The organism is Actinobacillus minor NM305 (genome assembly GCF_000175195.1).
Lineage (GTDB): Bacteria > Pseudomonadota > Gammaproteobacteria > Enterobacterales > Pasteurellaceae > Haemophilus_A > Haemophilus_A minor.
Genome location: NZ_ACQL01000101.1, coordinates 57,672 through 112,667 on the forward strand (window position 1 = coordinate 57,672; position 54,996 = coordinate 112,667).

General features: G+C 38.0%; 55 protein-coding genes (1 of these 55 cut by a window edge). 23 read left to right on the forward strand and 32 right to left on the reverse strand.

Translation table 11 applies throughout. From position 1 onward, the window contains the following. A protein-coding gene (locus tag AM305_RS07485; RefSeq protein WP_005824590.1) for an ATP-grasp domain-containing protein crosses the window boundary here: on the forward strand, positions 1 to 10 show its final stretch. It extends 1,169 nt beyond the left edge of the window; the window shows 10 of its 1,179 coding nt (coding positions 1,170-1,179); its start codon lies off the left edge, out of view; the stop codon is at positions 8 to 10. 337 nt (positions 11 to 347) lie between these two features. Next, positions 348 to 1,100 (forward strand): esterase family protein, encoded by a 753-nt coding sequence (locus AM305_RS07490; protein WP_005824591.1) that lies wholly within the window; start codon positions 348 to 350, stop codon positions 1,098 to 1,100. A gap of 54 nt (positions 1,101 to 1,154) precedes the next feature. Here AM305_RS07490 and AM305_RS07495 read toward each other — a convergent pair whose 3' ends face one another. The 16 genes from AM305_RS07495 to thrS all read right to left on the reverse strand — a co-directional run bounded on the left by AM305_RS07495 (position 1,155) and on the right by thrS (position 20,956). Beyond that, positions 1,155 to 1,979 carry an alpha/beta hydrolase gene (locus AM305_RS07495; protein ID WP_005824592.1) on the reverse strand — a complete coding sequence of 275 codons (825 nt, stop codon included), beginning with the start codon at positions 1,977 to 1,979 and terminating at the stop codon, positions 1,155 to 1,157. Between the two features lie 35 nt (positions 1,980 to 2,014). Then, positions 2,015 to 5,488 (reverse strand): DNA polymerase III subunit alpha, encoded by a 3,474-nt coding sequence (gene dnaE / locus AM305_RS07500; protein WP_035294222.1) that lies wholly within the window; start codon positions 5,486 to 5,488, stop codon positions 2,015 to 2,017. A gap of 21 nt (positions 5,489 to 5,509) precedes the next feature. Continuing rightward, positions 5,510 to 6,487: an AEC family transporter gene (locus tag AM305_RS07505; protein ID WP_005824594.1), complete on the reverse strand. Its 978-nt coding sequence runs from the start codon at positions 6,485 to 6,487 to the stop codon at positions 5,510 to 5,512. A gap of 88 nt (positions 6,488 to 6,575) precedes the next feature. After that, a protein-coding gene (gene prfB, locus AM305_RS07510) for a peptide chain release factor 2 (RefSeq protein WP_108923820.1) occupies positions 6,576 to 7,674 on the reverse strand; the annotation gives its coding sequence in 2 pieces (ribosomal slippage) (positions 6,576 to 7,598 and positions 7,600 to 7,674; 1,098 coding nt in all). Positions 7,675 to 7,757: 83 nt separating this feature from the next. Beyond that, positions 7,758 to 8,954 (reverse strand): tetratricopeptide repeat-containing glycosyltransferase, encoded by a 1,197-nt coding sequence (locus AM305_RS07515; RefSeq protein ID WP_005824596.1) that lies wholly within the window; start codon positions 8,952 to 8,954, stop codon positions 7,758 to 7,760. A gap of 6 nt (positions 8,955 to 8,960) precedes the next feature. Further along, positions 8,961 to 9,485, reverse strand: coding sequence for a tetratricopeptide repeat protein (locus tag AM305_RS12670; RefSeq protein ID WP_005824597.1), 525 nt, complete (start codon positions 9,483 to 9,485; stop codon positions 8,961 to 8,963). Between the two features lie 50 nt (positions 9,486 to 9,535). Next, positions 9,536 to 10,165, reverse strand: coding sequence for a glycosyltransferase (locus tag AM305_RS12675; protein ID WP_005824598.1), 630 nt, complete (start codon positions 10,163 to 10,165; stop codon positions 9,536 to 9,538). Positions 10,166 to 10,255: 90 nt separating this feature from the next. Beyond that, complete coding sequence (gene lpxA, locus AM305_RS07525; RefSeq protein WP_005824599.1) at positions 10,256 to 11,050, reverse strand: acyl-ACP--UDP-N-acetylglucosamine O-acyltransferase; 795 nt, start codon at positions 11,048 to 11,050, stop codon at positions 10,256 to 10,258. 31 nt (positions 11,051 to 11,081) lie between these two features. Then, positions 11,082 to 11,546 carry a 3-hydroxyacyl-ACP dehydratase FabZ gene (fabZ, locus tag AM305_RS07530; RefSeq protein ID WP_005824600.1) on the reverse strand — a complete coding sequence of 155 codons (465 nt, stop codon included), beginning with the start codon at positions 11,544 to 11,546 and terminating at the stop codon, positions 11,082 to 11,084. Positions 11,547 to 11,581: 35 nt separating this feature from the next. Continuing rightward, positions 11,582 to 12,604: a UDP-3-O-(3-hydroxymyristoyl)glucosamine N-acyltransferase gene (lpxD, locus tag AM305_RS07535; RefSeq protein WP_005824602.1), complete on the reverse strand. Its 1,023-nt coding sequence runs from the start codon at positions 12,602 to 12,604 to the stop codon at positions 11,582 to 11,584. Next, the gene (locus AM305_RS07540) at positions 12,604 to 13,395 is read right to left on the reverse strand and encodes an OmpH/Skp family outer membrane protein (protein ID WP_005824603.1); all 792 of its coding nucleotides are present in this window, start codon (positions 13,393 to 13,395) and stop codon (positions 12,604 to 12,606) included. Before AM305_RS07540 ends, lpxD begins: the two co-directional genes overlap by 1 nt. Positions 13,396 to 13,472: 77 nt before the next feature. Further along, positions 13,473 to 15,860: an outer membrane protein assembly factor BamA gene (gene bamA / locus AM305_RS07545; protein WP_005824605.1), complete on the reverse strand. Its 2,388-nt coding sequence runs from the start codon at positions 15,858 to 15,860 to the stop codon at positions 13,473 to 13,475. Positions 15,861 to 15,918: 58 nt separating this feature from the next. Further along, positions 15,919 to 17,235, reverse strand: coding sequence for an RIP metalloprotease RseP (gene rseP, locus AM305_RS07550; protein ID WP_005824606.1), 1,317 nt, complete (start codon positions 17,233 to 17,235; stop codon positions 15,919 to 15,921). Positions 17,236 to 17,246: 11 nt separating this feature from the next. After that, on the reverse strand, positions 17,247 to 18,122 hold the full coding sequence (locus AM305_RS07555; protein ID WP_005824608.1) for a phosphatidate cytidylyltransferase: 876 nt from the start codon (positions 18,120 to 18,122) through the stop codon (positions 17,247 to 17,249). Positions 18,123 to 18,134: 12 nt separating this feature from the next. Then, on the reverse strand, positions 18,135 to 18,848 hold the full coding sequence (gene uppS / locus AM305_RS07560; protein WP_005824610.1) for a polyprenyl diphosphate synthase: 714 nt from the start codon (positions 18,846 to 18,848) through the stop codon (positions 18,135 to 18,137). Positions 18,849 to 19,024: 176 nt separating this feature from the next. Further along, a complete protein-coding gene (gene thrS, locus AM305_RS07565; protein WP_005824612.1) occupies positions 19,025 to 20,956 on the reverse strand; it encodes a threonine--tRNA ligase in 1,932 nt (643 codons plus the stop codon). Between the two features lie 315 nt (positions 20,957 to 21,271). Here thrS and AM305_RS07570 point away from each other — a divergent pair, with 315 nt between their 5' ends. Beyond that, the gene (locus tag AM305_RS07570) at positions 21,272 to 22,309 is read left to right on the forward strand and encodes a YeeE/YedE family protein (protein WP_005824614.1); all 1,038 of its coding nucleotides are present in this window, start codon (positions 21,272 to 21,274) and stop codon (positions 22,307 to 22,309) included. Between the two features lie 10 nt (positions 22,310 to 22,319). Next, the gene (locus tag AM305_RS07575; RefSeq protein WP_005824616.1) at positions 22,320 to 22,544 is read left to right on the forward strand and encodes a sulfurtransferase TusA family protein; all 225 of its coding nucleotides are present in this window, start codon (positions 22,320 to 22,322) and stop codon (positions 22,542 to 22,544) included. Between the two features lie 11 nt (positions 22,545 to 22,555). On the opposite strand, the gene AM305_RS07580 is transcribed toward AM305_RS07575, so the two are convergent. The 4 genes from AM305_RS07580 to AM305_RS07595 form a co-directional block, all read right to left on the reverse strand. Next, positions 22,556 to 23,404 carry a Dam family site-specific DNA-(adenine-N6)-methyltransferase gene (locus AM305_RS07580; RefSeq protein WP_005824618.1) on the reverse strand — a complete coding sequence of 283 codons (849 nt, stop codon included), beginning with the start codon at positions 23,402 to 23,404 and terminating at the stop codon, positions 22,556 to 22,558. A 3-nt stretch (positions 23,405 to 23,407) separates the two neighbouring features. Continuing rightward, positions 23,408 to 24,496, reverse strand: coding sequence for a 3-dehydroquinate synthase (gene aroB / locus AM305_RS07585; protein ID WP_005824620.1), 1,089 nt, complete (start codon positions 24,494 to 24,496; stop codon positions 23,408 to 23,410). A 35-nt stretch (positions 24,497 to 24,531) separates the two neighbouring features. After that, positions 24,532 to 25,053 carry a shikimate kinase AroK gene (aroK, locus tag AM305_RS07590; protein WP_005824622.1) on the reverse strand — a complete coding sequence of 174 codons (522 nt, stop codon included), beginning with the start codon at positions 25,051 to 25,053 and terminating at the stop codon, positions 24,532 to 24,534. 255 nt (positions 25,054 to 25,308) lie between these two features. Next, positions 25,309 to 27,909, reverse strand: coding sequence for a penicillin-binding protein 1A (locus AM305_RS07595; RefSeq protein WP_005824624.1), 2,601 nt, complete (start codon positions 27,907 to 27,909; stop codon positions 25,309 to 25,311). A gap of 124 nt (positions 27,910 to 28,033) precedes the next feature. Here AM305_RS07595 and AM305_RS07600 point away from each other — a divergent pair, with 124 nt between their 5' ends. The 9 genes from AM305_RS07600 (at position 28,034) to AM305_RS07640 (ending at position 34,101) form a co-directional block, all read left to right on the forward strand. Next, positions 28,034 to 28,714 carry a hypothetical protein gene (locus AM305_RS07600; RefSeq protein ID WP_005824626.1) on the forward strand — a complete coding sequence of 227 codons (681 nt, stop codon included), beginning with the start codon at positions 28,034 to 28,036 and terminating at the stop codon, positions 28,712 to 28,714. Next, complete coding sequence (locus tag AM305_RS07605; RefSeq protein WP_005824628.1) at positions 28,702 to 29,235, forward strand: hypothetical protein; 534 nt, start codon at positions 28,702 to 28,704, stop codon at positions 29,233 to 29,235. The genes AM305_RS07600 and AM305_RS07605 overlap by 13 nt, the downstream gene beginning before the upstream one ends. Positions 29,236 to 29,329: 94 nt before the next feature. After that, positions 29,330 to 29,746, forward strand: a complete 417-nt coding sequence (locus AM305_RS07610) for a hypothetical protein (protein ID WP_005824630.1) — start codon at positions 29,330 to 29,332, stop codon at positions 29,744 to 29,746. 17 nt (positions 29,747 to 29,763) lie between these two features. Then, positions 29,764 to 30,153, forward strand: a complete 390-nt coding sequence (locus tag AM305_RS07615) for a hypothetical protein (RefSeq protein WP_005824633.1) — start codon at positions 29,764 to 29,766, stop codon at positions 30,151 to 30,153. A 9-nt stretch (positions 30,154 to 30,162) separates the two neighbouring features. Then, positions 30,163 to 31,494, forward strand: a complete 1,332-nt coding sequence (locus AM305_RS07620) for a type IV pilus secretin PilQ (RefSeq protein WP_005824635.1) — start codon at positions 30,163 to 30,165, stop codon at positions 31,492 to 31,494. Positions 31,495 to 31,536: 42 nt separating this feature from the next. After that, positions 31,537 to 31,971: a transcription antitermination factor NusB gene (gene nusB, locus AM305_RS07625; RefSeq protein ID WP_005820144.1), complete on the forward strand. Its 435-nt coding sequence runs from the start codon at positions 31,537 to 31,539 to the stop codon at positions 31,969 to 31,971. 60 nt (positions 31,972 to 32,031) lie between these two features. Then, positions 32,032 to 32,991 carry a thiamine-phosphate kinase gene (gene thiL, locus AM305_RS07630; protein WP_005824638.1) on the forward strand — a complete coding sequence of 320 codons (960 nt, stop codon included), beginning with the start codon at positions 32,032 to 32,034 and terminating at the stop codon, positions 32,989 to 32,991. A gap of 8 nt (positions 32,992 to 32,999) precedes the next feature. Beyond that, entirely contained in the window at positions 33,000 to 33,473 is a 474-nt protein-coding gene (locus AM305_RS07635) for a phosphatidylglycerophosphatase A family protein (RefSeq protein WP_005824640.1), read from the forward strand. 4 nt (positions 33,474 to 33,477) lie between these two features. Continuing rightward, positions 33,478 to 34,101, forward strand: coding sequence for a LysE family transporter (locus AM305_RS07640; protein ID WP_005824642.1), 624 nt, complete (start codon positions 33,478 to 33,480; stop codon positions 34,099 to 34,101). Positions 34,102 to 34,250: 149 nt separating this feature from the next. Here the strand turns inward: AM305_RS07640 and AM305_RS07645 are convergent, their stop codons facing one another. From AM305_RS07645 to AM305_RS07655, 3 genes are all read right to left on the reverse strand, one after another. Beyond that, complete coding sequence (locus AM305_RS07645; protein WP_005824644.1) at positions 34,251 to 35,687, reverse strand: surface lipoprotein assembly modifier; 1,437 nt, start codon at positions 35,685 to 35,687, stop codon at positions 34,251 to 34,253. A gap of 169 nt (positions 35,688 to 35,856) precedes the next feature. Beyond that, positions 35,857 to 37,200, reverse strand: coding sequence for a hypothetical protein (locus tag AM305_RS12270; RefSeq protein ID WP_005824646.1), 1,344 nt, complete (start codon positions 37,198 to 37,200; stop codon positions 35,857 to 35,859). 204 nt (positions 37,201 to 37,404) lie between these two features. Next, complete coding sequence (locus AM305_RS07655; RefSeq protein WP_005824648.1) at positions 37,405 to 38,037, reverse strand: histidine phosphatase family protein; 633 nt, start codon at positions 38,035 to 38,037, stop codon at positions 37,405 to 37,407. A gap of 47 nt (positions 38,038 to 38,084) precedes the next feature. Between AM305_RS07655 and AM305_RS07660 the strand changes: the two genes are divergently transcribed. The 4 genes from AM305_RS07660 (at position 38,085) to ruvB (ending at position 41,921) form a co-directional block, all read left to right on the forward strand. Beyond that, positions 38,085 to 38,723, forward strand: a complete 639-nt coding sequence (locus AM305_RS07660) for a TIGR01621 family pseudouridine synthase (RefSeq protein WP_005824650.1) — start codon at positions 38,085 to 38,087, stop codon at positions 38,721 to 38,723. Between the two features lie 38 nt (positions 38,724 to 38,761). Next, on the forward strand, positions 38,762 to 40,060 hold the full coding sequence (gene paeA, locus AM305_RS07665) for a polyamine export protein PaeA (protein ID WP_005824652.1): 1,299 nt from the start codon (positions 38,762 to 38,764) through the stop codon (positions 40,058 to 40,060). Positions 40,061 to 40,316: 256 nt separating this feature from the next. Beyond that, a complete protein-coding gene (gene ruvA, locus AM305_RS07670; protein ID WP_005824654.1) occupies positions 40,317 to 40,919 on the forward strand; it encodes a Holliday junction branch migration protein RuvA in 603 nt (200 codons plus the stop codon). A 3-nt stretch (positions 40,920 to 40,922) separates the two neighbouring features. Then, positions 40,923 to 41,921 carry a Holliday junction branch migration DNA helicase RuvB gene (gene ruvB, locus AM305_RS07675; RefSeq protein ID WP_005824656.1) on the forward strand — a complete coding sequence of 333 codons (999 nt, stop codon included), beginning with the start codon at positions 40,923 to 40,925 and terminating at the stop codon, positions 41,919 to 41,921. Positions 41,922 to 41,970: 49 nt separating this feature from the next. Here the strand turns inward: ruvB and AM305_RS07680 are convergent, their stop codons facing one another. Then, positions 41,971 to 42,558 carry an NlpC/P60 family protein gene (locus AM305_RS07680; RefSeq protein WP_005824657.1) on the reverse strand — a complete coding sequence of 196 codons (588 nt, stop codon included), beginning with the start codon at positions 42,556 to 42,558 and terminating at the stop codon, positions 41,971 to 41,973. Between the two features lie 112 nt (positions 42,559 to 42,670). Next, positions 42,671 to 43,510, reverse strand: coding sequence for a deoxyribonuclease IV (nfo, locus tag AM305_RS07685; protein WP_005824659.1), 840 nt, complete (start codon positions 43,508 to 43,510; stop codon positions 42,671 to 42,673). Between the two features lie 334 nt (positions 43,511 to 43,844). On the opposite strand from nfo, the gene AM305_RS07690 reads away from it, so the two are divergent. After that, positions 43,845 to 44,396, forward strand: coding sequence for a TorD/DmsD family molecular chaperone (locus AM305_RS07690; protein WP_035294230.1), 552 nt, complete (start codon positions 43,845 to 43,847; stop codon positions 44,394 to 44,396). Between the two features lie 30 nt (positions 44,397 to 44,426). After that, positions 44,427 to 44,804: a hypothetical protein gene (locus AM305_RS07695; protein ID WP_005824665.1), complete on the forward strand. Its 378-nt coding sequence runs from the start codon at positions 44,427 to 44,429 to the stop codon at positions 44,802 to 44,804. Positions 44,805 to 44,872: 68 nt separating this feature from the next. Here AM305_RS07695 and apbC read toward each other — a convergent pair whose 3' ends face one another. From apbC to AM305_RS07710, 3 genes are all read right to left on the reverse strand, one after another. Then, positions 44,873 to 45,970, reverse strand: a complete 1,098-nt coding sequence (gene apbC, locus AM305_RS07700; RefSeq protein WP_005824668.1) for an iron-sulfur cluster carrier protein ApbC — start codon at positions 45,968 to 45,970, stop codon at positions 44,873 to 44,875. An 8-nt stretch (positions 45,971 to 45,978) separates the two neighbouring features. Beyond that, positions 45,979 to 47,553 carry a peptide ABC transporter substrate-binding protein gene (locus AM305_RS07705; protein ID WP_005824670.1) on the reverse strand — a complete coding sequence of 525 codons (1,575 nt, stop codon included), beginning with the start codon at positions 47,551 to 47,553 and terminating at the stop codon, positions 45,979 to 45,981. 93 nt (positions 47,554 to 47,646) lie between these two features. After that, complete coding sequence (locus AM305_RS07710; protein WP_005824671.1) at positions 47,647 to 49,521, reverse strand: SurA N-terminal domain-containing protein; 1,875 nt, start codon at positions 49,519 to 49,521, stop codon at positions 47,647 to 47,649. Between the two features lie 180 nt (positions 49,522 to 49,701). Here AM305_RS07710 and AM305_RS07715 point away from each other — a divergent pair, with 180 nt between their 5' ends. After that, positions 49,702 to 51,006 (forward strand): cation:proton antiporter, encoded by a 1,305-nt coding sequence (locus AM305_RS07715; RefSeq protein WP_005824672.1) that lies wholly within the window; start codon positions 49,702 to 49,704, stop codon positions 51,004 to 51,006. A gap of 97 nt (positions 51,007 to 51,103) precedes the next feature. On the opposite strand, the gene AM305_RS07720 is transcribed toward AM305_RS07715, so the two are convergent. From AM305_RS07720 to AM305_RS07735, 4 genes are read right to left on the reverse strand one after another with little or no spacing between them, the layout of a single operon-like run. After that, positions 51,104 to 51,385, reverse strand: coding sequence for a YciI family protein (locus tag AM305_RS07720; protein ID WP_005824673.1), 282 nt, complete (start codon positions 51,383 to 51,385; stop codon positions 51,104 to 51,106). Positions 51,386 to 51,414: 29 nt separating this feature from the next. Continuing rightward, positions 51,415 to 51,888, reverse strand: coding sequence for an acyl-CoA thioester hydrolase YciA (gene yciA / locus AM305_RS07725; protein WP_005824674.1), 474 nt, complete (start codon positions 51,886 to 51,888; stop codon positions 51,415 to 51,417). Beyond that, on the reverse strand, positions 51,878 to 52,438 hold the full coding sequence (locus tag AM305_RS07730) for a septation protein A (protein WP_005824675.1): 561 nt from the start codon (positions 52,436 to 52,438) through the stop codon (positions 51,878 to 51,880). The genes yciA and AM305_RS07730 overlap by 11 nt, the downstream gene beginning before the upstream one ends. A gap of 14 nt (positions 52,439 to 52,452) precedes the next feature. After that, positions 52,453 to 53,157, reverse strand: coding sequence for a hypothetical protein (locus AM305_RS07735; RefSeq protein ID WP_005824676.1), 705 nt, complete (start codon positions 53,155 to 53,157; stop codon positions 52,453 to 52,455). 123 nt (positions 53,158 to 53,280) lie between these two features. Here AM305_RS07735 and yfbV point away from each other — a divergent pair, with 123 nt between their 5' ends. The 3 genes from yfbV to AM305_RS07750 all read left to right on the forward strand — a co-directional run. Further along, on the forward strand, positions 53,281 to 53,715 hold the full coding sequence (yfbV, locus tag AM305_RS07740; RefSeq protein WP_005824677.1) for a terminus macrodomain insulation protein YfbV: 435 nt from the start codon (positions 53,281 to 53,283) through the stop codon (positions 53,713 to 53,715). Positions 53,716 to 53,799: 84 nt separating this feature from the next. Then, a complete protein-coding gene (gene ttcA / locus AM305_RS07745; protein ID WP_005824679.1) occupies positions 53,800 to 54,732 on the forward strand; it encodes a tRNA 2-thiocytidine(32) synthetase TtcA in 933 nt (310 codons plus the stop codon). 58 nt (positions 54,733 to 54,790) lie between these two features. Continuing rightward, positions 54,791 to 54,996, forward strand: a 206-nt coding sequence (locus AM305_RS07750; protein WP_005824681.1) for a transporter permease, incomplete at its 3' end; no start/stop codon positions are given.

Here is a 54,996-nt window from a genome sequence, read left to right on the forward strand (position 1 = left end):
GAAGCAGTAATTTAAATAGCTTCCCCTTTTAAAAATTATTGTAGGGACGCCACGCTTGGCGTCCATTTTAAATGGTTTGAATTAGCAAAATTTTAGTATTATGGAATACTCGCACAAAAGCTAATTTTAATAAAATTTCTGTAGGGGCGGGGTTTATCCCCGCCCGTAAACAATTATTAATATTCGGGCGGGGATAAACCCCGCCCCTACCTAAATTAAGTCTTTTGGGAAATACGACATAACATCAAAGATTTCCTGAATCCTGACAGCTTTTACGGACGCCAGGCGTGGCGTTCCTACGGAACAATAATCAAAAAGAAGGGATTTTTAATTGTAAGAGGATAAAAATGCACTTTGAAAGACGTAGCCACTGGAGTGGCGAATTAGGACGTGAAATGCATTTCAACGTCTATGGACACGCAGGCAAACCTGTTATTGTGTTCCCTTCATCAGGCGGAAACCAAAACGAATACGGCAATTTTGGTATGATCGAAGCCTGCCGTTCTTTTATCGATCGTGGCTTAATTAAATTCTATACCCCAGACTCTTTCGACAGCGAATCTTGGCTGGCTGAATGGAAATCGGGACATGATATGGCACAAGCGCATAACGCTTACGACCGCTATATTGTGAATGAATTAGTGCCATTAATCCGCCATGAATCTCATTGGGGCGGCGCAATGATCGCAACGGGTTGCAGTATGGGCGCATATCATACGATTAACTTTGCACTACGCCATCCTGATCTGTTTGATACGGCAATTGCGTTAAGTGGCGTTTATGATGCTCGTTTCTTTACTAATGAATACTACGGTGATGAAGCGGTTTATTTTAACTCACCAATTGACTACCTTTGGAATCAACACGATAGCTGGTTCTTAGATCACTATTACAGTAATCACTATATTGTTGCCGTTGGTCAAGGCGCTTGGGAAGAGCAACACGTTGTGAGTACCAAACGTTTAGAAGAAGCGTTTAGAGAAAAAGGCATTCCGGCTTGGTTTGATTATTGGGGACATGATGTCGATCACGATTGGCCTTGGTGGCGAGTTCAAATGCCTTATTTCTTAGGTAAATTAGAAGAACAAGGGATTATTTAAGCAAAAAACACACCGTAAGGTGTGTTTTTTATTCAGAAATATCGTATCGAAATACTATTGATTCATCAGTGAAAACTGCAAAAATTCAACAAAATGATCTGCCCAATGCATTTCATGATGAATTTCATTTGCCATCAATCGTAAACGAATATTATCTAATGGATGCCCGGTTCGGAGTAAAGCTTGGTAATAGTTGAGAGTACAATCAATATAAGCCTGATTCATATTTGAGATAAATAATGAATCAACATCATCGCCCTCTTTCGTGCCCACTTGGATAAAAACTTTACTTGCTTGATTTAACGGATGCGAATGAATAAACGCCATAAAAGCGGATTCGCTGAACCATGAAGCTAAAGAAAAGACACCTAAATGACCAAAGACCTCGGGATATTCTGCGCCCATATAAGCGGTAATAATCCCACCCATCGAACTCCCTGCAAGTAAAGTATGTTCACGATCGCATTTTGTTCGATAATGTTGGTCAATAAAAGGCTTTACGGTTTCAACAACCCAGCGACCATAGTCCATACCATAACCACCTGCATTTTGTGTTTCAGGAGTTGAACCTGTATCCGTTCGCCAAGGTCCATATTCATCCAAACGATGTTCGCCGGCATTATCAATCCCAACAATAATGATTTTAGGGAATTCTTTATGATGTTTAATCGTTGGAATCACTTTCCAAGAATAGCCCGAGTAAGATTCTTTGCTGTAAAAAACATTCTGCCCATCGTGCATATATAACACGGGATAATGCCCAGCCTCTTCTCTATACCCTTTAGGTAACAGCACACGAACTCGGCGAGGCTGATTAAGGTAAGGAACATCTAAATAGTGTTCTCGCATTTCAAGAAAATAATACTGTAATGGATCCATTTTTACTTCCCAATATCAATTCAATGTTGTTTGCATTATTCAAATTCGAGTTCTACTGAACTTTCACCTAGTAAATTTTTAAGCTCTGTAAGCATTTCTTCTTTCGGCGTCACACGCCACTCTACACCACTTTTCAGTAGTACACGTCCCTGTTCGCTTTGATAATAAAAATGCAATGGCAGAACACCGGCTTTATAAGGCTCGATACAAGCGGTTAATTCTTTGATAAATTTTGCATTTAATTGCTCTTGATGAATTGCTAATGCAAGGCTTTTAGCATTTCTTACACGAGCTTCATCGAGTGTTGCAATTTCACGAGCTGACATTTTCAAGCCACCGCTGAAATCGTCAAATTGAACGGAGCCTGTCGCAATAATAATACTATCTTTGATGAATAAATCGCCATACATTTCAAGCGCTTCTGAAAATAGAGTAATATCCAACTTGCCTGAGCGATCTTCAATCGTTGCAATACCAATCCGACTTCCTCGTTTGGTTACTGCAACACGATAGCTCATTACAATGCCGGCAACCGTAACCATTTGTCCTCGATATGTCGGTTGCAATTCATTTAAACGAACCGGCGCATAATGAGCTAACTCCTTCAGAAAACGTCCGATTGGATGCCCGCTTAAATATAAACCTAAAGTTGCCCGTTCGCCATCTAAAACCACTTGCTCAGACCATTTTGGCGTATTGGCATAGGCATTTTGCACCTCTTCCGGTGTTTCCGTTAAAACACCAAACATATCACTCTGCCCCAAAGCTTCCATTTTTGTATGTTGATCTGAGGCTTTTAGAGCATCTTCTAAATTTTTCATTAACGCTGCACGATGTGGCCCTAATTTGTCTAAACTACCGGACATAATAAGTGCATCAAAAGTTCTGCGGTTAATTTTTTTCAGATCGACACGGGCCGTTAAATCGAAAAGATCTTTGAAAATCCCCTCTTTTTGACGAGCTTCTAAAATTGCATCAATAGGACCTTCGCCAACCCCTTTAATTGCCCCCAATCCATAAACAATTTCGCCTTTTTCATTCACGGAAAAATGGTGTTTACCGCTGTTAATATCAGGTGGAACGACGGTAAGCCCCATATTGATACATTCATCATATAAACCAACGATCTTATCCGTGTTATCCATCTCCGAAGACATTACCGCCGCCATAAATTCCGCCGGATAATGCGCTTTTAGCCATAAAGTTTGGTAAGAAACGAGCGCATAGGCAGCTGAGTGCGATTTATTAAATCCATAGCCAGCAAATTTCTCTACCAAGTCAAAAATTTTCATCGCAAGATCGCCATCAATATTTTTATCGATCGCACCTTTTTCAAAGATTTCTCGTTGTGCAGCCATTTCTTCCGGCTTCTTCTTACCCATCGCACGGCGAAGTAAATCCGCACCACCTAAGGTATAGCCCGCCAACTCCTGAGCAATCTGCATAACCTGTTCTTGATAAACAATTACGCCATAGGTTGGTTCTAAAATCGGTTTTAAGCACTCGTGTTGATATTGCGCATCCGGATAAGAAACTTCTTCTTTGCCGTGTTTACGGTCAATAAAGTTCTGCACCATGCCAGACTCCAATGGCCCCGGGCGAAAGAGCGCCACCAAAGCAATAATATCTTCAAAGCAGTCTGGTTTAAGGCGAGAAATCAGATCTTTCATGCCTCGAGACTCTAGCTGGAATACCGCTGTCGTTTTGGCTGCTAATAATAAATCAAAGGATTTTTTATCATTTAATGGAATGCTCTCAATGCGAACTGGCTCTTTCCCTTCCGCAGTTAAGCGAGCATTAATCATTTCCAACGCCCATTTAATGATGGTTAAAGTCCGCAAACCTAGGAAGTCAAACTTCACGAGTCCAGCATATTCCACATCATTTTTATCAAAATGGGTAACCGGATGTAGCCCCTCTGAGTCGCAATATAGTGGCGAGAAGTCGGTAATTTTAGTCGGCGCAATTACCACGCCACCCGCATGTTTACCGGCATTTCGGGTAACACCTTCTAACTTACGAGCCATATCAATAAGCGCTTTTACTTCTTCATCGCTATCATAAAGCTCAGTCAATTTGGGCTCGGCAGCAAAGGCTTTTTCTAACGTCATTCCCGGATCTGGCGGAATTAATTTGGAGATGCGATCAACAAAGCTGTAAGGGTGTCCTAATACACGCCCAACATCTCGAATAACCGCTTTTGCTGCCATCGTACCAAACGTAATAATTTGCGATACTGCATCACGCCCATAGGTTTCAGCCACGTGATCAATTACCCGATCTCGACCATCCATACAGAAATCGACATCGAAGTCTGGCATTGAAACACGTTCTGGGTTAAGAAAACGTTCGAAAAGTAGATCAAATTCAAGCGGGTCTAAATCGGTAATTTTTAACGCATAAGCAACTAATGAACCCGCACCGGATCCTCGCCCTGGTCCAACAGGAATGCCATTATCTTTTGACCATTGAATGAATTCCATCACGATCAAGAAATAACCGGGGAAGCCCATTTGGTTAATCACATCGAGTTCAACCTTCAATCGTTTATCGTAAACTTCACGCTTACTTGCTCTCTCTTCAGGATCGGGAAAGAGAAAGGCTAAACGTTCTTCCAACCCTTCTTCTGATTTTTTGATCAAAAACGCTTCTGTTGTTAAATCACCTGTTGGGAAATTCGGTAAGAAATACTCACCCAAACGTACCGTAACCGAACAACGTTTTGCAATTTCTATGGTGTTTTCCAATGCACTCGGTAAATCAGCGAATAAACGACACATTTCCTCTTCTGAGCGGAAATATTGCTGTGGAGAATATTTTTTGAGGCGTTTAGGATCGTCCAATGTATAGCTGTCGTGAATAGCAACACGGATCTCGTGAGCCTCAAAGTCATCTTCTTTTAAGAACACTACATCATTGACCGCTACAATAGGAATGCCTTTTTGATTGGCAAAAGGCACCACCGCAGAAATATAGCGTTCTTCATCGGCTCGACCAGTTCGACAAATCGAAAAATAGAAGTGATTAGGGAAATATTGTTGATAGAAAGCGGTCAGATTTTCGGCTTCTTTTACGTTTTCTTTTAATAAAGCCTTGCCCACATCGCCGGAACGCCCCCCGGAAAGGACAATAATGCCTTCGTTATATTCTGCCAGCCATGCTTTTTCAACAAGTGGTAAATCAACATAACCTTGTTGATAAGCCATTGAAAGTAATAGCGTAATATTATGATAGCCTTGATTATTCTTCGCTAATAACGTGAGTTCATAAACCTCTTCACTCTCAGGCTCTGGACGTACGAGAATATCCGCGCCAATAATGGGTTTTAGACCAGAAGAAAGCGACTCGCCATAAAATTTAACTAATCCACAAAAGTTAGTGAAATCCGTTAAAGCCATCGCGACCATATTATCAGCAACAGCAGTTTTGACTAATGATTTAACCTTCGCTAAACCATTAATCATAGAGAAATCACTGTGAACTTTAAGATGAACAAAACGAGGAGACATAAAAACCTTAAAAGATAATAATTAGATCCAGCCAAGCTGTCTAAGTAATAACAAACCAATCGTTGAGCTAAACATTGAACCAACAGTCGTAATGCCGATCAAATTTGCTGTTGATGTTGCATCACCACCATAATGGCGTACCATTGCATAAGTTGCAGCTGCCACAGGCGATGAAGCAGTCAAAAAGATAATGCCCAATTCCATTGCGTTAAGTTGGAATACCCACTTACCTAGTGAAAAAAGGATGATCGGCGCAATAATCAGCCTAACCATAGAAGAAAGCAGTACTAAATAGTTACGGTTATCTTCATTCTGCTGACGTTTAAATTGCTTCAATGCCTTAAAATCAATACTTGCTCCTGTACAAATCAGCGCCAGAGGCAAAGTCATAGCTGCTATTGTTTGTCCCGTTTTCAGCAAAGGCGCTGGCAATGTAATTTGGTAATAATTAACGACAAGCCCGGCGATAACAGCTAAAATCAACTGATTTTTCAGAATACTAAACAGCAATGTACGGAGAGACAATTTACCTTGTGTAAAAGATTTCGTTAAAGTAATCACCGCTAAGATATTAAATAAAATAATTAGGCATGCTACATATACAGATGTTCCTGCAACCGCTTTATTACCATAAGCATTAACCACCAAGGCAAGCCCTAAAATCCCTACGTTGCTGCGAAACGTCCCTTGTACAAAAACGGCTCGAAAGGTTCGCTCTTTAATATGTTTGCTCGCCCAATATTCTGCTAGAAAGTAGGTAATGAGCGTCCCCATAATTCCCGTTAGGACTAAGGAAAGATGCGCCTGATAATCTAACTCGCCCTTTTGCATATTAAGAAACAACATAATCGGAAGTGTGAAATTAAATACTAACTTCGAAGCTGTTTGGCAGAAGGTCTCATCAATCCATTTCTTACGGCGTAAGAAAACACCGGCAACCATTAACAGAATAATAGGTAACGTTGTGCTGATACTAAATTGTAGGGAATCAAGAAACATAGTAACCTCACAGAATGAAAAAAGTGGGCTTCCCCACTTTTTTACTACACCAAATACAAGCGGTCAAATTTACTTGAAAGTTTACCAATTATAGACCTGCTTTTAAACTGGCTTCAATAAACTTATCCAAATCGCCGTCTAAAACCGCTTGTGTATTACGATTTTCAACACCGGTACGCAAATCTTTAATACGTGAATCGTCAAGCACATAAGAACGGATTTGGCTTCCCCAACCAATATCTGATTTACTTTCTTCCATTGCTTGTTTTTCTGCGTTTTGCTTCATCATTTCCATCTCATAAAGTTTTGCTTTAAGCTGTTTCATCGCTTGATCTTTATTTTGATGTTGTGAGCGACCATTTTGGCATTGCACGACAATACCCGATGGAATATGAGTGATACGCACCGCTGATTCTGTTTTATTCACGTGCTGACCACCTGCGCCGGATGCTCGATATACATCGATACGTAAATCTGCCGGATTGACTTCAATATTGATATCTTCATCAACCTCCGGATAAACAAAGGCTGCTGCAAATGAGGTATGACGGCGGTTATTCGAGTCAAACGGGCTTTTACGCACTAAACGATGAATGCCTGTTTCTGTACGCAACCAGCCAAAAGCATACTCACCGGACACACGAATAGTTGCTGATTTTAGACCTGCAACATCGCCATCTGAAACCTCAATTAACTCCGTTTTAAAGCCTTTGCTCTCTGCCCAGCGTAAATACATACGTAGAAGCATTTCTGTCCAATCTTGCGCTTCAGTACCACCGGAACCTGCTTGTAAATCAACATAGCAATCCGCCGCATCGTGCTGACCACTAAACATTCTTTGAAACTCAAGCTTAGCAAGTTTTTCTTCTAATTGATCTGCTTCCGCTTGTGCTTCATTGAAAGTGTCAATATCTTCTGCTTCAACGGCAAGTTCAATCAACCCTTCAACATCCTCAATGCCCTGATCTAACGCTTTGATCGTATTAACAACCATCTCAAGCGATGCTCTCTCTTTACCTAAAGCCTGTGCTTTTTCTGGCGTATTCCAGATTTCTGGTTGCTCTAATTCTGCATTAACTTCTTCTAAACGCTCTACTTTAAGATCAAAGTCAAAGATACCCCCTAAGGGTATTTGTACGTTCAGCGAGATCTGATAATTGGGTTTTAATTGGATTTAATTCAAACATCATTCTTTCCTTTAACAAAATTCTATTGCCTGTAAAACAATGATATCTGCTCGACATAGATCTAACAGATATCAAATTTTCTTTTAGACTAAAGATTTTAAATAATCTAAAGTTTGTATATGACTTACTTCATGATCAGCATTTCTGTTGATAAATTCAGAAATTACTTTTATAAGCTCTTTAACATTATATAATTTATCATTTTTAGCTTCTTCCTTATAAAAATATAAATTATTTATTACCGTTTTCATAATCGAATCATTATAAGGTTCTTGTAATAAAACATGTTTAGAACTTTCATATCCTGATTTTAAATCTTGAACATAATAGGCACATAATGATAGTTCATAATAAATTAAATAGTTATATACAGAAGATTTAATAAATAAAATATCTTTTTCTGGATAAGAAATATTTAATGCAATCAGGCAAAGCTGATAAGCTAAACGATGTTTTTTCTGTTTACGATATAAACGAATGGCATTAAATAAACATTCCATACGTTTAGGATTATAATCATAACCTTCTAACCAATAATATAACGCCTTTTGCGTATCGCCTAATAGATCATAACAACCACCTAAATTTTCATAAGAGACTGTTACTTCTTCAATCCAACCACCATCTTCTATTCGCTTTTTATACCATTCTATTGCTTTTTCATAATTTTCAATATCTCGATATGAATTAGCTAGATAGAATTTATAACGGCTATTGTTAGGTTCATCAATTAAGCCTTGCTCTAATAATTTAATATCTCTATCATATTTCTCTTGCTTGAATCCGCCATCTTTTAAATCTAAAATAGAAATCGTTGTAATCTTTTCTCTTTCGTAATCTTCATCACTATCTAAATATTCGTGAGTTACACCTACATATTTCCAATTTATTTTTCCGCTAATCAAATAAGGAACCGAATATGTATTCCCACCATTATATTGGACTAAATAGGACTCTTTAGTAAGCTGACTAGAATCAAATTGTTCTGAAAAAATGATTTGCTCATCAGCATCACAAAGTAATAAATAATCAGCTTTTCCTTTTGCTAATTGTAAACTTTCTGTTCGATTCACACCGAAATTGACCCAAGGACGATGATGCAATTCACCTGGAATATCTTTAAGTATATTTTGAATTAATTCAGGCGTATTATCATCAGAACCTGTATCTACAATTACCCAGTAATCAATATGATCTTTAACACAGTTTAAACAACGCTCAATAACCTTAGATTCATTCCGAACAATCATGACCAAACAAATCGTTTTATTTTCTTTCATATTCTATTATCTCTTGTTTACCAATCTGGTTAAATATTCTAATATTTTTTGATGTCCTTTATCACAATTCGGATAACGTCTAATATATTCAGAAATAACCTTAATAATTAAATTAACATTATAGTCTTTGTCTTGTTTGGCTTGTTCTTTATAAAAATGTAAATTTTTAATTGTTGTATCAACAATTGCATCATTATTGGGATCTTCTAATAAGACATGTTTACAACAATCATACCCTAACTTAGAGTCATTACCATAATACGCTAGAATAGAAAGCTCATAGTAAATCCAATAAGTATATAATTGAGGCCTTACACGTAAAATATCTTCTGATGGATAAGGGATCTCTTTTGCAATTTTTCCCAGCTGATAGCCTAATCTTTGCTTTCCATTTAATCTAAGTAATCTAACTGCACAATATAGAGACTCTAATCTATTAGGATTATAATCATAAGCCTCAAGCCAATAATGTAAAGCTTCTTCTTTTTTTCCTAGTTCATCGTAACAAATACCAAGGTTTTCATAGGCCATTGTAACTTCTTCAACCCAGCCACCATCTTCTATTCGTTTCTTATACCACTCTATCGCCTTTCGTAATTCTTTACATTATAATAAGAATTAGCTAAGTAGTACTTATAACGACTATTATTCGGCTCATCAATTAAACCTTGCTCTAATAATTTGATATCTCTCTCAAATTTATCATGTTTAAATCCACCATCCTGCAAATCTAGAATGGAAAGCGTATGAAGCTTTTTCTTTGAAAAAATGTGATCGCTCGCTAAAAACTCGTGAGTAACACCTACATATCCCCAATTTACATCTCCACGTAATAAATAAGGAACAAAGTAAGTTTCTTCGCCAACATGACCTATAGAATAAGCCTCTTCCGTAAGCTCACTAGAATCAAATTTATCCGAAAAAATGATTTGCTCATCTGCATCACAAAGCAATAGATAATCTGCTTTTCCTTTTGCGAAACGCAAACTTTCTGAGCGATTAACCCCAAAATTAACCCATGGCCTATGGTGTAATTCTCCAGGTATATCAGATAACGTTTTTTGGATTAAATCAGGTGTTTTATCATCAGAACCTGTATCTACGATTACCCAGTAATCAATATGATCTTTAACGCGATTTAAACAGCGCTCAATCACTTTCTCTTCATTACGAACTATCATGACTAAGCAAAGTGTTTTTGCATTTTTCAAATCCATTTCCTATTTTTATTCTTGATTAAAATGTAATAATGGCAAAAAGTCTCCTTTTTACCATTATTACCTAATAAATCAATTCACTTACTAGCGAATAATTCCACGCGTTGAACGTTTAAAGAAATCTAAAAAGACTGCAACAGCAGGCTCTTTATGAGCCATTTCTTCTAACTCAGGCTGAATTTCTTCTACTGTTTTACCACTTGAGTAAATTAATTTGTACGCTGCTCGAATCGCATGCATTGCAGGTTTATCAAAACCACGGCGTTTTAAACCTTCAAAGTTAATACCAAATGGACGGGCGTGGTTACCTTGTGCCATAACGTAAGGTGGAACATCTTGGCTAACCATTGAACCGCCACCAAGCATAACGTGTGAGCCAATAACTGCAAATTGATGAATGGCTGACATACCACCAACAATCACAAAATCATCTAATGTGACGTGACCAGCTAATGTCCCATTATTAGCAATAATACAACGGTTACCAATACAGCAGTCATGAGCAATATGTGAATTGATCATAAACAGGTTGTCATTACCAATCTTCGTTACACCACCACCTTGGACTGTACCACGATGAATGGTCACGCTTTCACGAATTCGGTTACGATGTCCGATGATTGTTTTTGTTGGCTCACCCTGATATTTTAAATCCTGATTGATTTCACCAATACTCACAAATTGGAAAATTTGGTTATCTTCCCCAATTTCTGTCACACCGTTAATCACAACATGTGAATGAATTTTGGTTCTTGCTCCAATTTTGACATCTTTGCCAATAACAGAAAATGGTCCTACTTCAACATGAGCACCAATTTGAGCACCATCTTCAATAACAGCTAACGGGCTAATTTTTGCGGTTGAATCAATTAAACGCATAATGAAATCCCCTCTTTATTTGGGTATAAAGTTATTTTCTTGCACACATTAAATCGGCTTCACAAGCAAGCTTACCATCAACATAAGCTTTACCGGTAAATTTCGTAATGCCACGCATCTCTTTAATAAATTCAACTTCTAAAACAAGCTGATCGCCTGGTACAACCGGACGTTTAAAACGAGCATTATCAATTGCCGCAAAATAATAAAGCTCACCTTCTTTCATTTTACCATAAGTTGCAACGGCTAATACGCCTGTTGCTTGTGCCATGGCTTCTAAAATTAATACGCCCGGGAAAATCGGTTTTTCAGGGAAATGACCGGTAAAGCAAGGTTCATTGACCGTAATATTTTTGACCGCTCTTAACCATTTTCCTTCTTCATAGTCCGTTACACGATCCACTAATAAAAACGGATAACGATGTGGGAGCATTCCCATAATTTCAGTTACTTCAATTACTTTAGGTTCTCTATTTTCTTGAATTTCAATTGTCATTATCGTTCAGACCTCAATAAAATATTCTTAATAACTTATGCTAATTTCTTTTCAACAGCTTTTAAACGCTCATTGATTTTATCAATATTCATGGTTAGGGCTGCTGTTTTACGCCATTCTTTATTGGTTTGCGCCGGAATTCCCGATGAATAAATGCCTTTCTCGGTGATAGGTTTCATAACCATACTCATACCGGTAATAATCGCACCATCACAGATTTCCATATGACCATTAAGTACGCTCGCACCACCAATTTGACAAAAACGCCCTACTTTTAAGCTACCTGCCATAATTACGCCACCGGCAACTGCTGTACCATAGCCAATATGAACGTTATGCGCAATTTGGCAAAGATTATCAATAATGACATTATCTTCAATCACGGTTGGATCTAATGCGCCACGATCAATACAAGTACAAGCGCCAATTTCAACACGATTGCCAATAATAACGCCACCTGTTTGAGGAATTTTAATCCACTGTCCTTTATCATTAGCATAGCCAAAACCGTCCGAGCCAATCACTGCAGAAGATTGAATTAAGCAATCTGCGCCAATTTTAACATTGTGGTAAACAGAAACATTTGCCCATAATTGAGTACGAGCCCCAATCTCACTATTTTGCCCAATAAAACAGCCAGCACCAACCGTTACGCCTTCTGCTAACTTTACACCGGCTTCGATTACTGCATTCGCACCTACTGACACATTTTCCGCTAAAATCGCATCAGGAGAAATCACTGCCGAAGGATGAATTTGATAAGCTGCTTTAGGCGTGCTATCCATATATTGAGCCAGTAAAGCATAAGCAACATACGGATTCGCCACAATTACCAAATTTTGGTCTTCACGACAAAAAACCACATCATCTTGGCTCACAATAATTGCACCAGCTTGACAAGCGGTTAAATTTTCACGGTATTTTGCATTTGAAATAAATGTAATTTGCGAAGCATTTGCTTTATCTAATGCGGCAATGCTTTGAATAGCCAAATCGGTGTCACCCCGTAAAGTGCCACCGATATGCTCCGCTAAATCACCTAAACGGAAAGTTGCCATTATTTTTTCGCTTCTTCTGGTTTAGCCTCTGATGCAGCTTCAGATTTCACATCTTCTACTTTTGGTTGCTCAGCTTTAGGTTCTGGTAATTTAATTTCTGGATGTTTTGCTTTAATTGCATTTAACACCGCCTCAGTAATATCTTTACCTTCATCTTCCGCATAAAGTGCAACTTGTGGTTGAAGAATTAAGGTATAGCCTTTTGATTTAGCCACTTCTTTAATGGTCGCATTGACTTCTTCCACTGCTTGTTTTTGCGCTTCTTGTGGATTTACGCCCCCCATTTCCTTATTTGCTGCTTCAATTTTTTTCTGGAATGCATCAGCTCGTTTTTGGAAATCTTGAGCTTTTTTCGCGAAATCAGCTTCACGTTTTTGAATTGCAGCTACTTTACCTTCAAATGCTTTTGCTTCTGCAGCAATTTTTTCTTGACGAGCTTGAATCTCTTTTGAACGTAAACGAGGCGCATCTTTTTCTAACTGAGCCACTTTTTTCTTAATAGAAGCTTCTACTGTTGCTTGCTCTTTTTGTAAATTTTGAGCATCTGCATTAATTTTGCTACGTTCTTCTGTTAAACGTTTATTTTCAGATGCTAATTTTTTATCTTCATCTGCAAATTTATTTTGGCTATCTTTCATGAATTTTTCAAATTTAGCCGTTGCATCTAGTAATACGGGATGATTTTGCATGACATAATTCGGATCAACAAAACCAATAGTATCCGCTGCGTTTGCCACTAATGATGTTGCTAATGCTGTTGTTAATAACGTTGCTTTAAATAAATTTTTCATGTTTTATCCTTAAAAATAGTTACAAGCGGTTAATTTTACTAAAAAAATTGAAAAATCAACCGCTTAGTTTAAAAGCCTTAGAATGAGCTACCAATGTTAAATTGGAATTGCTCAATCTCATCGCCTGCATATTTCTTAATCGGTTTAGCATAAGAGAATGCTAATGGTCCAATTGGAGACATCCATTGGAATGCAATACCAGCAGAAGCACGCACTCGTTTATAGTCGCTGTAATCTGGCAATGTTGGATAGTTTGAGTGTTTCCATTTTGTATTCCACACACTTGCAGCATCAACAAATAGTGATGTTCTCACATTATGTTGATATTTATCGCTTACAAATGGCGTTGGCGTAATCAATTCTAAACTTGCATAAGTCATTGCATTACCACCAACAACATCTTCACTTGCACTTGTGAAGCCATTATTTGCAGCAGAATAATAAATAGCTTTAGGACCTACAGCACCATATTCAAACCCACGTAGGGTACCAATACCACCAGCGCTATACAATTGATAGAACGGGACTTCTTTACCACCAAAGCCATTCGCATAAGCTACACCGGCACGGCTTGAAATAACCCATTTATGCTCTCTATTCAGTGGGTAATAATTTCTAAAATCAGCGTTCAAGCGATAATATTTATTATCCGAACCTGGAATGGTAATCTTACCACCAATATTTGCTGTGGTACCTTCTGTTGGGAAATAACCACGATTTAAACTATTATAGTTCCAACCAAATGAGAAATCGAAATCATCCGCCTTCATTTTGGCATAATAATTAGGGTCTTGATCATTAACTTTAAAGTTCATTGAATTTACATATTTCTCACGCGTAAATTCACGTTGAACACCTTTTAATGTATCGTGTGTATAACCTAATCCTAAATAGTAAGAGTTGTTTTCATCAACTGGGAACCCTAAGGTACCATTTACCCCATAGCTACGGCGTTTATAAGCTGATGCAGTATCACTATCTGAGTTATCATAATCTTCATAGAAGATATTTCCACCTAAACTTACACCATCTTTAGTAAAGTATGGTTCAGTATAGCCTAGGTTTACACTCGTCCCATAGTCATTACGGGTACCATTTAAACTAATGGTTGAGCCCATACCCAAGAAGTTATCTTGTTTAATACCGGCTTGATAGCTAATACCACTCTCTGTACCATAACCGATACCGAAGTTAATACTACCGGTATTACGCTCCTTAATTTTATACACAACATCAACTTGGTCATTTGTGTTCGGTACATCCATCATGTTCATTTCTACAGTTTCATAGAAACCTGTACGTTCTAAACGAGATTTACCTAGTGCCGTAGCTGTGGTAGATAACCATGCGCCTTCTTGCTGACGCATTTCTCTGCGTAGTGTAGAATCCGCTGTCACATCATTGCCTTCAAAACGAATTTTACGAACATAAATACGCTGTCCTGCATCTACAACAAAATTGATTTGAACGGTTTTATCTTCTTCATTAAATTTTGGATATAAATCTACTTTTGCAGAACCGAAACCATTTTCACCTAATTTTTGTTTAATACTTTCTTCAATTTTTAAAAGATCACCTTTACGGAAAAGATCACCAACATGATAATCTTTTAAAATTGCATTTAGCTCTTTATCCATATTTGCCGTATTACCTAAAATACGCACGTCACTCACTTTATATTGATCGCCTTCAAAAACTTGATAAGTTAAATCAACATCTTTCTTATCTTCAGAAAATTTCACATCTGTTCCAGTGAGAGCAAATTTAGCATAACCACGGTTCATATAATAATCACGTAAGGTTTCTAAATCTTGAGAGTAAGGTTGAGATTCAAATTTACTGCTTTCAAAAATATTCCACCAAGATACATCAGGTTGAATTTCTAATTGCTTCGTTAATTCTTTTGAACTAAATGCGTTATTTCCTTCAAAAGTAATGCTTTTTACATAAGCAACATCGCCTTCTGTAATGTTAAATTTTACATTTAATCCACCATTTTCTGAAGGCGTAGTCACAGTATCAATAACAGCATTATAACGTCCGATCGCATGATAATGATCTAATAAAGCTTGTCTAAATGATTCCACTTTTTGAGCATCATAAACTTCGCCTTTATTGATTAAATTTGCTTTTAAATTTTGTTCTAATGCATCTTTAGGAATTGCATTATTCCCTTCAATATCAACAACATTGATTAAAGGACGCTCTGCAACTTTAATGACAAGCGTATTCCCTTCACGTGTTGCACGCACATCTTGGAAACGATTTTGAACAAAAAGGCTACGAACAACATTAGCAACATCAGAATCTGTTGCAGTCTGTCCAACTTTAACTGGGAGCGCTGAAATAATCGCAGCACCTGTTTCCGGTTGAACACCATCAACACGAATATCTTTCACAACAAACGGCGCAGCAACTGCAACACCATTTGCAAGTAAAAGCGAAGAAAGCAATAATTTTTTCATGAAATTATCCTATGAATGTTTTGCAAAATAATTTACGGAATATACCGCTTGTAAAAATTTAGAAATGGATGATGTCGTTAATAAACGCAAACACCATTAATCCCAATACAAAAGCCATACCTATTTGTTGGAAACGTAGTTGCAACGATTCTGAAAGTGGTTTCCGTCTTACTGCTTCTGCAGATAAAAGTACTAGTTGTCCACCATCTAACGGTAAAATCGGAAATAAATTCATGACTCCCAGATTTACACTGATCAATGCCATAAATCCTAAATAATATATCCACCCAATTTCAGCTGTTGCTCCAGCGCCTTTTGCCATTGAAATAGGACCGCCCATATTTTTTAAAGACAACTCTCCCGTCATTAAATTTCCAATAAATTGTAAAATTGTCTTAACGAGTGAACCTACTTTATGCAGACTTTGGCTAAACGCCTCTAGCATACCATACTTTAATACCGTCCGATACTTCTCTGGAATAGACTCATATTTCGGCACAATACCAATGACATAACGATTATCTTTCTTTTCCGGTATTAAAGAAATTCGTTCTGTTTGAGCATTTTCATGCTTAATCAACAATTCAATCGTTTTTCCTGTTTTTACAGATTCAATCAAATGCTGCCAGTCAAAGGGCTTTTGATTTACGGATAAGATCACATCTCCAGCCTTAATACCTGCTTTTTCTGCTGCTGACTGTTGAAGCACTTGCAAAATTTCTGGCTGTACAATTCGATTTATTGGACGAATCCCTAAGCTCGTTAAAGGGCTTTCCTGAGTACCATCAATATTCCATTGACTTAAATCTAGAACAAATCGTTGAGAACTATGCCCATCAACATTTTCCCCTTCAACTTCAACCTGTTTACTCCCCACTTTCCCCATTAACGCAAGCGTAGTACTTTCCCAATCTTGAACATTTTGCCCATCAACACGTTTAAACTCAAAATCTAAAGGAAGTTGAGCTTGAGCTGCAATACTATTTGGGAGCACTTCGCCAATCACAGGTTTTAATGTTGGCACGCCATTGATAAAAACAACCCAATACGCAAAAAGCGCAAAAACAAAATTTGCCAAAGGTCCTGAAATAATAATAAAAGCACGTTGAAGTATCGACTTCTGCGCTAATGCTTGTTCTTTAGGCGCATCAATCTCGTCCTCGCCATTCCACATTTGCACATAGCCACCGAGTGGAATTAAAGAAAATGCAAATTCTGTGCCATGTTTATCTTTCTTACGGAATAAAACCTTACCGAATCCGATAGAGAATCGAATAACCTTTACCCCACATTGACGTGCAGCCCAAAAATGCCCATATTCATGTACAAAGACTAAAACGCAAATCAGTATAAAAAAGGCAATAATCGACACCATAAATGACAAAATTACTTCAATAAAACAAAAAAGAAAAACGTTGCAAAGAATGGAATTGCCGCCGTTAAACTATCAATGCGGTCTAAAACACCACCATGCCCCGGAATTAAATTACTACTATCTTTAATCCCAGCTTGACGTTTAAACATACTTTCTGCCAAATCGCCCAGCACAGAAATCGCCACCGTAGCCACCGATAATAGAATAAAAGGAACTGTTGCCAATTCTTGACCAAACACATTTTGGGGTGCAAGCTTTAAGAAAACAAACGCAATAATACCTGATGTTAATAGTCCACCTAATGCACCTTCCCACGATTTCCCTGGAGAAACTTTAGGCGCAAGTTTTCGTTTACCGAATGCACGCCCGAAGAAGTAAGCACCGGAATCGGCTCCCCAAACTAATAAACAAACATAAAGCAATAAGTACGTGCCTTGAAAATGATCCACGCTATAATTGTGGAAACGAAGCGCTAGCATCCCCACAAAAAAAGGCACTAAAGTACATAAACCAAATAAGCATTTGGCAACAACTGATTTTTCCCAAATTGCAGCCGATTTAGGATAAGTTACAACCAAGCCCAAAGCTAGAAGCCACCATGCACAAGAAACAAACAGAGTAATCGCACTCGTATCTGTTAAAAAACGAGCCGCCATAATGTAATCTGTATTTGCCACAATCAATAACAAGAACAAACTTGCTGTAACAGAAGCCACCACTGCTCTTGCCATTGGTGTTTTAAAACCAATAAATTGTGCCCATTCCCACATTCCAATCACAACTAATGCAGCTAGAAAAAGAGTAAAAGGTAAAGGGGAAAGCCCAAATATAGCGCCTAAGACAGCTAAAACCATCACAATGGCAGATAATACACGTTCTTTTAACATTGATTTTTCCTCTTAACAGCCACCAAAACGGCGCTCGCGTTGTTGATAAGCCATAATTGCTTCACTAAAAACTTGATCATTAAAATCCGGCCAAAGTACAGGGGTAAAAAAGAGTTCAGCATAAGCAATCTGCCATAATAAAAAATTACTGATCCTTTGCTCACCGCTTGTTCGAATAAGCAAATCAACTTGAGGTTGCTCTTCTGTAACCAACTCATTTTGGAAAAGTGTAGGAGTGATATCCGATACCGATATTTCTCCCAACTTCACTTTTACTGCCATTTTTTGAGCCGCTTGGGTAATATCCCAATAGCTTCCGTAATTTGCTGCTATATTTAGAATCAGCCCTGTATTGGTTGCGGTTAGTTGCTCGGCTTCAGCAATACGTTTTTGTAATACCTCACTAAACCCCGATTTATCGCCAATAATTTTCAAACGAATATTATTTTTGTGTAATTTCTTAACTTCAGAGTCCAAAGCCTTCATGAATAACGTCATCAGAGCAGAAACTTCAGCTTCAGGGCGGCTCCAATTTTCGCTACTGAAAGCGTAGAGTGTTAAAACTTTAATACCATATTTTGCTGCAAAACTTACCGCAGAACGCACCGCTTTTACGCCATTTTGATGGCCAAAGATACGTAACTTCCCTTGCTGTTTTGCCCAACGACCGTTACCGTCCATAATAATTGCAACGTGTTTAGGCATATTTTGAGGATCAAAGTTCACAAAAATCTCGCTTTAAATTAAATCATATACAAATGGCGGTAACTATAGCATAGGATCGCCTTCTCGCCTAGTTAAACCAGCAGCTAACTAAACATATTAAAGAAAATCCCCTATTTTACAGATAAAAAAACACCGCCTTTACAAGCGGTGTTTTTTCAATGATAGTTTGCCAAAAACTATTCTTCGCCAAGTAACTTCAACTCACGTCCACGTACTTGTGATTTTAAGATTTCGACAAACTCTTCTACTTTGTAAGTGCCTAAGTCTGCACCTTTACGGGTACGCACAGAGACTTTGCCTTCAGCGATTTCTTTATCACCGCAAACAAGCATATAAGGTACACGGCGTAAGGTGTGTTCACGCACTTTAAAGCCCACTTTTTCGTTGCGTAAATCCGCTTTCACACGCAAGCCAGCGTCAGAAAGTTGTTTCACGACTTTTTGTACGTATTCCGCTTGACTGTCGGTAATGTTCATAACTACTGCCTGAACCGGTGCTAACCACGCTGGGAAGAAACCTGCGTATTCTTCGGTAATAATCCCGATGAAACGCTCAATTGAACCTAAAATCGCACGGTGGATCATCACAGGCGTACGGCGACCATTGTCTTCAGCCACATAAGAAGCATCTAAGCGACCCGGTAAAGCAAAGTCTAATTGCACCGTACCACATTGCCATTCACGATCTAAACAGTCACGTAAGGCGAACTCAATTTTTGGACCATAGAATGCGCCTTCACCTTCTTGAATTTCATATTCCAAGCCGTTATTGCGTAATGCGTTTGCAAGACCTTCTTCGGCACGATCCCACATTGCATCGTCACCAATACGGTTTTCCGGACGTGTTGAAAGTTTTACTGCAATGTTTTCAAAACCGAAGGTGCTGTAAATGTCGTAAACCATTTTGATACAACTGGTTACTTCACTCTCGATTTGCTCTTCTGTACAGAAAATATGCGCATCGTCTTGAGTAAAGCCACGCACACGCATTAAACCGTGCAGTGAACCCGATGGCTCGTTACGGTGGCAAGAACCAAATTCAGCCATACGAATTGGTAAATCACGGTAAGATTTTAAACCTTGATTGAAAATCTGAACGTGCCCCGGGCAGTTCATTGGTTTAATGGCATACTCACGGTTTTCTGATTGGGTGGTGAACATTAAATCCGCATAGTTTTGCCAGTGACCTGTACGTTCCCAAAGCACTCTGTCCATCATAAACGGACCTTTTACTTCTTGGTAATCGTATTCTTTTAATTTGGTACGCACGAAGGTTTCAAGCTCACGGAAAATCGTCCAGCCATCATTGTGCCAGAACACCATACCTGGTGCCTCTTCTTGCATATGGTATAAATCTAATGCTTTACCGATTTTACGGTGGTCACGTTTTGCCGCTTCTTCTAAGCGTTGTAAATAGTCGGCAAGTTGTTTTTTATCTGCCCACGCCGTACCGTAAATACGTTGCAACATTTTATTTTTACTGTCGCCACGCCAGTATGCGCCCGCTACTTTTTGTAATTTGAAGTGATGGCAGAAACGCATATTCGGCACGTGCGGACCACGGCACATATCAATATATTCTTCGTGATGATAAAGAGCCGGACTGTCATCTTTACTGATGTTTTCGTCCAAAATCGCCATTTTGTACGGTTCGCCACGGCTTTCAAAAGTATCTCTTGCTTCCTGCCAGCTCACACGTTTTTTTACCACATCGTAATTGGTTTTTGCCAGCTCTAACATACGTTTTTCTAACGCATCAATATCTTCTTGGGTTAAAGAGCGGTCTAAATCAATGTCATAATAGAAACCGTTGTCGATTGTCGGACCAATCGCCATTTTCACGTTCGGGAAAAGTTGTTTGATTGCGTGCCCCAATAAGTGTGCCGTTGAGTGACGGATAATCTCTAAACCGTCTTCATCTTTTGCGGTAATAATTTCAAGGGTAGCATCTTCGCTGATAATGTCAGATGCATCACGGCGTTCGCCGTTTACACGCCCTGCGATTGTTGCTTTCGCAAGACCTGCACCGATACTTTGAGCGACTTCCATTACAGAAACGGGATTGTCGAATTGGCGTTGTGAGCCATCAGGTAAAGTAATAATTGGCATTGTTAATCCTTATACAGTGGTAACCCATACGAAAGGTTACTTGTTGGTTTATTTAAATAAAATTTGTAAATTTTTCAAAACAAAAAACCGCTTGCAAGCGGTCAGTTTTTCAAATTTTTTTGCAAGTTGCTTTACTCGCCCTCACAAACGGGCGGACGAAAAAGCGAGCGTATTTTAACACAAAAAAATGCCATTTTCAGTATTTCAAATTATTTTGTGAGCCACATCACAAAATCACATTTTGCATTTTGACAGAAGGAATGGTTTGCTTAAAATATAAGCTCCTTTCACATTACATTATACTAAGGTTTAGTTATGTTTTGGTCATTTCTCTCAGCCTTGCTAATCGGCGGATTACTTGGCTTTGTCTTTCAACGCTCTCGTTTCTGCTTAACCGGCGGTTTTCGAGATATGTATCTTGCTAAAAATCATCGAATGTTTTATGCCTTATTAATCGCCATTTCGGTACAAAGCATCGGTGTTTTAACGTTGATGGAACTGGGTTATATCGGTTCGCCTTATAAAGATTTCTCGCTGTTTTCCATTGTAATTGGCTCAATTCTGTTTGGTATTAGTATCATCCTTGCCAGTGGTTGTGCAACAGGAACCTGGTATCACGCTGGGGAAGGTCTAATCAGCAGTTGGGTGGCATTGATTATGTATATGATCAGTGCGGCGGCAATGCGATTCGGTGCATTAAGCGATTTTACCAAAGCAATGGGGCAATATGGCAAGATGAATGAAAATCTTGCTGCAACATTAGGGATTTCTGTTTGGTGGCTAGTGGCATTGCTAATTGCGGTAACGGTTTTTGGCGTATATAAAATCTTAAGCAAACCAACGATTAAAATTGCGACACTACCTGCTCGTTATACCGGTCTTCGCCATTATCTTTTTGAGAAAAAATTACATCCATTTATCGCAGGCATTTTGGTTGGATTACTCGCTTTTGCCGCCTGGGCTGTCAATGGTTTAGACGGCAAAACGGCAGGTTTAGGTATCACAGGCCCTTCCGCGAACATTGTGATGTTTTTAACCACAGGCGAAATGAAACGGATTAACTGGGGTGTTTTTCTTGTATTAGGGATTATGCTTGGATCTTATATTGCCGCAAAAGGCAGCCGTGAATTTAAGTGGAGAATGCCTGATCTCAAAACCTTCCGTAATAGCGTAGTCGGCGGCCTATTGATGGGTGTCGGTGCTTCCCTTGCGGGTGGTTGTACTATCGGTAATGGCTTAACGGCAACTGCCGTGATGAGTGCTAAAGGTTGGATATCGCTCTTTTTCATTATGGTTGGCGTATGGATTATGTGTTATTTCGTTTACGTTCGACCAACAAAACAAATCAATTAAGGAGAACATTATGCGTTATATACTTGATACGAATGGACATTTATGCCCCTTTCCATTAATGGAAGCCAAAAAGAAAATCGTTGAATTGGCGGTTGGTGATGAATTGTTGATTCAATTTACCTGTGCTGAAGCCACCGAAAACTTACCCCGTTGGGCTGCTGAAAATGGTTATCCAGTTACCCATTTTGCACAGGTAGATGATGCAGCTTGGGAAATTGTGATTCAAAAAGCCTAAAAAATGGGGAGCTATTCCCCATTTTTCGTAAATAAAGCAAGTAATTCAGCAACTTTCCCTCGAGATTCAGCCTTTTGCCCAATAGAGCGCTGTACACGTATTTTGGTTAATGTTGCACCTTGATAGATTTGGCGAGTAAATTCGGTATCATGGTTAGAAATTAACACTGGAATATGATTAAACGCAGCCTGCTTTGCCAATTCGGCTAAACGAATTTGCTGCTCTAAACTAAAACCACCACCAGCATATTGGGTAAAGTTCGTATCTTGCTGTAATGGGGCATAAGGCGGATCGCAATAGACGATATAATTGTCGTTTTTTTCTCTTAAATACGCAAACACCTGTTCAAAATCCGCACAAATAAATTCTGCTTTTTGGGCTTTTTGGGCAAAGAAACGTAGCTCTTTTTCAGGGAAATAGTGTGTTTTATAACGTCCAAAGGGGACGTTATAGCCCCGTTTTTTGTTATAGCGACATAAGCCATTAAAACCAAAACGATTTAAATAGAGGAACAGAACTGAACGCTGAAAAGGATCTTCAGAAGCATTAAATTCAGCTCGGCGAGCAAGATAAAAGGTTTTACTATTAGCATTAGATGCGAGAAAAAGCGCTTGTGTTTGCTGAATATAGTGCTCTACATCATTTTTTACTGCATTAAATAAGTTAATGAGATCGGGGTTGATGTCCGCCAATAAATAGCGGTCAAAATCGGTATTTAAAAACACAGAACCCGCACCAACAAACGGCTCAACGAAACAAGCCCCCTGCGGAATGCTTGGGGGCAAGTTCTTACGAATATCTTGAGCTAAGCGGTATTTACCGCCAGCCCATTTAAGAAAAGCACGTTGTTTTTCGCTCATTTTTTATCTTTGCGTAAACTTTTCAATCGCTGCGACAACCTGTTCTTCAGTTGCTTGTGCCGTTACATAAGCGTTACCAAGAGATTTAAGTAAAATCAGACGAAGCTGACCACCTAATACCTTTTTATCTCGCCACATATAAGGTAAGTATTGTTGCGGTTCCATATTATCAGGCGAAATAGTTGGAAGCACAGCTCTTGCCAATAATTTTTCTAAACGAGCAACATCTTGTTCAGTTAAATCGCCCAAAATACGAGATAATTCAGCTGCTTCTAGCATTCCCACTGAAACGGCTTCACCGTGTAGCCAGTTTCCATACCCCATATGCGCTTCAATTGCGTGTCCGAAAGTATGCCCTAAATTTAATAAGGCACGATCGCCTTTTTCGGTTTCATCTCTTGCCACGACATCCGCTTTTAGCTGGCAACAACGTTGAATACAATACTCTAAAGCACTTTGTTCTAAAGCGACCAAATGATCAATATTTTCTTCCAACCATTCAAAGAATGGCAGATCGAAAATCGCTCCATACTTAATCACTTCCGCCAAACCGGCACTCACTTCTCGTTTTGCGAGGGTATGAAGGGTATTTGTATCAATGATCACAGAAATCGGTTGATAGAATGCGCCAATCATATTTTTCCCTAACGGATGATTGACTGCGGTTTTGCCTCCCACAGAAGAATCAACTTGAGAAAGTAATGTGGTTGGAATTTGAATAAAACGAATACCGCGCTGGTAAGAAGCTGCTGCATAACCAGCAACATCACCAATCACACCGCCACCAAGCGCAATAAGCGTAGTGTCTCGATTATGATTTTTCTCAAGCAATGCCGTAAAAATCATATTTAATGATTCGAGTGTTTTATATTTCTCGCCATCGGGAATTAACACTGAATCAACCGAGCATCCTAACTGTTTTAGCGTGTTTTCAACGGTAGCAAGATAATGTTGAGCAACAGTCGGGTTCGATACAATCATCACTTTATCGCCAGCCTTTAATGGCGCATAACTTTCAGGCTTAGTTAATAAACCTGCTGCGATCGTAATCGGATAACGACGTTCTTTTAACTCAACATTTACTTGTAACATACTTGCCACCTTATTTTATTAAAAAATGCTATGATTTACTGTAAGTTATCAATCATATCAATAATATTTGTTGCTACAACTTTCGCTGCTTGATCATCAGTTTGTAGCGTAATATCCGCAATTTCTTCATATAACGGGTTACGAATTTTTGCTAATTCTTCCAATGTTTTTCTTGGATCTTCCGTTTGTAATAAAGGGCGTTTTTTATCACGTTGTGTACGTTCAAACTGTTTATCAATGGTTGTTTCAAGATAAATAACAATACCACGTGCTGAAAGCATATTACGATTATCTTTAGATAAAACCGCCCCCCCCCCTGTTGATAAAACAACACCTTGCCCTTGAGTTAATTCATTGATAATACGCTCTTCACGTTTACGAAAACCTGCTTCGCCTTCAACATCAAAGATCCAATCAATATCTGCACCTGCTCGCTCTTCAATAACCGAATCTGAATCAAAAAATTCCATTCCGAGCATTTGAGCTAATTGGCGACCGATTGTGCTTTTACCAGCCCCCATTGGACCTACTAAGAAAATATTGCGTTTTTCTGCCATTGTCTTCTCATTAAAAAAGAGTTGTTTACCTTTGATTTGTGGAAAGAAAAACGACCGCTTGTATTATCTAAATTACAAGCGGTCTGTTTTATGAAAAAAATCGCGAAAAATCATCATTTAACTTCTCGACTCAACTTGATTAAAAAACACCACAAATCGCCTAAAAATAATTAGGCGCAATTATCTCAAGAAATCGCACCTAATTTCAACCTTTAGGGGAAAATTATCCCTAAAAATTATGTATTATCAAATAGCTTAGAATAATTCTCCACCAGAAGGCGATGCTAATACCCCCTTTGGAGGCAATCCTAAACGTACACCACCACCAGCATCTTTAGGCGCCCCCATTTGTCCTGGGTTAGCCTTATCTAGAAGATCATAAGCTTTTTCTACAATATATTTTTTCGTAGGTTCAGTCCCTTTGACAAAATATTCAGAAACCGCGTTACCTAAAAAGCCACTTGTTGCATCCACTTTTACTTCAATTAAATTCGGAGGTAATGGAATATTACGTTCTTTTTTGTCTGCTAATGCAACTTTCATATAGCTTGCCCATGCTGGCATCGCGGTTTTCGCTCCTGCTTCTCCACGCCCTAAATTGTGCTTATTATCATCAAAACCAACATAAACTGTTGTAACAATATTAGCACCAAACCCAGCATACCAAGTTACCTTAGCATTATTTGTTGTCCCGGTTTTTCCACCAATATCCTTGCGCTTAAAAGTACTCGCTAAAGCATTACTTGTTCCTCGCCATCCCTGTCCAGGTTCGCCATAAATAGCACTATTTAACGCACTTCGCATTAAAAAAGCTAACTCTCCACTAATTACTCGTGGTGCATATATTGTTCCTGATGTATTTTGAGTGGACGCTGCCATCAGGCTTGGTAGATTATCCTTTACTTTAGGGGCAATAACGGGTTCCTCATTGTCCTCTGATTCCTCTGGCACCTCTCCTGTAGATACAATCTCATTCTCTTTTAAAGATTGAAATAACTGCTCTTCATTATGAATTTTTATCCCATCAAAATATTCCGGTTCCGGATATTTAACTGGGACGTCATTACACATAATACAAGCAACAGCAGGGTTTGCCTTGAATAACTCATTACCTTGGCTATCTTCAATTCGCTCAATAATATAAGGCTCAATTAAAAAACCACCATTATCAAATACCGCATAAGCACGAGCCATTTCTAATGGTGTAAATGATGCTGCACCTAAAGCGAGCGCTTCTGTTGCAACAAATTGATTGCGGTTAAAACCAAAACGCTCTAAATATTCGGCAACATAATCCACCCCTGCCATTTGTAATGTACGAATAGCAACCATATTTTTAGATTTGCCTAAAGCCACACGCAGACGAAGAGGACCTTCATAACGTCCATCTGCATTTTTAGGTGTCCAAGGCTTTTGCCCTCGTTTAGTAATTGTAATAGGGCTATCGCTAATCGTACTCGATAAACTCAACCCCTTATTCATCGCTGCCATATAAATAAATGGCTTAATTGAAGAACCAACTTGAACCAAGGATTGTGTTGCTCTGTTAAAGCTACTTTGCTCAAAGCTAAAGCCGCCTACAATAGCCTCAATAGCACCATTATCACTATTTAGAGATACTAATGCTGAATTCACGGCTGGTATTTGCCCTAAATGCCATTCGCCACCTTTTTTAGCTTGGCGTACCCAAATTTGTTCTCCAGCATTTAATTTAATCAAACGCCCAAATGACGCATTTGATTTTTTCATATCAACCTTATCGCCATTCGGTAGCATAAGCGTATAGCTATTCTTATTATTCGACATTACCACAGCCGCAGTAAATGGCTCTGAATTAGGTAATTTACTTAAATGATCAATAATTTTTTCATCATCCCACGCCTTACCACTCCAGAGTTTTGCCGCACCTCTCCAACCATGTCTGCGATCATATTGAATTAGGTTATCACGCAATGCATCTTGTGCCGCTTTTTGATCCGTAGAAAGAACCGTGGCATAAACTCGGAAACCTTTATTGTAAGCGACCTCTTCGCCAAAACGCTTAACCATCTCTTGACGGATCATTTCTGTCACATAATCTGCTTTAAATTCTAAAGCAGCACCATAAAGTTTTGATTCCACAATCTCTTTTTTAGCCGCTTCATATTGTTCTTTAGTGATTTTACCCACCTCAAGCATACGCCCTAGCACCACATTACGTCTATTCTCCGCACGTTTAACTGAATAAACAGGGTTCATTGTTGAAGGAGCTTTAGGTAATCCGGCTATAATGGCGATCTCACCAAGAGTTAGTTGGTCTAACGTCTTATTGAAATAAGTTTTTGCTGCTGCAGCAACACCGTGAGAGCGATACCCTAAATAAATTTTATTAAGATAAAGTTCTAAAATTTCATCTTTAGTTAATACTTTTTCGATCTCTAAAGCTAAAATGGCTTCTTTAATTTTACGTTCAATATTTCGTTCTGGAGTTAAGAAAAAATTACGAGCTAACTGCTGCGTAATGGTGCTAGCCCCTTGTGTATCGCCTTGGCTAGAGCGGTACAGTGCTCGCATAATCCCCTTAGGATCAACACCTTTATGCTCATAGAATCTTACATCCTCTGTCGCAAGAATAGCATCAATTAACGTCTGAGGAATTTCTGATAATTTGACAGGAATACGTCTCTCTTCCCCCACCTCTCCAATTAATTTTCCATCTGCAGTAAAAATTTGCATAGGTTGCTGAAGTTCCACGCTTTTAAGCGTTGAAACATCAGGTAAGCTTGCTCGAATATGTGTATAAATCACAGCCGCAGCAATACCGCCAATAATCAATAAAGTAAGTAAAGTACTTAAAATTATTTTTGCGATCTTCATCGAAAAAATCTCTTTTGGTAAATGACAAATAAATAAGAACTACTAATATAGCTCATGAAATGGTGCTAAGTATAAATGAAAAAACATTTTAAATCGCTAATAAACTGATAAATCAGGGAATTATATGTCGTTCTTTACATTACTTTCAAATAAGAAATCCTCAATCCTCCTCAAAGTAGGTATCGCCGAGAACAATGAATACTACTGTTTAGTCCATTTTCAAGATGGACAAGAGCATGTTATCTGGCAAAAAAAGCCGATTGATTTAGAGGTGCTCATTAAGCAACATTTTCAATCAAGCGTCTTAAGTCATTTGATTCGCCCTATTCCCTATCAATATATTTGGCGAAAACATTATGTAACAGCAAATACACATTCTCAAACAGCGCAACATAAGCAAGTATTACAAATGATAAAGCAAGAACTCCCAATCCCTCTTGAAGAAATGTATTTTGACTTTACTACGACAGAAATACCGAATCAAAACGTCAAGCGAGTATCCATTTACGCTTTACGTAAAGCATTTGCCGATCCGCTTATCATCAATAAGCAGACCGTTTTAGACTGCGAACTTCATTGCTGGCAAAGAGGAATTCATTCGCTACTTAATAATGAACAGCAACCCCCAAAAATGTTCAATTATGTTTACCAAAATAAAGCATTTACATTTAAAGAAAACGAATTACTTCTTTGCCCCGAGATTCCTGAAGATGCCATCTCTCTTGAGAATTTGTGCTTACCTTCAGAGGTAATCCATCCCGAAATTTATGTTTTAGCTTTGGGAGCGGCACTATGGCACAGTTAGAAAAAGGGATAAATCTTACTGCTTTTCATCAAGAAAAATGGGGAGAAATTCATACAAATGCCGTCATTAAATTACTGCTTACCGTTTTTTTAAGCTTGTTCATTTTTAGTGTTACCTTGATTTATCAACAAAATGCTACCGCAAAACAGCAGTTACTTGTTGATCAAATTCAACAAAAAAAGCGCATGTTAAGTCAGTTGGAACAGAAGATAGAGCAGTCTAAATATACTCATACTCTAGATTTAAGTACCTTACTAGATGCTCAGCTCATCACAAAATTTAATTATTTAATTCAACAAGTGCCTATTAAATCCGGTGGAATTTCAGATATCCGTTTTTACGATGAAAATGGCACAAAAATAAAAATAATAGGCAAGTATGAAAAACAGCAAGAGCTCTCTAAATTAGAAGATTTTTTAGAAGAAAAAGGTTTTTCAATTAAAGTAGAAAATCTACAAACGAATGAAAAATCAAAAACAGAATTTAGCTTAATTATCACACAGAAAAATCATGATAAATAAATATATTCAAGCTTTTTATTTAAAGCCTCACTCTACTTTATTTAAGTTTATTGATTATTTAAATATACACTTAAGGAAAATAATTATATTACTTGTGTCATTAACAACCGCTTATCCAACATCACAAATTATTCGACATCAACACACTTATCAAAAATTTGAAGAAGAATATCAAAATATTGAACAAGAAGCGGTAAAAAAACAAACATTATTTGCAAATTTAATGAGTAAACAAAAAGCACAAAATGAAAAAGACAAAACATTATCTCAAATCAGTCAAAGCCTTGAACAACTTTTTTATCGCTATCATGCAGAAGTTGAGAATATTCAATGGAGTTTGGAAAATAATAGATCGATCACGATTACGATTAATCATCAATCCAAAACTATTTTTACAATCATTCATGATCTTACTGGATTTAAAATGCTACGATTTAAAGAGCTTACCTTAACGAAATTAAATAGAGCTCATTTAATTCAGCTTAATGCAACGTTACAGCTCATTGAATAATAACAAGGAAAACACAAATGAAAAAGTTACTTTATTTTATTCTTTTTATACCAAATCTTTTATTCGCCGATCCATTTTATGGGGAGGGAGAAAAGGCAAGCAAAGAAGAGAAACCAACAAAATCATTACAGAATTTTACAACATGCCCCTTACCCGAAAAAAGAAATGAATTAAATCTTCCCGTTGAATTTGAAGATTTAAAACTCATTGGCATCATCAAGAAAGACGGTAATATAAAATCCTTATTTATCGATAAGAATAATCAAATTTTTGATTTTGCGGTAAATGATTTTCTTAAAGAATCACTTATTCAATTTACTGAAATCACACTAAAGAACATTAAATACATAAATTGGGCGCTGACAGAAAATTGTCAATCTCCCTATGAAATCACATTAAAATTTTAGGATAATCAAATGAAAAAATGGCTTTATTTCTTATTTTTTATTCCTTTTTCACTTTTTGCGAACCAATATTCATTAATTTTAAAAAATGCGCCTACACCACAAATTCTTACTTATCTTGCAGGCGAATCCGAAACAAATATTGTGCTGAATCAAGATGTAGATAGTTTTACCACATTACGCTTAGAAAACAGTCCGCTTGAAACCATTTTAAAAAGTATCACAAAAATCAATAAACTTGATTTAAGTAAAGAAGGCAACATTTACTACGTGAGTGAAAAGAAAGAGGAAAAAAATCGTGTAGATATCCCTCAATTGCCTTTAAAAACAGCTGAAATCGTTGCTGAAAAAAAACCTATCATCGTAACAAAAACGATAAAACTGCAATATGCTAAAGCATCAGAAGTCATTGATTCCCTTACCAAAGGTAATGGATCCGTTTTATCTGATGCGGGGTATATTCACTTTGATGAACGGAGTAATAGCTTAATTATCAAAGATAATCCCTCTTCTATAAAAAATATGATATCTCTTATCAAAGAGTTAGATAAACCTACCGAACAAATTGCGATTGAGGCGAGAATTGTGACCATCAGTAGCGAAAATTTACATGAACTTGGCGTTCGCTGGGGCATGTTATCGCCAAATGCTTCCCATAGCCGATTGGGTGGAACACTTGAAGGAAATGGCGTAGATTCAACCAAAAATCTTAATGTCAATTTTCCTGTAAGTGGCGGAGCCTCTGCAGTATTACAAGTTGCTTCAATCAATTCCAAAGTGCTTGATCTTGAGCTCTCAGCGCTGGAACAAGAGAACAGCGTTGAAATTATTGCAAGTCCTCGATTGCTTACGACCAATAAAAAATTAGCCAGCATCAAACAAGGTACTGAGATCCCTTACGCCATTTATGATCGTAAATCTGAAACTTATGATGTGGAATTTAAAGAAGCAGTGCTTGGGTTACAAGTTACACCACATATCTCTAAAGATAACCAAATTTTGATGGATTTAGTCGTAACGCAAAATTCACAAGGACAGTCTGTTGTAAGCTCTACTTCAGACAATGCTGCCGTCTCTATTGATAAACAAGAGTTAAATACGCAAGTTTTTGCCAAACATGGTGAAACCATTGTCTTAGGAGGGATTTTCCAACATTTAAAAACAAAAGATAGTGATCGTGTCCCTGTATTAGGCTCAATTCCCTTTTTGAAACATCTCTTTAGTTATCAGAAAGATCAAATTAGTAAGCGAGAATTGGTTATTTTTGTTACACCTTATATTATTCAAGCAAATGATATAAATGCGCAACCTCAGAAATCCAAACAAAATAGCAAGAAACTATGATAGAATATAAAGGATTTTTATTACTTATTTTATAGAGGTTATATGAAACTAACTCCTCGCCGCCGTGCTAGAGAATGTGCGGTACAAGCCTTATACTCTTGGGCTATTTCACAAAACAGCGTAGAAGAAATTGAACTGGTATTTCATACTGATACTTTTGCAGCAGAAGATCCTGATACAGAAGGTAAAATTGATAAAGCACTCTTTACGCGCATTTTTCGTGGCACCGTTGCAAGTATTGATGAAATTGATCGCTCATTACAACCGTTTTTAGATCGTAATCCGGAAAATGTGGATTTAATTGAACGTAGTATTTTACGTATGGCTGCTTTTGAGCTCCATTTTGAACAAGATACCCCTTACAAGGTCATTATCAACGAAGCCATCGAAGTGGCTAAAGCATTTGGTTCTGACGATAGCCACAAATATATCAATGGCGTCTTAGATAAACTAGCACCTTCTTTAGGTCGTAAATAATCTATTCTATGTAACAAAGAGCGGGCAAAAGCTCGCTTTTTTTATTGAAAAGAGATAACGATGGGCGAATTTGATCTTATCCAACAGTATTTTAGCAACCCTTCACAACGTGCGGATGTCTCTCTCTCTATTGGTGATGATTGTGCCGTTACCCAAATCGGGGCAAATGATACTCTCGCAATAACTACGGATACACTTGTATGTGGCACTCACTTTTTGCCAAATATCTCTGCATCTGATCTTGCCTATAAAAGCGTTGCGGTAAATTTAAGTGATCTTGCCGCAATGGGAGCATCTCCGGCATGGATTTCACTTGCACTAACTTTACCTAAGATCCAACATAATTGGTTGACTGAATTTAGCCAAAGTTTATTTGCTATTTTAAATCGATACCATGTTGATTTAATTGGTGGCGATACGACACAAGGTCATCTCTCACTCACACTTACTGCGCAAGGCATATTGCCAAAAGGAACAGGGCTCTTTCGTCACAAAGCTCAAATGGACGATTGGATTTTTGTTTCAGGCACATTAGGCGATAGCGCTGCTGGTTTAGATCTCTTATTAAAAAATAGTAATTTATCTACCGAATCTCACCGCTATTTAGTACAAAGACATCTTCGCCCAACACCTCGTGTTGAGCTAGGACTGGCGTTAAATGCTTTTTCTTGCTGTGCAATAGACATTTCCGATGGGCTACTTGCCGATTTAGGGCATATTTTAAAGAAAAGCCAAGTTGGTGCTGAACTTTATCTTGAAGACCTGCCGCTTTCTCAACACTTGCTTTCAGTCTATGAAAATCAAGCAGAACAATTTGCTCTAACCGGTGGCGAAGATTACGAACTTTGCTTTACAGTGAATGACGATAACCGTGCAAAAATGGAGCAAACCTTACGTTCTCAGGGCATTAAAGTTACCTGTATCGGGAAAATAACGCCATCAACAAGCGGTCTTATTTTGTATAAAAATCACCAAATCGTCTCTTTACCTCAACAAGGTGGATTTGATCACTTTAAATAGGATTTATTATGATAAAACCCAACTTAAAAAACCCTATTCATTTTCTTGCTGTTGGATTTGGTTCCGGTTTACTCAAACCGGCACCAGGTACTTGGGGCACGCTTGCCGGCCTTTTAATCGCTATACGATTATGGGAAATGACTCATAGCCCATTTTTCTTCCTTGTGCTGACATTGATTTCTTTTATCTCAGGTTGTTATATTTGTCAGAAAACCGCTGATGATCTGCAAGTCCATGATGATGGGCGTATTGTTTGGGATGAAATTGTTGCCATTTTCCTTATGTTTGCTTTTTTGCCCGAATATAATGCCCTTTATTATATTTTAACATTTATTGTTTTTCGCCTATTTGATATTTTAAAACCTTACCCTATTCGTTATTTTGATGAAAAATTTGAAAGTGGGTTAGGTATTATGCTTGACGATATTATTGCGGCAATTTTTGCATTAATTTCATTACATCTTATTCACTTTATTATTTAATCATATGCTAACAATTCTTTTTATTCATTTAGTCGGACTAGCAAGTCCTGGACCTGATTTCTTCTACGTAGTAAAACAATCTGCCAGCCATTCAAATAAGGCAGGATTTCTTGCAGCAACAGGGATTTCTCTCGGTATTATCTTTTGGGCAGCATTTGCGATATTTGGGTTGGCATGGCTAAAGCATAGTGCGGGTGAGATGATTCAATATACTATTATGCTCTTGGGTGGAAGCTATTTGGTTTATATCGGTTTAAAAATGATAAAGAGCACGCAAAATGCTCAATTTAATGAAAATAGACAAAACCTTATTGCACTTCAGCCTTTCACTGAAATCAGAAAAGGTCTGATGATCAATATTTTTAATGCAAAAGCCGGTGTTTATTTTACAAGTGTTATTTCTGCATTTTTAGGTCATTTCACAGAGACCGTTCAACTCTTTGAACTTTTATTTTTATTTGTGATTTCAACATTTATTTATTTCTGTTTGGTGGCTTTTTTATTTTCTCGCAAACCCATAAGGCTATTTTATACAAAGTATAGCCGTTATATTGATAATATAGCCGGTGTAATTTTTATCGTTTTTGGCTCAAAATTAATTTATGACGGAATAAGTTACTTTCTCTAAAATTAAAAATGCATATAATCCCGCAAGTGAAAAAATATATAACATAAAGCGTGAATTTTCGGCATTATATTGCAGTTACATAAAGTCAATTTTAATAAAATGATTGCGGTATTATGTAGGGCGGAGTTTACCCCGCCCATAATGCTGAATTAAAACCTCGTTTCAAACAACAAATTTATGTTTTTGTCCGTGTAGGAATAGAGTGTTGGTAGGTTGCTGTCATATTTTTTCCAACTAAATTGTAATTTAGGTGTAATATTCCATAAATGCCAATCCCGTTTCCATAAGGTTAAACTTGAAGAGTAAACCTTATCTTCCCTTACCTTGCCGAGCGATAAAAAACCACCTAATTTAGCAATATCTTTATAATCCCGTTTCATAAATGACAGGTTCAAGCGGGTGGATAAGCCCCATAAATTCCATTCTTGTCCCCAGCCTAAACGTACGCTTTTGGTGTCTGAGCCATATTGTTTCACTTTTACATCTTCACGATTAAAGTCGCTTCCCAAATAGAAGAATTGCTGAGGGTTGCGCAACCAAAGCAAGGTCGCTGAGGCTAATTTGGTTGAGCCGTCTTGAGCTGTGCTGTCATAATTATTCTGTTTACCATACTCAAGCGCTGTTGAGATTTGCCAATTTGGGTTAAACCAATAATTCCATTCGGCTCGCGCCCCCCTTGTACGGCGATACGACTGATTACCTACCGAACGTTTTTCAAAAAATGGCAGTAAACGGAATTGACCATCAACCGTTTTATAACTATACCCTAATAAAGTACGATTGCTTATATCATCATCTTCGTGGCTATTCCAATAAATTTTACCGTAAGCATTATTTTCAAAACTTAAATAATGGCTACTAAATAAGTTAAAATCTCGTGAAATATCTGCATTAAAGCCAAATCCTTTAGCTGAACGAGGCTTCATTCCTTCACCTTTAACATAGCCGGTATTTTCAATTTCTGTCGCATCGGAGGTGTTATTGACGTTGTGTGTATTTACATAATAAACAGACGCGCCAAACTGCCACTCATCTTGCTTATTGATTGCGCCGGTATAGGCATCAATTAAATCGGCTACCGGTGCCGGGAGGTTTTCAACACTTTTGGCTTTGTTAAATTGGTCTAGCGCAGCATTATTCTGTTTAGTTCGAAAGAGTAAAATCGCCAACTCAACCCGTACCGCATTTAAATCCGGCTTTTCAGCGAGAATTTCACGATAAAGGGCAATGGCAGGCGAATACTGCTCATTTAAACCATATAATTTTGCTTGAGCAAATTTTTCTAAAATTAAATCTCGCTGTAGAAATTTCTGATAAATTGCAAGAATTTGGCTTAAAAAGCCCGCTTGTCGAGTGTAAATTGCCTCAGAAAGCAAATGTTGTGTGAGAGAGTAATTTTGTAATAACTCCGCTTCAGTAATATCCACCACTTTGCTTGCGGTATGATTTGTTGCATCAGGTAATGATTTTTGTGGGGCTTGCGGTTTAGCCACATTTTGCAGTTTTTGCTCAGTGTTATCGGCTGGATTTGCCAAAATTGGCAAACTGAACAACACAAGCGGTAAGATTTGGGCAGATTTTTTCATTTTTCTAATTACCGTAATCATTTTTGTAGGGACACACTGCGTGTGTCCGTCATACAAAATTAATGTTTGAAATCAACACGGACACACGCAGTGTGCCCCTACAAGATGGAAAATAAACAAAGCCACCACACCTGTGGCGTAGTGGCTTTTGATTTACTAAATAGTAAAATTATTTAGGTTGTTTGGTTGCACCGAAGACGGCGTCGTATTGAATTACATCGCCAGTTTCTTTATATCTAGTATATGCGTCGTCACTATTTAAATTTACTTTTCCTACGGCATCATTTAAATCTTTACCGTAGAACTTAACTTCGTACGTGCCTCTCCCAGATGCTTCTTTGATGTTCATCGTTTCATTTGTCGCCCTACCTAGACGAAAAGTCCCCGATTGATCAAGATTTTTCTCTAAAACGATTTTACCTATTAGGTTACTATCAATTTCACCCTCAATAGAGTTACGCTCAGGATCTTTATCAAATTTGGCTTTTAATGTTACCGTACCATCAAGGACAGGTTCAGAACGGATACCAGTCCTGTTATAACCCTCTATATCCGATTTTATTACGCTTGCAATTACTTGTCCTTTATAAGTTGCCTCTCCGGCTACCGCATCATTCCAAATAATTTTACCGGTTTTAACAGATTGCCCGTTACGCTCCACAACTTCCTCTCTCCATACAGGATAAATATGGGAATATCCGGCTTTACCTGCGCTTTGTGCCACTGAGAAGAATTTCACATCGTGTCCGTTGGTAAAGAGAGCGCCATAAGTCGAATAAGGTTGATTTACATAGAGATAATTAAATGCTTTGGCATCCTCTAGTTCAGCAACCTTGATAAGATGGCCATCACGTTTAACTTTAGTTACAATTTTTCCGCTGAAATCAGGATCTTCTTTTTTCCCTTGATGAACTCCAAGGAATGGCTTGCCATCTTTCTCACTTAATTCATTGAAATTAAGATTCGTTATTGCATTGACTCCAAGTAGCTCAAAAAAGCTTTCAGGTTTTCCTACGTAGTACAAATCACTGCTCAACGAGCTATTACGACCACCATAGCGATATTCTGTTGTATCATTGCTTGGACCATTTTGACGAATATTAATAATTCGCCATGCAACTCCATTTTTATCTAACAGATTTACTGGTTTAAGTTTCTCTGCAGCTTCTGCTTTAGCTTTCGCTTCAGCGGCTGCTTTTGCCTTCGCTTCTGCTTCCGCTTTTGCTTTGGCATCCGTTAATTTTTTCGCTTCTGCTTCAGCCTTTTTACGTTCTTCTTCTAAACGTTTTGCTTCCTCAGCTTTTGCTTTAGCCTCTGCTTCTGCTTTAGCTTTCGCTTCAGCGGTTGCTTTTGCCTTTGCATCTGCTTCGGCTTTCTTCTCCGCATCTGTTTTTGATGCTTGATTTGCCGGTGTTGGTTCAACAACTTGGTTAGGCGTATCGTTAGATTTACACCCCACCACACCTGAAGAAACTAAAATTGCTAATGCTGTTGTCTTAACTTGAAATTTCATAGAAATCACCTACTAAAAAACGTAAATTTGTGTCCATGTTTTTACCATTTACTGAGCAAAAACTATCTTATTGTAAAAAAAAAAAAAATAGTTCAAGTAGTTGGCGAAAAAAATCTCATTTTTTTTGATTTCTGTCAGTTTTGTAAGGTTATTAAGACAAAAAAATACAAGCGGTCAAATTTTTATGACCGCTTACAAATCCAATTAAGCTAAATGTTCCACGTTATTAAATTCAATTAAACTTACCTGCCCATTCTCTACTTGAGCAATATTGATAGCCGTGTTAATCACAAAACTATGTTTTGTTTCATCTCGACATTCTGACCAATGTAGGCCTTTTAACACTGCCGTTAAAACCGTAAGCGTCATACCATGAGCGACAATTAATACATTTTCATGATCTTGATGTATCTGAGCAATATGGTTAAATGCGGTTAAGGCTCGTTGATAAAGTTGTTCGTAGGTTTCTCCCCCATTCGTTTCGGCTTTATACTCTGCCGGTGTTTTTTTCATAACCCAGTATTCATCATTCTCATATAAATCTACGGATTTAGTACCTTCCCAGCTACCAAAATCGAACTCATTTAAGCCTTTGTGATGAAAATGAGGAATGTTTCTGTGCTGATTTTCCGCCAAAATATAATTTGCGGTATCTTGCGCACGTTTTTGCATGCTTGAATAAGCCGCCGCAAAAGGGATTTTTTGGAGTGCTTTTCCAGCTTTTTTTGCCCCGTCTATTCCTTCTTCAACCAACGGGGAATCTCCCGAACCTTGTAAACGCCCTTCAGTGTTCCACACAGTTTTGCCATGTCGAACTAAATAAATGTTCAATGCCATTGTATTTCCTTGCTAAAATAACGAAAAATTTTATGAGATTATAGCAAATGTCCTCCCATTTTACAGTCTGCTTCCAACACCCTGATTTTATTGTCATTAATAAACCTGAAGGTGTTAGCGTACACAAAGATAACGAAGCCTCGGGGCTTACAGAACGTATTGCACAACAACTCGGTGTTCCACAAATCTGGCTTGTTCATCGTCTTGATAAAGCAACATCAGGTTTGCTGATTCTCGCTTTAACAAAAGAGGCTGCAGTTGAGTTTTATCACTTATTTAAGCAACACAAAATTCAAAAAACCTATTGGGCACTCAGTACAACAAAACCGAAAAAAAAGCAGGGCAAAATTATTGGCGATATGAAAAAATCCCGAAATAGTGCTTGGAAACTCTGCCATACCAAAGAAAATCCTGCGATAACTCAATTTACTTCGCAATCCGTTGCTCCCCAACTTCGGTGGTTTACACTCAATCCGCACACGGGGAGAACGCACCAATTACGGGTTGCGATGAGGAGTTTGGGTAGCCCTATTTTAGGCGATTCATTATATGGTGGCGAAAAGGCTGATCGCCTTTATTTACACGCCTACCAATTAGAATTTGAGTATCAAAATACCCATTTTTGTATTCAAACTCCGCCCACAAGCGGTCTGATTTGGCAAAAAATTTACCAAAATACGCTATAATTAGCGCAGTTTATCTATTAAGGAGCATCTACATTATCATGGGCTTATTTGAAGCAATCCTCATCATCTTATTACTCATCATTATCAGTGCTGTTATTTCTGCGGCTGAAATTTCATTAGCCGGTGCTAGAAAATTAAAACTACAAGCTATGGTCAATGAAGGCGATTTGCGTGCTGAAAAAGTGATGAAATTACAAGAGCAACCTGGTCGATTTATTACCGTAGTACAAATCGGCTTAAATATGGTAGCAATCTTTGGTGGGGTTGTGGGAGAAAGTGCGATCAATCCTTATTTTAGCCAGATTTTCTCACAATATACGCAAGCCGAATGGGTGGATAGTGCAGCATCATGGACAGCCTTTGCTCTCGTTACTTCCTCATTTGTTTTATTAGCCGATCTGATGCCAAAAAGATTGGCGATGACTTATCCGGAAAAGATTGCCGTACGTACTATCGGTATCATGTCGTTTAGCATTTTTCTTTTTAAACCGCTTGTGATGTTTTTCGATTTGATTGCCAATATAATGTTTCGGCTATTTGGTATTTCAACCGTTCGCCAAGACAATATGACAACCGAAGACATTGTTGCCGTGGTTGATGCTGGGGCAAAAGCTGGAGTGCTAAAAACCCATGAACACTATCTCATTGAAAATGTATTTGAGATGCAAGAACGCCGTGTGACTTCAACAATGACGACACGTGAAAACATTATTTTTCTTGATCGCACCGATAATAAAGAACAAGTGCTTCAAACCATTGGCGAAGATCCTCACTCTAAATTACTCATTTGTGATAATGGTTTGGATAAAATTTTAGGGTATGTCGAGTCACACAATTTGCTGACCCAATACCTTAAAAATGAAAGTGTCTCACTTACAGATCAGCGATTATTGCGTAAGCCACTTTTTATTCCTGATACGCTTTCACTTTATGAAGTACTTGAACTATTCAAATCTGCCGGCGAAGATTTTGCTGTTATCGTCAATGAATATGCTTTGGTAGTTGGCATTATTACCTTAAATGATGTGATGAGCATTGTGATGGGAGAATTAGTTTCAACGGAAGAAGAACAAATTGTTCGCCGCGATGAAGATTCTTGGCTTATTGATGGCGCAACACCTTTAGAAGATGTAATGAAAGCCTTAGATATCGAAGCTTTCCCAAATCCGGAAAATTACGAGACGATTGGGGGCTTTATGATGTATATGCTACGAAAAATTCCGAAAAAAACAGATTTTGTGCTCTACGATCAATATAAATTTGAAATTATTGATACGGAAAACTTCAAAATTGACCAGCTAATGGTTTCATTTAGAAAAGATATTAAAACTGAATGATTCGGTGTTATATAGCCATTTTACAATCGCTAATTTTAAGAACATTTGCGTAGGGGCGGGGTTTATCCCCGCCCATAAACAATTATTGATATTCGGGCGGGGATAAACCCCGCCCCTACGAAAGAGATTCAATACTTGTGTAGCTACTATATCAATACCAAAATAATCCTATTACCGCTGTATAAATAATAATGATTGTTTATACAGTTTATGTTAAACTTTATCATATATTTAAACAATAGACCTAAGGAATCTCATGATCGGTCGATTACATGGCAAAATTATTGAAAAACAACCGCCTGAAATGCTCTTAGATGTGCAAGGCGTTGGCTATGAGCTACTTTTGCCGATGACAAGCTTCTATAATTTGCCTCAGATTGGCGAAGAGACAACTATCTTTACACATTTAGTCGTGCGAGAAGATGCACATCTGCTATTTGGCTTTGCTCAAAAGCAAGACAGAACGCTTTTTAGAGAACTCATTAAAACAAATGGTGTTGGTCCTAAATTAGCACTTGCGATCCTTTCTGCGATGTCGGTTTCTCAATTTGCTAACGCTGTCGAAAATGAAGAATTAGCCAAACTCACAAAAATTCCAGGTATTGGGCGAAAAACAGCTGAACGATTATTAGTTGAGTTAAAAGGCAAGTTTAAAGGTTTATCCCAAACAGACTTATTTATTGAACAACCTCATGAAACAATCATGGCATCATCTGTTGAACCAAGTGATGAAGCCCGTGATGCTCTTATTGCCTTGGGATATAAGCCTGCTGATGCAGAAAAAATGATCAAAAAAGTAAATCTGGTTGGCGCAACAAGCGAACAACTTATTCGAGAAGCGTTAAAGAACGCACTATAAAATATGATTGAAGCAGATAGAATTATCAGCGCAGCCCCAAAGCGTGAAGAAGAAATTATTGATCGAGCCATTCGTCCGAAGCTCCTTGCAGACTATGTTGGGCAACCTTCTGTTTGCCAGCAAATGGAAATTTTCATTCAAGCAGCAAAGCTACGGAATGAAGCTCTTGATCACTTACTTATTTTTGGTCCACCGGGGCTCGGCAAAACCACTCTGGCTAACATTGTCGCCAATGAAATGGGGGTAAACATTCGCACAACATCAGGTCCGGTGTTGGAAAAAGCAGGGGATTTAGCCGCTATGCTGACGAACCTTGAGCCTTATGATGTCCTTTTTATTGATGAAATTCACCGATTATCGCCGGCAATAGAAGAAGTACTCTACCCTGCTATGGAAGATTATCAATTAGATATTATGATAGGCGAAGGCCCTGCGGCACGCTCTATCAAACTCGATCTTCCTCCGTTTACTTTGATCGGTGCAACAACACGTGCAGGCTCTTTAACATCTCCGCTAAGAGATCGTTTCGGTATTGTGCAACGCCTAGAATTTTATGGCGTAGATGATCTTACCTCTATTGTTCAACGAAGCGCAAACTGCCTAAATTTAAACCTTTCTGAAAGTGGTGCACATGAAATTGCTCGCCGCTCACGAGGAACTCCTCGAATTGCGAACCGATTATTACGCCGAGTGCGTGATTATGCTGATGTACGTAATAACGGAATTATTAGTTCAGAAATTGCAAAACAGGCATTATCTATGCTAGATGTTGATGCGGAAGGTTTTGATTTTATGGATATCAAACTACTTGAAGCCATTGTAGAGCGCTTTGATGGAGGCCCTGTCGGCTTGGATAACCTTGCAGCTGCCATTGGTGAAGAACGGGATACGATTGAAGATGTCCTAGAACCCTACCTTATCCAACAAGGCTTTTTACAACGTACCCCAAGAGGGCGTATTGCAACACAGCGGACTTATGAGCATTTGAAGAAACATCGATAAGACATAGAAAAATCGCTATGTATTGATTACATAGCGATTTTCTATAACTTTATAAAACTCGGCGTGATTGTGTGTAATTTCTAGCCCAATAACTTTCAGAAAGAGAGCTTGTAGTTACGCCTCGACTTGAACTTGCATGAACAAACTTGCCACCACCAATATACACACCAACATGATTATTTTTACGGAAGAAAACTAAATCCCCGGGGCGTAAATCTGATTTTGAAATCGAACGACCAGAATGACGCTGTTCAGCAGTAGAACGAGGAAGATGAACATTAAAAGCGCTACTCATTGTTTTTTGAACAAATGCAGAACAATCAATACCACCTGCACCATTACCACCTAAACGATAACGAGTACCAGCCCATTTTCGATAAATATTATTTACTTTCTGCGAAGCCTGATTTGCTAATGAAGCATTTTGATTATGCGGAGCAGTCTTTACCTCTTTACGAGAGGTTTGTTGCGCAATTTGTTCTGGAGTTGCCGCTTTTGCAACGATTCTAATTTGGTTAGGCGTGGCTGGAACACTACTTAAACTTGCATTTGCCATTGAAGCATAGCTAGAAAAAAGCGTAAATAAAGAAGTCATTAAAAATGGCTTAAGCCCAGCTAAAGTAATGTATTTTTTCATAATTTTGTCTCGCCAGAACAACTACAGCGTATTTATTCCTATTAAAAAACCAATTAAATAGCCTATCTACATGATAGGCTATACCTAAAATCTCAAGCAGTATAACTTATATTTATGCCAATGTCCTTAAAAAATTTATCTCATCAGCCCAAATTTCCGGATTTATTGTTTCTAAAATCAACGGAATGTTATCAAAGCGGTCATCTTTCATAATAAATTTGCAAAAATCGGTGCCGATTGTTCCTTCTCTTAATGTATCGTGACGATCTTTTCTACTACCTAATGGCGTTTTCGAGCCATTTAAATGCATTCCTCGTAAATAACGAAAGCCGACAATTTCATCGAACTGTCGAAATGTCTCATCACAACTTGCTAACGAAGAAATATCATAACCGGCTGAAAATAAATGACAGGTATCTAAGCAAACGCCCACTCGATTTTTATCTTCTACTTGGTCAATAATTTCAGCTAAATGTTCAAAACGATAACCTAAATTTGAACCTTGCCCCGCCGTATTTTCAATGACGGCTATCACATTTGGAACTTTCTCAACAGCAATGTTGATCGACTCTGCAATGCGAGCCAAGCAATCACTTTCTGAAATTAAATTCAAATGCGAACCGGGGTGAAAATTTAATAGCTTCAAGCCTAATTGATCAGCACGCTCCAGTTCATCTATAAAAGCCACTCTTGATTTCTCCAAGCCTTCTTTATCAGGACTTCCCAAATTAATTAAATAGCTATCATGTGGAAGAATATGCTCGGGTTGAAAATGATGAACTTGGCAAAAACGTTTAAATTTTTCGATGTTTTCCGCTTTAAGTGGTGGTGCTTTCCATTGGCGCTGATTTTTAGTAAATAATGCAAAAGCATTAGCACCAATCTCGACCGATCTTAAAACAGCATTCTCAACGCCCCCAGAGGCACTCACGTGTGCACCAATATATTTCATTACTTTCTCCCTATTTTTTGTAGTTCGTGTAAAATAATTAGGGTCTGTTTATCTTTCAAAAAAAACTGCGTTGTCGCCTAAAAAAGCCCTCGGCTAGACGTAAAACGCCGTTAATAGCGGGACTATTGACAAGTTTTACAACGACGGCGAGGGCTTTTTTAGGCACAACCCGAAGGGACGGGCTTCTTTTTTGCCCACTCTGCGTTAAAAAAACTTTGTTTAGAATAACTAAACGGCAGTTTTTTCGCCTTGATTGGGCAAAAAACAAGCTCCGTCGCAGCCTTTTTTGAAAGATAAACAGCCCCTAACATTTTACACCGCTTGTTTATTGACTATGAACGAAATGATTAACGATTTTTCTTTGCTGTGCCGCTTATTCGGCAATCTTTTTTATCGCTCACCCACCGATCCGGTACTAACGGCAACATTTAATTGGCTCGCCCAAGGGGGATTACGTAGCCAATGGGCTTTAGCCACCGATACACAAAGCGACTTAGCCTTAACCATTGTTGAAAAATATGCTCACCCTACCCAATTACAAGCCGACTATCAAGCGCTTTTTGGCGAGGGTGGTGCTATTGCTACAACAATTTCTGCCTATAAAATTTCAGTCGAAGATTTCGTCGCCTTTAGACAGGAACGTGCAATGCCTGCGCTTGAGCATGCGGATCATATTGCTTTATTGCTATTAACAGCTTCTTGGATTGAAGATAATTTAGACTCAACGTTGGCACAACAAACGCTTTTCGAGCAATTTTTATTACCTTGTATGAGTAAATTTTTAGGTTTAGTCGAAACGCACGATCAAGGCTTTTATAAAGCGATCGCGCAATTAACCCGTGATGCTTTATCAGCAATGTCTGATGAATTGGAGGAATCAGAATAAGCTAAATAGCATTCTCTGAAGGAGGCGTAAATGAAAACAAAATTACTATTTGCATTATCCGTCTGTTTAATGACAGCTTGCACACTTACTCCCGAGCAACAAGCTGCTCGTCAAGCAAAGCAAATCAAAGCGCAACAAAAGCTTTCCGTTGAAATTGCGAAACAATGCGATCTTGAAACGGCACAATTGATGGAGCAAGTTTATGACCCGCCAATTAGCCAAACAGAGCAAGAAAAAACAGCATTAATGAAGCGCTATACGCAAAAAATCAATGATCCGATGTTTCAAGCTTGCAATAAGCTCGCATGGGATAACTATAAAAAACAGATCGAAATTGAAGAAATGAGACGTTACTACGATGAGCGTCCTCATTTCTATCCTTGGCATTATTGTTATGCTTGTTGGTAATATAAAAAAGTAAAGCGGTATGATTTAGTAAAACAAAGACAAAATCATACCGCTTATTCTTTTAATAATTACTTCACTTCACGAATCATAATTTCCGAAGGAATCACACTGCCTTGCCAATATAATTCAGCTGCTACTTTTGCTGCAAGTTCTAAATAAGCTTGACTGGTTTCGTGTTCTGGTGCGGCTTCTACTGTTGGCATACCGTTATCTAAATCTTCGCGTAAACGAATATGAAGCGGAAGTTGCCCTAACACTTGTGTGCTATATTTCTTCGCAATTTTTTCTGCGCCCCCCGTTCCAAAAATATCTTCGTGATGCCCACAATTTTGGCAAATATGCACGCTCATATTCTCAATGACACCAAGTACCGGTACCGAAACTTTTTGGAACATTGAAATCCCTTTTATGGCATCTAATAACGCAATATCTTGCGGTGTCGTTACTACTACAGCCCCAGTCACCGGGATCTGTTGAGAGAGGGTTAATTGAATGTCCCCTGTACCTGGTGGCATGTCAATCACTAAGTAATCCAATTCGTTCCACCATGTTTCATTTAGTAATTGGCTTAATGCGCTGCTTGCCATTGGACCACGCCAAATGGTTGCGCTATCTTCCGACATCAAGTAGCCAATAGAATTGGACTGAATGCCATAAACTTCAACAGGCGTGATGTGCTTGTTATCTGGCGAAGTCGGGCGCTGATCTTTTGCACCAAGCATATGTGGAATAGAAGGACCATAAATATCGGCATCAAGGATCCCCACTTTTGCCCCTTGTGCTTTTAACGCTAAAGCTAAATTAACCGATGTCGTTGATTTCCCAACACCGCCTTTGCCGGAAGTAACTGCAATAATATTTTTAACGCCATTAACCGCTGGGTGATTATTTGCACGCTTTAAGGTGGCAATATTGTAATTTAATACCCATTTTACACCGCTTGCACCTGTGATTTCTTTAAGCTTTTCTTCCGTAGCCACTTTTAACGCTTCAAATCCACTGTTCCAAGCAAACGGCATAGTTAATTCAAGGCGTAAAATCCCAGCACCCAATTCAGCTTTTTTTAATGCATTTAGCGCAATAAGATCTTTCTTTAACGTTAGATGAGAGAAATTTTGTAATACAAACTTAATTTCATTAAGTTGTTGTTCTGTTAATTGATTCATTGTTTTCCTTAATTTGAACTTTGAGAAGTTACTCGAGATAAATCTTTACTATAAATCACTTCGCTGGTATTACGTAAATCAATACCAGTAAGCTCTGGCTTTATCATGATTTTACGCTGATATTGAAACAGCGGTAAAATCGCAATATCGTTTTCTAATTGTTGTGCAATATATTGAATTAAATCTTCCCTTTCTTTTTCTGATAATGTACTTTTTTGTAATTTCTCTAACGCACTATCTACCTCAGCATTGTGATAGCCATTTTTATTATCTGGGCTTTGAGAGTGGAATTTCCATAAAAATGCAGCTGGATCTGCATAATCCGCACACCAACCTGAACGAATTAGTTGGTAGTTTTTTTGAGCATGATGGTTAAGTAATGTATTCCAATCAACTTCTTGAGGCTCAACTCGAATTAAATCAGATTGTGCCAAGGCTCTCATCATCTGTTTTGCAATTTGTGGATGCTGCCCTTGTGTATCATAAATAACATTTAGCCGTAATGGGTTATTTAAGTTAATCCCCATTTGAGTAAGTAATTGCTCTACAACAACAGGAGACCAACGATTTTCTACTTCAGCCCGCATCGTTTTAGGCAATACCGAATGATTTAAAAGCCCATTTTCCCCTTTAATTCTTGCTGGGAAAATCATGGCTTTAAGGGCTCGGCGAATTTCCGGTTTTTGTAGCTGAGGATCTTGAAAATTAAATTCATAAAAATACGTACATAAACGTGGCAAATATACGATATCTTGCACATGTGAAGCGGTTGGATTTTCAATAAAATCTACGGACGTATCTACAACATTTCGTAATAAAACATATTTCACACGTTGAAAAAAGAGAGACTCATCACGAGCGACTAGCTGTAATTGTTGCTCTTGCCTATCACTGAATTGATAATCTCCATTTGTCACAAATTTACCTTGAGGCTTTTCTCCACGAAAAGTTGGTAATAATGCGATATGCCCTAACATTTTAGGTAACTGAGAGTTTGCTTTTTCAAGCGTAATTTTCAATGTTGAAGGATTAAGTGCTTCAAGCCCAAGCTCACTGACCGGTTTGTTACCTGATAAAACATCCTTAGCATGCTTTATACCAAGATAGGTTAAATAGGACGACAACGGCGATTGAGAGGCAGGATCCGCCAAACGTTGCCAACTCGTCACAAAATCTTCTGCAGTAATAGGTTCTCCATTAGACCATGTTTTATGATTCAGAATAAATAACCATGTTTGGTAATCTTCTGTAAACCAACTTTGTGCCACAGCAGGTTGAATCTCGCCCTTTACGTTAAATTTTACCAATCCTTCAAGAAGATCTCGTAATGGTGCGGCCTGCTCATTATTTCTGACAAAATGCGGATCTAACTCAAATTCCGTTTGGTAAATACCTCGAGTTAATGTTCGTTGTATTTGTGCCTGTTGAAGTTGATAAATTTCATTGTAACGTTTAACTTCCTCAACTTTCTCGGGCGATGAATTCAATTTATCACAACTTGTAAGCAGCGCAACACAAGCGGTCATTTTTACCACTTTTTTTACGATTTTAACCGCTTGTAACTGAATATGTCGTAATTTCATATCATTGCCTAGAGAAAAAAATTTATCTTATTATACGAAAGTTCAATATAAACAAAAACACCTAAAACATTAAGGTTTTAGGTGTTTTCTATCTTATTGAGCCGGAGTGATTAGCTGCTCCATAAATTCTGCATTGACATCTATTGATGCTCTCTCACGTAAATCTTTCACTAAATCATTACGTAAAATCGTGCGATTAGCTTCTGCAAACTGAGGTTCTAACGGCTTAAATTCAGCCAGAGTACCATCAGATACTTTATCTAGCGCCACAATAATTACATCGCCTTTTACATTACGTGCAATTTGATAGGTCGCTTTATCCGCTGGTTTTGGCATATTAAATACCGTTTTTGCCAATACCGGTTGTTGCACTTGAGCTTGAGCGTAAACAAGCGTTTGTGTTTCTCCAAACGAGATATTATTTTTACCTTCATTTAAAGCCACTAAATTTGCTTCCGCATTGCTCAGTAAAGCTTTCTCTGCTTTTTCTCGTTTAACCATCGCTTCAACATCTGTCTTAGCTTCCTCAAGTGTTTTTTCACGTTCAGCTTGGAAATCACTGACTCGAACAAACATAGTACGAGGATTGGTTGAATCGCCCACATCTAATGCTTCTGAATTTTGCCCTGTTTGACGTAAATCACTTTCAAATAACGCTTTCTCAACCGCTTCATGTTGTAATTCTGCCGGTACATTAGCTTGCGTAAATGCAGACGTTTTATGAATTTCTAAGCCTGCCACTTTTGCTACGGCTTCTAAAGAACCACTATTTTCAAAAGCACTATTTGCCATATCACGAGCAACAGTAGAGTATTCTGAAGCAAGTAGCTCTTTACGGATTGTTTCAGTAATTTTATCTTTTACTTGAGCTAACGGAATAATGTTTTCCGCTTTACGATCAATCACTTTAATAATGTGGTAAGCATTATCAATTTTAATCGGTTGGCTTACTTGTCCAACTTGTAATTGGCTCGCTGCATTCTCAAAGGCTTGAGGGAAAGTTCCTGCTTTCGTCCAACCTAAATTACCACCTTGCGCTGCTGATAATTTATCAGTCGATTTTTCTTTCGCTAATGTTGCAAAATCTGCACCGTTATTTAGCTGTTGTGCAATCGCATTTGCCTCTGCTTCATTTGCTACTTGGATATGCGCTAAATTCGCTTCGCCTTTTGTTACAAATTGTGCTTTATTTTTATCGTAATATGTTGCGATCTGCTCATCGGTAATTTGAATACGCTTTTCAACATCTTTTGGCGTTAAAACAAGATACTCCACAGTAAATGTTTCCGGAGTAAGCAACTGCTTTTTATGTGCTTCATAAAAAGATTGTAACTCTTCAGGCGAAACCGTTTGATTTTTAGCTTCATCCGCTAAAGAATAAGTTGCTAATCTCACATCACGTTTTTGGAATAACAATTTTGCTAATGCTTCTTGTTGAGCCGGCAAATCAAAAGAGGTATTGATAATGCCTTCTTCAATTTGAGAAAAAATCATACCCTCACGCACAATTGCAGCGTAACCATCTGTCGTTAAACCCGCATTGCGTAAAGTTTGTTGATATAATTTGTTATCAAATTTGCCATTTTGTTGGAAATTAGCATCATGCACAATTTCAGATTTAATCTGATCAACGCCCACATCTAATTTTAATGACTTGGCATACTGGCGTAAAAGTTCATCATTAATAAGGCTATTAAGTACAGACTGATTGAATTCACGAGCATATTCCGGTTTATCCAATAAATCCCATGCTTCGCCCCCCTTTTGGCTATAAAGGATATTTTGCTGACGGTTTTTCGCATCCGTAAAGGTACGCTGAGAGATGCCTTCGCCATTTACTTTTACTGCTGAATCGTCTGTAGCAACAAGCCCACTACCGATACCACCTAAAACAAATGATAAAGAAACAAGGGTAAAAATAATTTTAAAGCCCAGACTATTTGTCCGATCATGCCATTTTTCAATCATGCTATTTTTCCTACTATTTTCGTAATCAAAAAATTCTTTGAATTATACTGGAAAGAAGATAATTCTCAAATCTGAATTTCTTTAATCTTGCCTTATCAATAAAATATTTACTTTCATTTACGTCTAAAATTTGTTTTAATTTCCTCTCCCGTCAATTTTGACTTTCATAGGATTTCCCTAATGGGCATTTATGCATATATCTGCTTTTTAGCAGCGCTTTCTATCTTACTCGGTTTCGTGACCAGCAAAATCAGTGCAAGAGTGCAATCAACCATTGCCATTACTGCAGCTGCAATGGTCTGTTCTCTGCTAGTCTGGATTTTAGGTTCTTTAGGCTGGTTTAACATTGATGACATCGCAAAAAATGTCATGGAAAAAATTGATTTCAAAAGTTTCCTACTAAACGGTATTTTAGGCTTTTTACTCTTTGCCGGTTCGCTTGGCGTAAAATTACCTGTATTAAAAGACCAAAAATGGGAAATTACCACCTTTGCGCTTTTTTCTACGCTTGCTTCAACCTTTATTATTGCGATACTGGTATGGGCTGTCGCTAATTTGATTGGGCTTCCTCTCGACTTCATTTATTGTGTTGTTTTTGGTGCATTAATTTCGCCTACCGACCCGATTGCTGTATTAGCCATTATTAAAAATTTGCGTGCGCCTAAACGTTTATCTATGCAAGTTGAAGGCGAATCACTCTTTAATGATGGCGTAGGTTTAGTCATCTTCGTTACCGTATTTGCCGTTGCTTTCGGCGGACAAGAAGCCACTTTTTCTGGCATTAGTAGCCTTTTCTTACACGAGGCTATTGGCGGTATTTTATTTGGTTTCTTGCTTGGTTTTATTGCTCACATTCTCATTTCCTCTACTGACGATGGTTCACTGGAAATGATGATCACACTCACAATCCCAACAGCAGGGTTTATGTTTGCCAATAATATCTTACACGTTTCAGGCGCTTTAGCGATGGTTGTTTCAGGCATTATGATTGGTAACTGGACGCGCCGTTCGGGCTTTTCTGAACAAAGCCAACGCTATTTAGACCATTTTTGGGAAATGATTGACCATTTCTTAAACTCATTGCTCTTCTTCTTAATCGGCTTTGCATTGCTGCTTGTTGATTTTGAATTCTACGGAGTTGTGCTGATGATCATTGCAATTCCAATCTGCTTAATTGCTCGCTATTTAAGCCTATGGATTCCATTTAAAGCCATGCAGCAAATCCGTACTTATAACCCATATACATTAAAAATCATGACATGGGGTGGGCTACGTGGAGGACTAGCCTTAGCAATGGCACTCTCTATCCCAAGCAAAACCGCTTTTGTCGGAGAGATTGATGTTAAAGATCTTATTCTTGTGATGACTTATGCGGTTGTGATGTTCTCTATTCTTGTTCAAGGTTCAACTATTGAGCCGATGATTAGAAAATCCAAAACAGTCGATCCAAATCGAGAAGAGTATTTACAACCTAGCCGCCATTAATATGTGTTACAAGCGGTTATATTTATTCACATTTTTGCAAATGAGATAAAAAAACCGAGCAATGAAAATTTGCTCGGTTTTTCGCTATTTAAGCTTATTAAAATACTTTCTTAAATGGCTTAATAATCACATCGCCATACACACCTGCTTCAACATAAGGGTCTTCTGCTGCCCAAGCTTGCGCATCAGCAAGTGATTCAAATTCAGCAATCACGGTTGAACCTGTAACGCTTGAGCCATCTTCGGTTGGGTTTGGACCCGCTGTTAATAAACGCCCTTCTGATTGCAACTGTTCTAAACGAGCAAGATGCGCCGGACGAACAGCTAAGCGAGTTTCAAGCATATTGGGATTATCTTGTGCAAAAATAACGTAATACATAGATTTTTCCTTTTTATTGATGGTAAAAACTAATTTTGTTCTAGCTCTTCCTGAAGGTTGAGCGTTTCTAAAATGGCTAATGCTTCATCTAATTCAGGGTTATTTTCACGAGGAATTTCACGAGGTCTGCCATTTTTATCAATCGCTACATAAGTAAACAATGCTTCGGTTACACGGAAGCGTTCACGATTACCTTCATAAACTTGTTTAATAAAGACTTCAACCTTCACTTGCATTGAGGTGCGCCCAACACGGACTAACGTCCCATAACAACAAACGACATCACCAACTGAAATTGGAAGATGGAAAATCATTTTATCTACGGTTACCGTAACCACCCTTCCTTTTGCTAATTCTTTAGCTAAAATTGCGCCTCCCAAGTCCATTTGCGACATAATCCAACCACCAAAAATATCGCCATTTGCATTGGTATCTGATGGCATTGCAAGGGTTCTTAAAATCAACTTGCCGTTAGGTTCTTTTGTATAAGGTTTATTTTTCATTGTATTTTTCCTGCGCTTTCGCATTTTCTTGTAAATAAGGATAAATCATCACACCTGTTACAATCGTCGCAACAAGGCTTAAACCGGTTAAACCAAAGACTTTAAAGGTGTACCAGGCATCATTAGACATATAGTGGCTGATGTATAAGTTAAGCAACATACAAAGTATAAAAAACATTGCCCAACCTAAATTCAACTTAGCCCAAACATGATTTGGTAATTGAATTTCTTTACCTAATAAATGCTTAATAATTGGATTTTTTAAAACAAATTGGCTAATTAAAAGGACTAATGCAAATAATGCATTGATGATGGTTACCTTCCATTTTAAGAAGGCATCATCATTAAAGTAAGCGGTTAATCCCCCAAAAACGACCACAAATCCAGCCACAAAGAGCTGCATTTTTTCAATCTTACCGTAAAGCACTTTGAGTACCATTAATTGAATAACGGTAGCAACCACTAGAGTTATAGCTGCTTCTTGCGTTCCCCATACTTTATAAACAATAAAAAATAAAATGAGAGGGATAAATTCAAGTAATTGTTTCATAGTGATACGCTCTTTTATTGGCGAATTGCCTGATAAAAACGGAAACCAAAAATAGTAGTAAACAGTGATAAAAATGCCGAAATAAAAAACGAAATAATCATTACTGCAATGTTGTCGCCTAATTTACTCACTAAACCAGCCAATAGTTGAGGTAAAACATTCGCAATTAAACAATATCCGATCATTAAATTCATTTTACCTTTAGTAAAATTCCACGTAAATTTTACCGCTTGTCCGAAAGAATATTCCTCTATTAAATAAATATAAATAGATAAACATAATTTCATAAAAATGAAGATCCCCATTACCAACAATGGAAGTGAAATAATACTTACTCCATTCCCACTCATCATACTCAGTAATACGGAAGATAATCCAAATGAAAGGGGCAATACCATTAAAATATAAAGACCAATTGCCGGTAATAATTTATTAAAGGCTGTGAGCGCATTTTGTAAAAATGCGTGATATTGCCCAGCGTTAATCGATTTAATGTTTAAGATCAGTAATAAAGAGACATAAACATTAGCAATACCGATAATCACTGTTGGCAACAGCATAGAAATTGACGCCTCTGCTGAAACGGGGCTATTTGGCATAACCAACAACACGGTTGCTTGAATTGCAACAAGCAAGATAATGGCAAATAATGAGAATTGGCTTCTGTTTCGGATAAAATTCCAACTATCTTGTATTAACTGTGGAAAATTCATCAACATGAAAAAATCCTTATTTATGGCTAGTAAAACGTTAAAAATTTGTAGTAAAGTATAACAATAGATTGCTGAATATGCATTAAAATTTGGCTTTTCTCTCACATAAAGCCATTTATAGGTTGTGATATGAATGAAACTCTCCAAGCCGGGCAACGTTATTTAAATACGTTACCTAATCAAAAAAAACTCGGATTATTTATGATTGACTACCGTCTCATCCGGCTAGTCAAATTCTCGGCTCGGTTTATGCCGGCTTTTGCCTGCTTTGCGATCTTATGGCAATACTTCTTTAGCGAGCCGACACAATCTGTTTTAGTCAATTCGATTATTACAGGGCTATTTGCTGTCAGTATCCCTTTTCAAGGATTATATTGGTTAGGGAAACGGGCAAAATCGCCTCTACCACTTTCATTATTAAAATGGTATGAAGAACTCCGCCAAAAACTCATTAGCGAACAAATCAACGTTGATACACAAACGATGCCCTCATATCAAGATTTTGCTAATTTATTGCAACTGGCTGAAAAAACGTGGGGCAATAAATACTTTGATGAGTTATAATCAATAGCAATCAACGATACATCGGCACTTGCATTTTGCTTGTGCCATTTTCATTTATTTTCGGTTTTATTCATTTATAGACTTATGACAACGTTATCAGATAAAGAAAAAAAACAAGCTTACAATTTAAATAAACTCCAAAAACGTTTACGCCGCAATGTCGGTAATGCGATTGCTGATTTCAATATGATTGAAGATGGCGATAAAGTGATGGTTTGTTTATCCGGCGGAAAAGACAGCTACACATTATTAGATATTTTATTAAATTTAAAATTAAATGCGCCTATTCATTTTGATATTGTTGCAGTTAATCTCGACCAAAAACAACCGGGCTTTCCTGAACACGTGCTACCGGAGTATTTAGAGAGCATTGGTGTTGAGTATAAAATTGTCGAAGAAAACACCTACGGTATCGTCAAAGAGAAAATTCCTGAAGGTAAAACAACCTGCTCACTTTGCTCTCGCCTACGCCGTGGTATTTTATATCGTACAGCAACAGAACTTGGCGCAACTAAAATTGCACTAGGGCATCATCGTGATGATATGTTAGAAACCCTCTTCCTAAATATGTTTTATGGTGGTAAATTAAAATCTATGCCGCCAAAACTCATGAGTGATGACGGCAAACAGATCGTTATTCGTCCGCTTGCTTATTGTAAAGAAAAGGATATTGAGAAATACGCTGTGGCAAAACAATTCCCGATTATTCCGTGTAATTTATGTGGTTCTCAGCCTAACTTACAACGTCAAGTGGTTAAAGAGATGCTTCAAACATGGGATAGACAATATCCGGGAAGAATTGAAACGATGTTTAGTGCATTACAAAATGTCACGCCATCGCACTTATGCGATCCACGTTTATTCGACTTTAAAGGCATAAAACACGGGCAAGTTATCGAAGGGTTAGAAGGCGATATTGCTTTTGATAAGGAAGAGCTGCCAACTATTCCTGTCGCTTTCGAGGAAGAAGAAAATGATTTCGCCGATAATGGTTTAATCCAATTTAAAGCGGTCTAATTTTTTATATTTTTTGCAATTCACAACAATTTATTTTTAACCATTAAGGGGTTTCACAATGTTATTTAATGAAATAGTGATATCAATCATTGTATTACTCACATTAAGTTTAATGCGTATTAACGTGGTTATATCACTCATTATTGCTGCTCTTGTATGCGGTGTAATCGGACACAACGGTGTTGATGGCACTACAGCATTTCAGGCATTAGAAAAAACGATTAAAGCCTTTACCGGCGGTTTAGGTGGTGGTGCTGAAACCGC

Excerpts from the sequence above, each read along its gene's own strand:
- AM305_RS07490 (WP_005824591.1), top strand. The coding sequence starts at position 348 with ATGCACTTTGAAAGACGTAGCCACTGGAGTGGCGAATTAGGACGTGAA.
- AM305_RS07495 (WP_005824592.1), bottom strand. The coding sequence starts at position 1,979 with ATGGATCCATTACAGTATTATTTTCTTGAAATGCGAGAACACTATTTA.
- dnaE (WP_035294222.1), bottom strand. The coding sequence starts at position 5,488 with ATGTCTCCTCGTTTTGTTCATCTTAAAGTTCACAGTGATTTCTCTATG.
- AM305_RS07505 (WP_005824594.1), bottom strand. The coding sequence starts at position 6,487 with ATGTTTCTTGATTCCCTACAATTTAGTATCAGCACAACGTTACCTATT.
- AM305_RS07515 (WP_005824596.1), bottom strand. The coding sequence starts at position 8,954 with ATGAAAGAAAATAAAACGATTTGTTTGGTCATGATTGTTCGGAATGAA.
- AM305_RS12670 (WP_005824597.1), bottom strand. The coding sequence starts at position 9,485 with ATGGCCTATGAAAACCTTGGTATTTGTTACGATGAACTAGGAAAAAAA.
- lpxA (WP_005824599.1), bottom strand. The coding sequence starts at position 11,050 with ATGCGTTTAATTGATTCAACCGCAAAAATTAGCCCGTTAGCTGTTATT.
- fabZ (WP_005824600.1), bottom strand. The coding sequence starts at position 11,546 with ATGACAATTGAAATTCAAGAAAATAGAGAACCTAAAGTAATTGAAGTA.
- lpxD (WP_005824602.1), bottom strand. The coding sequence starts at position 12,604 with ATGGCAACTTTCCGTTTAGGTGATTTAGCGGAGCATATCGGTGGCACT.
- AM305_RS07540 (WP_005824603.1), bottom strand. The coding sequence starts at position 13,395 with ATGAAAAATTTATTTAAAGCAACGTTATTAACAACAGCATTAGCAACA.
- bamA (WP_005824605.1), bottom strand. The coding sequence starts at position 15,860 with ATGAAAAAATTATTGCTTTCTTCGCTTTTACTTGCAAATGGTGTTGCA.
- rseP (WP_005824606.1), bottom strand. The coding sequence starts at position 17,235 with ATGGTGTCGATTATTGCCTTTTTTATACTGATTTGCGTTTTAGTCTTT.
- AM305_RS07555 (WP_005824608.1), bottom strand. The coding sequence starts at position 18,122 with ATGTTAAAAGAACGTGTATTATCTGCCATTGTGATGGTTTTAGCTGTC.
- thrS (WP_005824612.1), bottom strand. The coding sequence starts at position 20,956 with ATGCCAATTATTACTTTACCTGATGGCTCACAACGCCAATTCGACAAT.
- AM305_RS07570 (WP_005824614.1), top strand. The coding sequence starts at position 21,272 with ATGTTTTGGTCATTTCTCTCAGCCTTGCTAATCGGCGGATTACTTGGC.
- AM305_RS07575 (WP_005824616.1), top strand. The coding sequence starts at position 22,320 with ATGCGTTATATACTTGATACGAATGGACATTTATGCCCCTTTCCATTA.
- AM305_RS07580 (WP_005824618.1), bottom strand. The coding sequence starts at position 23,404 with ATGAGCGAAAAACAACGTGCTTTTCTTAAATGGGCTGGCGGTAAATAC.
- aroB (WP_005824620.1), bottom strand. The coding sequence starts at position 24,496 with ATGTTACAAGTAAATGTTGAGTTAAAAGAACGTCGTTATCCGATTACG.
- aroK (WP_005824622.1), bottom strand. The coding sequence starts at position 25,053 with ATGGCAGAAAAACGCAATATTTTCTTAGTAGGTCCAATGGGGGCTGGT.
- AM305_RS07595 (WP_005824624.1), bottom strand. The coding sequence starts at position 27,909 with ATGAAGATCGCAAAAATAATTTTAAGTACTTTACTTACTTTATTGATT.
- AM305_RS07600 (WP_005824626.1), top strand. The coding sequence starts at position 28,034 with ATGTCGTTCTTTACATTACTTTCAAATAAGAAATCCTCAATCCTCCTC.
- AM305_RS07605 (WP_005824628.1), top strand. The coding sequence starts at position 28,702 with ATGGCACAGTTAGAAAAAGGGATAAATCTTACTGCTTTTCATCAAGAA.
- AM305_RS07615 (WP_005824633.1), top strand. The coding sequence starts at position 29,764 with ATGAAAAAGTTACTTTATTTTATTCTTTTTATACCAAATCTTTTATTC.
- AM305_RS07620 (WP_005824635.1), top strand. The coding sequence starts at position 30,163 with ATGAAAAAATGGCTTTATTTCTTATTTTTTATTCCTTTTTCACTTTTT.
- nusB (WP_005820144.1), top strand. The coding sequence starts at position 31,537 with ATGAAACTAACTCCTCGCCGCCGTGCTAGAGAATGTGCGGTACAAGCC.
- thiL (WP_005824638.1), top strand. The coding sequence starts at position 32,032 with ATGGGCGAATTTGATCTTATCCAACAGTATTTTAGCAACCCTTCACAA.
- AM305_RS07635 (WP_005824640.1), top strand. The coding sequence starts at position 33,000 with ATGATAAAACCCAACTTAAAAAACCCTATTCATTTTCTTGCTGTTGGA.
- AM305_RS07640 (WP_005824642.1), top strand. The coding sequence starts at position 33,478 with ATGCTAACAATTCTTTTTATTCATTTAGTCGGACTAGCAAGTCCTGGA.
- AM305_RS07645 (WP_005824644.1), bottom strand. The coding sequence starts at position 35,687 with ATGAAAAAATCTGCCCAAATCTTACCGCTTGTGTTGTTCAGTTTGCCA.
- AM305_RS12270 (WP_005824646.1), bottom strand. The coding sequence starts at position 37,200 with ATGAAATTTCAAGTTAAGACAACAGCATTAGCAATTTTAGTTTCTTCA.
- AM305_RS07655 (WP_005824648.1), bottom strand. The coding sequence starts at position 38,037 with ATGGCATTGAACATTTATTTAGTTCGACATGGCAAAACTGTGTGGAAC.
- AM305_RS07660 (WP_005824650.1), top strand. The coding sequence starts at position 38,085 with ATGTCCTCCCATTTTACAGTCTGCTTCCAACACCCTGATTTTATTGTC.
- paeA (WP_005824652.1), top strand. The coding sequence starts at position 38,762 with ATGGGCTTATTTGAAGCAATCCTCATCATCTTATTACTCATCATTATC.
- ruvA (WP_005824654.1), top strand. The coding sequence starts at position 40,317 with ATGATCGGTCGATTACATGGCAAAATTATTGAAAAACAACCGCCTGAA.
- ruvB (WP_005824656.1), top strand. The coding sequence starts at position 40,923 with ATGATTGAAGCAGATAGAATTATCAGCGCAGCCCCAAAGCGTGAAGAA.
- AM305_RS07680 (WP_005824657.1), bottom strand. The coding sequence starts at position 42,558 with ATGAAAAAATACATTACTTTAGCTGGGCTTAAGCCATTTTTAATGACT.
- nfo (WP_005824659.1), bottom strand. The coding sequence starts at position 43,510 with ATGAAATATATTGGTGCACACGTGAGTGCCTCTGGGGGCGTTGAGAAT.
- AM305_RS07690 (WP_035294230.1), top strand. The coding sequence starts at position 43,845 with ATGAACGAAATGATTAACGATTTTTCTTTGCTGTGCCGCTTATTCGGC.
- AM305_RS07695 (WP_005824665.1), top strand. The coding sequence starts at position 44,427 with ATGAAAACAAAATTACTATTTGCATTATCCGTCTGTTTAATGACAGCT.
- apbC (WP_005824668.1), bottom strand. The coding sequence starts at position 45,970 with ATGAATCAATTAACAGAACAACAACTTAATGAAATTAAGTTTGTATTA.
- AM305_RS07705 (WP_005824670.1), bottom strand. The coding sequence starts at position 47,553 with ATGAAATTACGACATATTCAGTTACAAGCGGTTAAAATCGTAAAAAAA.
- AM305_RS07710 (WP_005824671.1), bottom strand. The coding sequence starts at position 49,521 with ATGATTGAAAAATGGCATGATCGGACAAATAGTCTGGGCTTTAAAATT.
- AM305_RS07715 (WP_005824672.1), top strand. The coding sequence starts at position 49,702 with ATGGGCATTTATGCATATATCTGCTTTTTAGCAGCGCTTTCTATCTTA.
- AM305_RS07720 (WP_005824673.1), bottom strand. The coding sequence starts at position 51,385 with ATGTATTACGTTATTTTTGCACAAGATAATCCCAATATGCTTGAAACT.
- yciA (WP_005824674.1), bottom strand. The coding sequence starts at position 51,888 with ATGAAAAATAAACCTTATACAAAAGAACCTAACGGCAAGTTGATTTTA.
- AM305_RS07730 (WP_005824675.1), bottom strand. The coding sequence starts at position 52,438 with ATGAAACAATTACTTGAATTTATCCCTCTCATTTTATTTTTTATTGTT.
- AM305_RS07735 (WP_005824676.1), bottom strand. The coding sequence starts at position 53,157 with ATGTTGATGAATTTTCCACAGTTAATACAAGATAGTTGGAATTTTATC.
- yfbV (WP_005824677.1), top strand. The coding sequence starts at position 53,281 with ATGAATGAAACTCTCCAAGCCGGGCAACGTTATTTAAATACGTTACCT.
- ttcA (WP_005824679.1), top strand. The coding sequence starts at position 53,800 with ATGACAACGTTATCAGATAAAGAAAAAAAACAAGCTTACAATTTAAAT.